Source organism: Pseudomonas sp. LB3P58 (genome assembly GCF_054897895.1).
Window position 1 is genome coordinate 3,405,724 of sequence record NZ_JBUBVE010000001.1, and the last position, 57,671, is coordinate 3,463,394.

At 57.5% G+C, this 57,671-nt stretch carries 51 protein-coding genes and 1 pseudogene (1 of these 52 running past the window's edge); 21 read left to right on the forward strand and 31 right to left on the reverse strand.

What is annotated here, in order from left to right; genetic code table 11:
• The 7 genes from ACYZTZ_RS15745 to ACYZTZ_RS15775 form a co-directional block, all read right to left on the reverse strand.
• A protein-coding gene (locus tag ACYZTZ_RS15745) for a glycosyltransferase family 2 protein (RefSeq protein WP_461998893.1) crosses the window boundary here: on the reverse strand, positions 1 to 613 show its 5' portion. 365 nt of this gene lie to the left of the window's left edge; the window shows 613 of its 978 coding nt (coding positions 1-613); its start codon is at positions 611 to 613; its stop codon lies off the left edge, out of view.
• Between the two features lie 43 nt (positions 614 to 656).
• Positions 657 to 1,181 (reverse strand): serine O-acetyltransferase, encoded by a 525-nt coding sequence (locus ACYZTZ_RS15750; RefSeq protein WP_056743490.1) that lies wholly within the window; start codon positions 1,179 to 1,181, stop codon positions 657 to 659.
• Positions 1,182 to 1,189: 8 nt separating this feature from the next.
• Positions 1,190 to 2,146, reverse strand: a complete 957-nt coding sequence (locus ACYZTZ_RS15755; protein WP_461998894.1) for a glycosyltransferase family 2 protein — start codon at positions 2,144 to 2,146, stop codon at positions 1,190 to 1,192.
• Positions 2,139 to 2,756, reverse strand: a complete 618-nt coding sequence (locus ACYZTZ_RS15760) for an acyltransferase (RefSeq protein ID WP_461998895.1) — start codon at positions 2,754 to 2,756, stop codon at positions 2,139 to 2,141. The genes ACYZTZ_RS15755 and ACYZTZ_RS15760 overlap by 8 nt, the downstream gene beginning before the upstream one ends.
• A gap of 108 nt (positions 2,757 to 2,864) precedes the next feature.
• Complete coding sequence (locus tag ACYZTZ_RS15765) at positions 2,865 to 4,343, reverse strand: FAD-dependent oxidoreductase (protein WP_461998896.1); 1,479 nt, start codon at positions 4,341 to 4,343, stop codon at positions 2,865 to 2,867.
• 2 nt (positions 4,344 to 4,345) lie between these two features.
• Positions 4,346 to 4,534, reverse strand: coding sequence for a hypothetical protein (locus ACYZTZ_RS15770; protein WP_461998897.1), 189 nt, complete (start codon positions 4,532 to 4,534; stop codon positions 4,346 to 4,348).
• 135 nt (positions 4,535 to 4,669) lie between these two features.
• A complete protein-coding gene (locus ACYZTZ_RS15775) occupies positions 4,670 to 6,046 on the reverse strand; it encodes an oligosaccharide flippase family protein (RefSeq protein WP_461998898.1) in 1,377 nt (458 codons plus the stop codon).
• 95 nt (positions 6,047 to 6,141) lie between these two features.
• Here ACYZTZ_RS15775 and ACYZTZ_RS15780 point away from each other — a divergent pair, with 95 nt between their 5' ends.
• Both ACYZTZ_RS15780 and ACYZTZ_RS15785 read left to right on the forward strand, forming a co-directional pair.
• Complete coding sequence (locus ACYZTZ_RS15780) at positions 6,142 to 7,665, forward strand: O-antigen ligase family protein (RefSeq protein WP_461998899.1); 1,524 nt, start codon at positions 6,142 to 6,144, stop codon at positions 7,663 to 7,665.
• A 5-nt stretch (positions 7,666 to 7,670) separates the two neighbouring features.
• Entirely contained in the window at positions 7,671 to 10,292 is a 2,622-nt protein-coding gene (locus tag ACYZTZ_RS15785; protein WP_461998900.1) for a glycoside hydrolase 5 family protein, read from the forward strand.
• A gap of 64 nt (positions 10,293 to 10,356) precedes the next feature.
• Here the strand turns inward: ACYZTZ_RS15785 and ACYZTZ_RS15790 are convergent, their stop codons facing one another.
• On the reverse strand, positions 10,357 to 12,003 hold the full coding sequence (locus ACYZTZ_RS15790) for a phosphoethanolamine transferase (protein ID WP_461998901.1): 1,647 nt from the start codon (positions 12,001 to 12,003) through the stop codon (positions 10,357 to 10,359).
• Positions 12,004 to 12,247: 244 nt separating this feature from the next.
• On the opposite strand from ACYZTZ_RS15790, the gene galE reads away from it, so the two are divergent.
• Positions 12,248 to 13,225, forward strand: coding sequence for a UDP-glucose 4-epimerase GalE (gene galE, locus ACYZTZ_RS15795; RefSeq protein ID WP_056743509.1), 978 nt, complete (start codon positions 12,248 to 12,250; stop codon positions 13,223 to 13,225).
• A 44-nt stretch (positions 13,226 to 13,269) separates the two neighbouring features.
• Here galE and ACYZTZ_RS15800 read toward each other — a convergent pair whose 3' ends face one another.
• The 5 genes from ACYZTZ_RS15800 to ACYZTZ_RS15820 all read right to left on the reverse strand — a co-directional run bounded on the left by ACYZTZ_RS15800 (position 13,270) and on the right by ACYZTZ_RS15820 (position 18,308).
• Entirely contained in the window at positions 13,270 to 14,001 is a 732-nt protein-coding gene (locus ACYZTZ_RS15800; RefSeq protein ID WP_462000680.1) for a CpsD/CapB family tyrosine-protein kinase, read from the reverse strand.
• A gap of 68 nt (positions 14,002 to 14,069) precedes the next feature.
• Entirely contained in the window at positions 14,070 to 15,632 is a 1,563-nt protein-coding gene (locus ACYZTZ_RS15805) for a GumC family protein (RefSeq protein ID WP_461998902.1), read from the reverse strand.
• 20 nt (positions 15,633 to 15,652) lie between these two features.
• The gene (locus ACYZTZ_RS15810) at positions 15,653 to 16,708 is read right to left on the reverse strand and encodes a hypothetical protein (RefSeq protein ID WP_461998903.1); all 1,056 of its coding nucleotides are present in this window, start codon (positions 16,706 to 16,708) and stop codon (positions 15,653 to 15,655) included.
• Between the two features lie 86 nt (positions 16,709 to 16,794).
• Positions 16,795 to 17,352 (reverse strand): polysaccharide biosynthesis/export family protein, encoded by a 558-nt coding sequence (locus ACYZTZ_RS15815; protein ID WP_461998904.1) that lies wholly within the window; start codon positions 17,350 to 17,352, stop codon positions 16,795 to 16,797.
• 458 nt (positions 17,353 to 17,810) lie between these two features.
• Entirely contained in the window at positions 17,811 to 18,308 is a 498-nt protein-coding gene (locus ACYZTZ_RS15820; RefSeq protein ID WP_461998905.1) for a hypothetical protein, read from the reverse strand.
• 276 nt (positions 18,309 to 18,584) lie between these two features.
• Here ACYZTZ_RS15820 and ACYZTZ_RS15825 point away from each other — a divergent pair.
• Positions 18,585 to 18,856 (forward strand): annotated as a pseudogene (locus ACYZTZ_RS15825) (cytochrome C); the annotation flags it as partial.
• A 3-nt stretch (positions 18,857 to 18,859) separates the two neighbouring features.
• Here ACYZTZ_RS15825 and ACYZTZ_RS15830 read toward each other — a convergent pair.
• Positions 18,860 to 19,513, reverse strand: coding sequence for a peroxiredoxin (locus tag ACYZTZ_RS15830; RefSeq protein WP_008155786.1), 654 nt, complete (start codon positions 19,511 to 19,513; stop codon positions 18,860 to 18,862).
• 277 nt (positions 19,514 to 19,790) lie between these two features.
• On the opposite strand from ACYZTZ_RS15830, the gene ACYZTZ_RS15835 reads away from it, so the two are divergent.
• Positions 19,791 to 20,507, forward strand: a complete 717-nt coding sequence (locus ACYZTZ_RS15835) for a glycosyltransferase family 25 protein (RefSeq protein ID WP_056743517.1) — start codon at positions 19,791 to 19,793, stop codon at positions 20,505 to 20,507.
• Positions 20,508 to 20,608: 101 nt separating this feature from the next.
• On the opposite strand, the gene ACYZTZ_RS15840 is transcribed toward ACYZTZ_RS15835, so the two are convergent.
• Positions 20,609 to 20,938, reverse strand: a complete 330-nt coding sequence (locus tag ACYZTZ_RS15840; RefSeq protein ID WP_008146735.1) for a hypothetical protein — start codon at positions 20,936 to 20,938, stop codon at positions 20,609 to 20,611.
• 184 nt (positions 20,939 to 21,122) lie between these two features.
• On the opposite strand from ACYZTZ_RS15840, the gene potE reads away from it, so the two are divergent.
• Positions 21,123 to 22,526: a putrescine-ornithine antiporter gene (potE, locus tag ACYZTZ_RS15845; RefSeq protein WP_056743519.1), complete on the forward strand. Its 1,404-nt coding sequence runs from the start codon at positions 21,123 to 21,125 to the stop codon at positions 22,524 to 22,526.
• A 2-nt stretch (positions 22,527 to 22,528) separates the two neighbouring features.
• Positions 22,529 to 24,814 (forward strand): Orn/Lys/Arg family decarboxylase, encoded by a 2,286-nt coding sequence (locus ACYZTZ_RS15850; RefSeq protein ID WP_461998906.1) that lies wholly within the window; start codon positions 22,529 to 22,531, stop codon positions 24,812 to 24,814.
• Between the two features lie 89 nt (positions 24,815 to 24,903).
• Here ACYZTZ_RS15850 and betA read toward each other — a convergent pair whose 3' ends face one another.
• From betA to speB, 4 genes are all read right to left on the reverse strand, one after another.
• Positions 24,904 to 26,592 carry a choline dehydrogenase gene (betA, locus tag ACYZTZ_RS15855; RefSeq protein ID WP_461998907.1) on the reverse strand — a complete coding sequence of 563 codons (1,689 nt, stop codon included), beginning with the start codon at positions 26,590 to 26,592 and terminating at the stop codon, positions 24,904 to 24,906.
• 2 nt (positions 26,593 to 26,594) lie between these two features.
• Complete coding sequence (locus ACYZTZ_RS15860) at positions 26,595 to 28,163, reverse strand: purine-cytosine permease family protein (RefSeq protein WP_461998908.1); 1,569 nt, start codon at positions 28,161 to 28,163, stop codon at positions 26,595 to 26,597.
• Positions 28,164 to 28,264: 101 nt separating this feature from the next.
• Positions 28,265 to 29,773 carry an aldehyde dehydrogenase family protein gene (locus ACYZTZ_RS15865; protein ID WP_461998909.1) on the reverse strand — a complete coding sequence of 503 codons (1,509 nt, stop codon included), beginning with the start codon at positions 29,771 to 29,773 and terminating at the stop codon, positions 28,265 to 28,267.
• A 27-nt stretch (positions 29,774 to 29,800) separates the two neighbouring features.
• Positions 29,801 to 30,805 carry an agmatinase gene (speB, locus tag ACYZTZ_RS15870; protein WP_462000681.1) on the reverse strand — a complete coding sequence of 335 codons (1,005 nt, stop codon included), beginning with the start codon at positions 30,803 to 30,805 and terminating at the stop codon, positions 29,801 to 29,803.
• A gap of 151 nt (positions 30,806 to 30,956) precedes the next feature.
• Between speB and ACYZTZ_RS15875 the strand changes: the two genes are divergently transcribed.
• The 6 genes from ACYZTZ_RS15875 (at position 30,957) to lipA (ending at position 39,714) form a co-directional block, all read left to right on the forward strand.
• Positions 30,957 to 31,871, forward strand: coding sequence for a LysR family transcriptional regulator (locus tag ACYZTZ_RS15875; protein ID WP_046049330.1), 915 nt, complete (start codon positions 30,957 to 30,959; stop codon positions 31,869 to 31,871).
• A gap of 57 nt (positions 31,872 to 31,928) precedes the next feature.
• A complete protein-coding gene (locus ACYZTZ_RS15880; protein WP_461998910.1) occupies positions 31,929 to 33,437 on the forward strand; it encodes a sigma-54-dependent transcriptional regulator in 1,509 nt (502 codons plus the stop codon).
• Positions 33,438 to 33,872: 435 nt separating this feature from the next.
• Positions 33,873 to 34,250: a glycine cleavage system protein GcvH gene (gene gcvH, locus ACYZTZ_RS15885; RefSeq protein ID WP_046049328.1), complete on the forward strand. Its 378-nt coding sequence runs from the start codon at positions 33,873 to 33,875 to the stop codon at positions 34,248 to 34,250.
• Positions 34,251 to 34,260: 10 nt separating this feature from the next.
• On the forward strand, positions 34,261 to 37,110 hold the full coding sequence (gene gcvP / locus ACYZTZ_RS15890) for an aminomethyl-transferring glycine dehydrogenase (RefSeq protein WP_461998911.1): 2,850 nt from the start codon (positions 34,261 to 34,263) through the stop codon (positions 37,108 to 37,110).
• A 159-nt stretch (positions 37,111 to 37,269) separates the two neighbouring features.
• Complete coding sequence (glyA, locus tag ACYZTZ_RS15895) at positions 37,270 to 38,526, forward strand: serine hydroxymethyltransferase (protein WP_461998912.1); 1,257 nt, start codon at positions 37,270 to 37,272, stop codon at positions 38,524 to 38,526.
• 171 nt (positions 38,527 to 38,697) lie between these two features.
• Complete coding sequence (gene lipA, locus ACYZTZ_RS15900) at positions 38,698 to 39,714, forward strand: lipoyl synthase (protein WP_461998913.1); 1,017 nt, start codon at positions 38,698 to 38,700, stop codon at positions 39,712 to 39,714.
• On the opposite strand, the gene ACYZTZ_RS15905 is transcribed toward lipA, so the two are convergent.
• Positions 39,689 to 40,198: a winged helix-turn-helix transcriptional regulator gene (locus tag ACYZTZ_RS15905; RefSeq protein WP_461998914.1), complete on the reverse strand. Its 510-nt coding sequence runs from the start codon at positions 40,196 to 40,198 to the stop codon at positions 39,689 to 39,691. The two genes, lipA and ACYZTZ_RS15905, sit on opposite strands and share 26 nt — an antisense overlap.
• A gap of 100 nt (positions 40,199 to 40,298) precedes the next feature.
• On the opposite strand from ACYZTZ_RS15905, the gene ACYZTZ_RS15910 reads away from it, so the two are divergent.
• A complete protein-coding gene (locus tag ACYZTZ_RS15910) occupies positions 40,299 to 40,928 on the forward strand; it encodes a cysteine hydrolase family protein (protein WP_461998915.1) in 630 nt (209 codons plus the stop codon).
• A 6-nt stretch (positions 40,929 to 40,934) separates the two neighbouring features.
• On the forward strand, positions 40,935 to 42,500 hold the full coding sequence (locus ACYZTZ_RS15915) for an aldehyde dehydrogenase (NADP(+)) (RefSeq protein WP_461998916.1): 1,566 nt from the start codon (positions 40,935 to 40,937) through the stop codon (positions 42,498 to 42,500).
• A 24-nt stretch (positions 42,501 to 42,524) separates the two neighbouring features.
• Here ACYZTZ_RS15915 and ACYZTZ_RS15920 read toward each other — a convergent pair whose 3' ends face one another.
• The 5 genes from ACYZTZ_RS15920 to ACYZTZ_RS15940 form a co-directional block, all read right to left on the reverse strand.
• Positions 42,525 to 42,905: a RidA family protein gene (locus ACYZTZ_RS15920; RefSeq protein WP_074877808.1), complete on the reverse strand. Its 381-nt coding sequence runs from the start codon at positions 42,903 to 42,905 to the stop codon at positions 42,525 to 42,527.
• 84 nt (positions 42,906 to 42,989) lie between these two features.
• Entirely contained in the window at positions 42,990 to 43,448 is a 459-nt protein-coding gene (locus tag ACYZTZ_RS15925) for a metallophosphoesterase family protein (RefSeq protein ID WP_461998917.1), read from the reverse strand.
• A gap of 33 nt (positions 43,449 to 43,481) precedes the next feature.
• Positions 43,482 to 43,874 carry a GFA family protein gene (locus ACYZTZ_RS15930; protein ID WP_461998918.1) on the reverse strand — a complete coding sequence of 131 codons (393 nt, stop codon included), beginning with the start codon at positions 43,872 to 43,874 and terminating at the stop codon, positions 43,482 to 43,484.
• Between the two features lie 47 nt (positions 43,875 to 43,921).
• The gene (locus tag ACYZTZ_RS15935; RefSeq protein ID WP_461998919.1) at positions 43,922 to 44,587 is read right to left on the reverse strand and encodes a hypothetical protein; all 666 of its coding nucleotides are present in this window, start codon (positions 44,585 to 44,587) and stop codon (positions 43,922 to 43,924) included.
• Position 44,588: 1 nt separating this feature from the next.
• Positions 44,589 to 45,359: a DUF2092 domain-containing protein gene (locus ACYZTZ_RS15940; RefSeq protein ID WP_461998920.1), complete on the reverse strand. Its 771-nt coding sequence runs from the start codon at positions 45,357 to 45,359 to the stop codon at positions 44,589 to 44,591.
• Between the two features lie 117 nt (positions 45,360 to 45,476).
• Between ACYZTZ_RS15940 and ACYZTZ_RS15945 the strand changes: the two genes are divergently transcribed.
• From ACYZTZ_RS15945 to ACYZTZ_RS15965, 5 genes are all read left to right on the forward strand, one after another.
• Positions 45,477 to 45,878 carry a hypothetical protein gene (locus ACYZTZ_RS15945; RefSeq protein WP_129436701.1) on the forward strand — a complete coding sequence of 134 codons (402 nt, stop codon included), beginning with the start codon at positions 45,477 to 45,479 and terminating at the stop codon, positions 45,876 to 45,878.
• Between the two features lie 229 nt (positions 45,879 to 46,107).
• Positions 46,108 to 46,389: a DUF3303 domain-containing protein gene (locus ACYZTZ_RS15950; RefSeq protein ID WP_461998921.1), complete on the forward strand. Its 282-nt coding sequence runs from the start codon at positions 46,108 to 46,110 to the stop codon at positions 46,387 to 46,389.
• 288 nt (positions 46,390 to 46,677) lie between these two features.
• Positions 46,678 to 48,294, forward strand: coding sequence for an arylsulfatase (locus ACYZTZ_RS15955; RefSeq protein ID WP_461998922.1), 1,617 nt, complete (start codon positions 46,678 to 46,680; stop codon positions 48,292 to 48,294).
• A 69-nt stretch (positions 48,295 to 48,363) separates the two neighbouring features.
• On the forward strand, positions 48,364 to 49,632 hold the full coding sequence (locus ACYZTZ_RS15960) for an OmpP1/FadL family transporter (protein WP_461998923.1): 1,269 nt from the start codon (positions 48,364 to 48,366) through the stop codon (positions 49,630 to 49,632).
• Positions 49,633 to 49,681: 49 nt separating this feature from the next.
• Positions 49,682 to 50,356 (forward strand): DUF3313 domain-containing protein, encoded by a 675-nt coding sequence (locus ACYZTZ_RS15965; protein WP_461998924.1) that lies wholly within the window; start codon positions 49,682 to 49,684, stop codon positions 50,354 to 50,356.
• A gap of 25 nt (positions 50,357 to 50,381) precedes the next feature.
• Here the strand turns inward: ACYZTZ_RS15965 and ACYZTZ_RS15970 are convergent, their stop codons facing one another.
• From ACYZTZ_RS15970 to ACYZTZ_RS15990, 5 genes are all read right to left on the reverse strand, one after another.
• Positions 50,382 to 50,564: a hypothetical protein gene (locus ACYZTZ_RS15970; RefSeq protein WP_461998925.1), complete on the reverse strand. Its 183-nt coding sequence runs from the start codon at positions 50,562 to 50,564 to the stop codon at positions 50,382 to 50,384.
• Between the two features lie 137 nt (positions 50,565 to 50,701).
• Positions 50,702 to 52,048, reverse strand: a complete 1,347-nt coding sequence (locus ACYZTZ_RS15975; RefSeq protein WP_461998926.1) for an NHL repeat-containing protein — start codon at positions 52,046 to 52,048, stop codon at positions 50,702 to 50,704.
• 153 nt (positions 52,049 to 52,201) lie between these two features.
• Positions 52,202 to 52,633: a hypothetical protein gene (locus ACYZTZ_RS15980; protein WP_461998927.1), complete on the reverse strand. Its 432-nt coding sequence runs from the start codon at positions 52,631 to 52,633 to the stop codon at positions 52,202 to 52,204.
• Complete coding sequence (gene ligD, locus ACYZTZ_RS15985) at positions 52,561 to 55,152, reverse strand: DNA ligase D (protein ID WP_461998928.1); 2,592 nt, start codon at positions 55,150 to 55,152, stop codon at positions 52,561 to 52,563. Before ligD ends, ACYZTZ_RS15980 begins: the two co-directional genes overlap by 73 nt.
• Positions 55,149 to 56,144: a methyltransferase gene (locus ACYZTZ_RS15990; RefSeq protein ID WP_461998929.1), complete on the reverse strand. Its 996-nt coding sequence runs from the start codon at positions 56,142 to 56,144 to the stop codon at positions 55,149 to 55,151. The genes ligD and ACYZTZ_RS15990 overlap by 4 nt, the downstream gene beginning before the upstream one ends.
• 250 nt (positions 56,145 to 56,394) lie before the next feature.
• Here ACYZTZ_RS15990 and ACYZTZ_RS15995 point away from each other — a divergent pair, with 250 nt between their 5' ends.
• On the forward strand, positions 56,395 to 56,847 hold the full coding sequence (locus ACYZTZ_RS15995; protein WP_461998930.1) for a cupin domain-containing protein: 453 nt from the start codon (positions 56,395 to 56,397) through the stop codon (positions 56,845 to 56,847).
• 40 nt (positions 56,848 to 56,887) lie between these two features.
• Here ACYZTZ_RS15995 and ACYZTZ_RS16000 read toward each other — a convergent pair whose 3' ends face one another.
• Entirely contained in the window at positions 56,888 to 57,613 is a 726-nt protein-coding gene (locus ACYZTZ_RS16000) for a tellurite resistance TerB family protein (protein ID WP_461998931.1), read from the reverse strand.
• Positions 57,614 to 57,671 lie beyond the last annotated feature (58 nt).

Below are 57,671 nucleotides of genomic sequence, written 5' to 3' on the forward strand. Positions count from 1 at the left end.
ACCGGGTCATGGTTGCATCGTGCAAGGTCATTTCCTCGCCCAGACGCCAGATCTTCCAACCATTCCCACGCAGACGTACGCACAATTCAGGCTCTTCCCCGGCAATAAGACCCGGTAGAAACCCGGACGCTTCGGCGAAAGCGTCAGCGCGCATCAGCGCATCGCCACCACATGCCTTGGCCTCACCTACCGGCGTATCCCATTCGAAATCACACAGTAAGTTGTAAACAGAGTGCTGCGGAAAACGTTCACGGCGCCGTCCACAGACCACCGCGACGTCAGGATGTGCATCAAGAAAGGCCAGCGCCCGGGGCAGCCAACCGCCGACAACCTCACAATCACCATCGACGAACTGCACATAACGCATCGCCGGCAATACGCGTTGTATGCAGGCAAATCCTTCATTGCGCGCACGCGCAGCCGTAAAGGGAATGGTCATGTCCAACTCGACCACCTCGACCCCAAGCCTCAGTGCCATCTGCACTGACCCGTCCGTTGATCCAGAGTCGACATAAACAACCTTCTGCGCCGAACCGACGAGGGAAGTCAGACAACGCTCAAGCCGTAGGCCTTCGTTGCGACCGATAACAACGACACCCATACCCATAGCCATGGCGTTCACTCAGCGACGCAATTGAAGTAATCCATCGGGTGGTTCATGAGAATTCCCTCGATTCTTCGTACTTCCTTTTCTTGATAGTCGCAGGCACGCCCACGGCCACCGAGTCGTCCGGTACATCGGTCAGCACCACGGCATTGGCACCAATCACGACATTGTTACCAATTCGGATATTGCCCAGCACCTTGGCCCCTGCACCGATATCAACATTGTTACCCATCACCGGAGCAATCGGCTCACTCACATTCTTGAGGCCCACGACGACGCCATTGCGAATACGGCAATCATCGCCGAACTGCGCATAGCCACTGATCACGATGCCGCCGAAATGATCGATGACGAAGTTGCGCCCGACCACCACCTCACACGGCAACTCGATACCCGTGACGATCTGCACCAATTTGAAAAGCACTTTGTATATAAAGGAGAACAACTTGCGTAACAGTGCCGGTCGCACACCGTAACGCCAGCGCCCAAAGCGATAAACCACCATCACCCAAAACCCCTGAGCTCCCCAATCTCCGGCGTATGCACGTAAATCCGCACGTATGTTTTCGAACATAACTGGCTCTACCGTGTTGGTTGGCTAGCGAATTTGGTATCACGCAGCAACGCCCAGGTCACACGAGTATGCTGCCAACACGCCCCTAAAGCGGCCCGACCGCGGCCTTTCAATAGCGCCTTGAGCGCCACAATCAGATCACCCAGACTCACCAGTAGCATATGTGAGGCCAAACCAGGCAGACCGTGGTGCTTGCGGAAATACAAAAGCTCACTTTCGATTTGTAACGTGGGTAGCTGACGACTAGCCGCATTGAGTTTGTCAACAGACTTGGCACTTTCACCGCCGATATGCACCACCGTGGTATGCGGGTAGTAAACGACCTTCCAGCCTGCCTGTTTAACGCGTTTGCAGTGATCTATCTCCTCGAAATAAAGGAAGTAGCGCGGATCGAACAAGCCAACCTGGTCGATGACTTCACGGCGGATCAGGTAATAGCACCCGGGCACCCAGTCGCACTCACGCACCGAAGCATGGTCCCAGGCCATGTCGTCGACCCTCTTCACCACAGGGAAAAAGCGTTCAAGCCCTGTACGCGCAAGGAAGATATTCAACGGCGTCGGAAAATAGCGACAGGAGGGCTGTAAATCTCCCTCTCGTCCAACCAACCGAACGCCGAGGACACCGCAATCCGGATGAGTCTCCATGTAGTCGAGGGTCTTGCTCAGGGTATCCGCAGAAACGAAGGCATCGGTATTGAGCAGCAACGCATACTTGCCCTGCAGGTGCTCAACCAATTGATTATTGGCACGCCCAAAGCCAACATTATTTTCATTGGCCAGTTGCAATGCCTCTGGACAAATAGTTGCCAAACACTCCAGCGAATTATCGACAGAGGCATTATCCACCACCAAATAGCGCGTGCGATCCACGCTATTTGACTGGCGTAACGCATTAAACATCGGCTGCAACAACTCCGCTGTATTGTAATTAACTACCAACACGTCAAGGGGAGCACTAACCATTGGGTTGCTCGCCAAAAAAGTGTTGTGCTCTCATTGCTATAAGCTTCGGTTCAAATGCCGGGTCGTATACACCATTGCGCTGCCTGATAAGGTCAATCCACGGATAAGTGGCGCTACGCTCTTCGACTTTCGCCAACACTTCATCCAGGGTACAGATAACCTTGGCTGGATTACCCCCAACCACTACCCCAGGCGGAACATCTTTTATGACTACTGCACCGGCTGCGACAATCGAATTCGGGCCAATAGTCACACGCGGCATGATGATAGAGCCATAGCCGATAAAACAATTATCAAGTATGTCGATAGCGCCGACAGAATCAAGTTTTTTACCATAGCGCACCTCGAGCATGCCAACTACTCCATCGTGGCCGAATAGCGTGCAACACGATAAACCTACATTATTTCCGAGTCGTACTAGCGAAGGGTCAGTTATGTTGGCAGCAGGATTGATCCATACGCCTTTACCGATGGAGTGCAGCCCACCCCACCGAACCATATGTTTAGCCCAGTCATACCCGTCCGGTTTACAGAATTTTTTATAGAGCGAGGTCCCATGCCCCGTTGTTTTTGCAATATAAGCAATAATTCGTTTTAGTAGACCAATCATCCTGTCAGCCTCAATAATTCAGCGATAGACATCTGTGCCAGAGTTAGATACACCCTGATTCTTCATTACCACTACTCTAAGAGTAGACGCTTCCCTAAAATCCAACACTCAAATATTCCCCACATATCTGCCCACCACGAGCCCCATCTGATGGTTGAGATAATCTGCCAGCCTTAGAGCAAGTTGCAAAAGAGGCATCGTGGGGTTACAGGCACCGCCTGTAGCGAAAACACTGCTGCCCGCAACGTAAAGATTCTCAACACCAAACACTTTGCAGTTCTCGTCGACCACACCAAACTCAGGCGACGTCGCCATCCGCGTGGTCCCCATATGATGAGCATGGGGATTGAGCTTCAGTGGCAAATCGACGTCATACACACATTCTTCCAACTTGACGAAGCCCAGCCCTGTGTCGGCAAAACACTTTGCCACTTCGAGCCCTATGGACTTGACGGTTTCCCTGTCTGCAGGAGTTAGCTCCCAATGAATCTTGATCTTCCTCATCCCTAAAGCATCTCGCTCGTCGAGCAATGAGATGCGGCTATTGGGGTTGGGAAACTGCTCGATCAGCGTGCCGAGCACCCCATCTCCAGGGCAATCGAACTTGGCAATAAATTCAACCTTGCGCTCCGCACCGATGTCACAGACGAGATTCTCGAAAAAGTCCTTGATTGCCGCCGTTCGCCCATAGGCCTTCACTTCAGATACAAGAGAGGCCGTCACATTCCCTTTACCCGACTTGTGCTCCATCACGAAGGCATCGGTCGTGAAGTACTCCTTCCGAGAATCTGTACCCTGCCCGTCTTTCAGGATGAAGGTACCCAGATCGACGTTCAGGTGCTCCATGAAACATCTACCGACGTAACCATCCTTGCCAGCAATACCGCCAGCTGCCAGGGACTCACTGTTAAGCAGTTGCCTGGCATTCTCGATCGCGCCTGTCGCCAGAATGAACTGTTTTGCCGTGACTCGCTCGCGATGCAACTCGTAGTCCGAGACGACTATCGTTGCTATGCGGCCGGTCTTGCTGTCGAACTCAAGATCGACGCAATTGCAATGGATGAAGACATCCAGCCCCTCGGTCTCATTAAGTTCCTTGGCATATTTTTGTGCAAATCGCGTCGGCGGGCTCAGCAGGAAACGATCAGCCTCAAAGTCGGCGCCGTCCAAAGTCGCATTGATAGCCTTGAATCCGGAGTGCGGCGGAAGATCGACAATATCCATGGCGGCCGACAGATTGCGCTCGATCTCGGAAAACGCGATGGGCCAACCGGGCACGGGCACCGGAGGGCCTACGGTAAAGTCCGACTGTTCGAATGGACGGCATCGCCCGGCCCAGTGATTGGAGGTCCCGCCAAGAAAACGCAGGCGTGTTTCATGAGCGTAGACCTCGAGGCCTGACGATGAGACCTTGTAGAGGTTCTGCGAGGCCGGCGAATACTCGTGCCCGCCGCCCTCGACAAGCACCACACGCCGACCATTACCGGCTAAACGCAAGGCCAGCGTAATGCCGGCCGGCCCACCACCTATGATGCAGATGTCATAGTGGTCGCGGAGTTCTTTCTGCGATTGGTAGTCTTTGATCATGCTTAAGCTTGCCGAAAATGCTGGGCAGGCAGCACCCATCCGTTGATGACAACAAACTCGGATTTAGCAGCAGAAGGCCGGGCAACGGCTTTGGAAAATCCGAACATTAGCCCCCCAAGACTCAAAAGAGCAGAAGCCTGGAGGAAGCTTCTGCGCCCCATCACAGAGGTATTCAAATCAGTTTCTCTCATGATTCAAAGCTCCACGACACCGAGATTACGTTGGAAATTTCAACTACACATCAAGGCCACATTTTTTGTGCGACGGCCATCAATACCTCAATGGCGACGCTGTGCCACAGCTTTGGAAACATCACGAGAAATAGATCAAAGCCATTTAACAAAATCCGTCAATAACTCCCCACACAATGCCCCCACCGCCAGCATAGGCAGCACCACCAATTCACGCTTGAGACTGAACATCCCCAGACGACAATTGACATAAAAAACCAGGATAAGCGTAGGAAACGTGTACAGGGCAGCGCCCCAAATCGCATATTTGACCCCGCCAATCGCCAGCAGCAGAGGCAACAGCACCCACAACGAGACCACGCGAATAATGTTATCAATGGCCTGGTACTTGGTGAGTCCCAAAGCAATCCAGACCTGATTCGCCAGCATGTAGCGCATGGTGAAAAAAGAGAGTGAAAGAATGGCCATCATGTTGCCGGCTTGCGCGTAACGCTCATCGTACAAGATGCCGATGAGCAGTGGACTGCCAGTCCAAAACAGTCCACATAAAAACAGACAGGCAAGATCGAGCATCAATTTCAAGCGGTAGTACAAAGCGTGGAGCCGTACGGTGTCATTAGTTCTTGAGGCCTCACTGAAGGCCGGCAAGGCCACGGCCCCGACTACCTTTTGCAACGCAAGCTGAACAGCTCCCAAAATCAGCACGGCAATGGAGTAAACGCCCAGTTCGCCGGCCGTCATGCTGCCGCCGAACCAGACACGATCACCGTACATGGCCAATACGCCCACTGCCGACGACAACAGTATCCAACGGCCGAAGCCGACTAATTCATCGAGCGCAGAACGCTCCCACTGTAGACGGTTAGAAGGGCCCTCAAACCAGAAATGCCCCAGCAGCGTGTTGACCATCGATTGGACCAGACCTGCAATCACCAGCGACCAGATGGACCTGGTGAAGTAACCGATGGCCAGCATGACCAACAGCCCGACGATCTGAGACGCAAAATCGGTGAGTACCACTTTCTTTTGCTGGAAAGCGCGCACTGCCAGGTCGACTTTCGTCGACTGAAAACCCACGATGATTGCCGAGAAACCGGTCACGGCCAACACCAGCGGCAACTCGGGTGCGGCGTAGGTAGAATTGGGCGACCACAGATTGAGGGTCTGTGCATACCAGGCGAGAGCCGCAAGGAGAAGTGTCGAGGCAAAGAGGATAAAGCCGCGCACGATCTGCACGGTCCAGATGGTATTGAGAAACGCCGGATCGTCGCCACGCGGGCTCTGGATGATGTTCTGGCGCAAGCCAACATCGGAAAGCATGTGCAGAACCAGAGAAACAGTGATGGCGATCATCATGATGCCGAACATCTCCGGCATCAGCAGACGGGCCATTATCAGGTTGCCGCCCAAGCGAAAGGCTTGAGACGTAACCAGCGCCCCCAGATTCCATGCCCCGGCAGAGATCGCTCGCTTACGAAGGCCCAACGTTGGCGACAAATCAACTAACGACATAGCATCATCCCCGGACTCAATGGCTCAAAAGGAACTATAGTCGCGTTTGGCCATTCCACTAGCCGTCGCTCATCAATCAATAAGTCCAATCATCCATGCCTGAGCACTTCCGAGCGTTAATCGTCATTCTGGTCCTTACTGGCATCGTATTTGCCATGGCACATCGACCAGCAGCAGACCTGATTCCCGACCGTAATTTCACTCGTCGGCGCAATCTGTGGTTCGTATTAACGCTTCTGGCCTTTGTGTCGCACAGCTTCTGGGTGTACGCGGGCATTGCCGCGATCGTTTTGACCTTCGCACGAAATCGCGAACGCAATCCCGTCGCGCTATTTTTCCTTCTGCTGTTTCTCATCCCGCCGGCCACGGCGGAGATTCCTGGCTTCGGCCTGGTCAACTATTTTTTTGCTCTTAACCATGTTCGTCTGCTGGCACTGTGTGTGTTGCTTCCGGCTTTTTTGGTTCTGCGCAAACGCGCCGACACGATCTCTTTCGGGCGCACCTGGCCTGACAAACTGTTAGCCGCCTACCTCCTGCTGACGAGTCTGCTTTTCCTGCGCGAAACCACCGTCACCGACACCTTGCGCCAAATGCTCTACCTGTTCCTCGAAGTTTTTTTGCCTTACTACGTTGCCAGCCGGGCGCTGAAGAACCTCAGCGACTTCAAGGACGCTCTGTTCGGTTTTGTACTCGCCGCCATGGTGCTGTCGCTTATAGGTCTCTTCGAATATGCCAAGCACTGGCAGCTGTACAGCGCGGTGGTCTACGCCATGGGCCTGCAATGGGATCCCGGCTACTTGAGCCGTGGTGGCTCATTACGCGCCAGCGCCACCACCGGTCAGGCCATTGCGCTGGGCTTAGTCATCAGCGTGGCCATCGGCTTTTACCTGTACTTGCAGGAGGAGGTACGTAGCAAAATGCAGCGCAGCCTCGGCGCGCTGTTGCTCGCCGGTGGTCTGTTCGCACCGCTGTCGCGTGGCCCCTGGATCGGTGCAGCCGTCATGATCGTCGTGTTCATCGGCACCGGCCGTAAAGCGATCAAACGCCTGATGCTGCTGGCGGCCGCCGGGGCGATCGCCCTGCCCTTGCTGGCCATCGTGCCGGGCGGGCAAAAAGTGCTTGATCTGCTACCGTTTATCGGCACGGTGGAGGTCGAAAATATCACCTACCGGCAGCGCTTGATTGATAACGCCGTGATCGTTATCCAGCGCAACCCTTGGCTGGGTTCTTTCGACTTCCGCAACACACCGGAAATGCAGTCCATGATTCAGGGCCAGGGGATCATCGATATCGTGAACACCTATATCGGCATAGCGCTGTCGTTCGGTTTGATTGGTTTGACGCTTTTCGTGGTTTTTTTCGCCAGTGTCCTGCTGGGCATCCGCAAGGGGATGCGTTCGTTCCCCAACCAAGACGATGAGGCACGCCGACTCGGACGTGCACTTCTGGCGACACTGGCCGGGATCCTGATCACCATCGTTACCGTTAGCAGTATCACGGTCATCCCCGTGGTGTATTGGTCGGTGGCTGGACTGTGCGTGGCCTACGCTCAGATGGCACGCAGGTTCAAGCAGACCTCGACGGCCGTCACGGCGAGTGCCCATCTCCAACTCAGGTAGAACCCATGATCCAGTTGTTTCGCCGCCCCCGGATACTGCTCCTGCTGTTTTTTGCTATTTGGCCGTTTCGTAGTTGGGCGTCGGACTGGGTCGTCAGTGTGGATGAGCGCAACGGCCTGCCAATGCTGGAGCGTGGCGGCAGTCCGGTTGTTGCTACGACATTCTCGTTCTTTGGGCGCAACTGGGACTGGACGTATTTGCAGACCGAATTCAAGGTAAATACCCCTTATCGATACTCCCTTGCAGGCAAAAACAAAGCGCTGGATTTCGACTTGACTGCGCAGATTCAGAAGCAAGACGAGCAAAAGCTGACCTGGAATTTTGCCGTGGATGCGCACAGCGGGAAGTCGGGCATTTCAGGTGGCGGCATGGTCTTCACATTCGACCCCGCTCTTTTCGCTGGAGAAATGGGCGAGCCAACTTTGCTGCCCGACAACCGCGGCTGGACCTGGGGCAATGCACAAGGGCGACGCATCGAAATGCGCTTCGAGCCCGCACTGGCGAGTGTGTACTTAGAACCGGGCAGTAAATCCGAGGTGCGTGCTTTTTTCTACAAGAATACGATCAAACCTGGCCGCCTGGATTTCACAGCCACTTTGAGCGTTTCTGGCGATGTGGCGGTCGGCCCAACCACGACCGAGCGCTTCGGGTTGTCGGACCCAAAGAGCTGGCCGACTGACAAGCTCGACTGGAAAACCTCGCCGGTCGACCTGTCCTTTCTCAACGCTCAGGAAAAACCTGCAGGCAAGCGCGGCTTCATCAAAGCCTCCGGCGAGCAATTGCAATTTGCCGACAACACTACGGCGCGTTTCTGGGGCACCAACCTTTCGGCCTACGCGCTGTTCCTCACGTCAGACGATGCAATCAAGCTGCAGGCCAAACGCTTGTCGGCACTGGGCTTCAATCTTGTACGACTGCACCACCATGACTCGCCATGGGTCTTCCCGAACATCTTTGGCGACGGTCGGGTCACGCGCAGCACCACCCAGCAACTGAGCCCGGAATCGCTGAAAAAAATCGACTGGTGGATCAAGTGCCTGAAAGACGAAGGCATTTATGTGTGGCTTGATCTGCACGTCCAGCGAGTCTTTACTGAAAACGACAACATTTTTGGCTTCGATGAATTGCCAAAAGAAGAACAGAATTTTACCTATCTCAAGGGCTATTCCTATGTGAATCTCACCATTCAGAAAGCTATGAAGCGCTTTGCCGAAGCCTACCTGACCCATGTAAACAGCTATACCGGTCTCGCCTACAAAGACGACCCGGCGATTGCCGCCGTACTGATTACCAACGAAAACGACGTCACCAACCACTTTGGTAACGCCCTGCTGCCAGACAAGAATTTGCCGAAGCACAACCGCGTCTACATGGCGGAGGCCGAGGCTTTTGCCAAACAGCACAATCTGTCTGCAGACCAGACCTGGCGCTCCTGGGAGCCAGGCCCCTCCAAGATGTTCCTTAACGATCTGGAGCGACGTTTCAACGTCGACATGATTCAACACCTGCGTGGAATAGGCGTGAAGGTCCCCATCGCCACGACCAGTAGCTGGGGCCGCAATGGCCTGAATTCCCTGCCGGCCCTTACTGCCGGCGACGTAATAGATGTCCATAGCTACGGGGGCTCGGGACAGGTCGAGAAAAACCCGCTCTACAGCGACGGCATAGTGAATTGGATTGCCGCCGGCCAGGTCATCGGCAAACCCTTGACCGTCACCGAGTGGAACAATGAGCCCTTCCCGATACCAGACCGTCACTCGCTGCCACTCTATATCGCCGGCACCGCCAGCCACCAAGGCTGGGATGCACTGATGCAATATGCCTACAGCCAGGAACCAATGGGAGGCGTAGGGATGAGTGCCAACAACTGGCACGCCTATAACGACCCTGCAATGCTGGCCACCCTGCCCGCCGCCGCCTTGCTTTATCGCCGTGCAGACGTTCGCGAAGCAACAACGACCTACGTCTTCGCACCGACGTCAGCCACCCTGTTCAACCAAATGATCACACCGGCCAACTCTGCGCTCCTGCGCACAGCCATGGAGAAAGGCAAACTGGAAATCGCGATGCCACAGACGCCGGAATTGCCTTGGTTGCAACAGAGCGTTATCCCAAGCAATGCACAGGAATTTCATGACCCTGACCAGTCGCTGCTGGACGCCAATGCCAGCGAGTCCACGACAGACACGGGTGAGCTAAAGCGCAACTGGAAACAAGGCGTCTACACCATCAATACACCGCGTACCCAGGCCGCTACCGGCTGGATCGGCGGCGAGTCGATCAGCCTTGGCAACATTAAGGTTCAAGTGAAGACCGCCAACGCCAGTGTGGTGGTGCAAAGTCTGGACGACGCGCCTTTGGGCCGATCGCAGGATTTACTGATTTCGTTAGGCACCCGTGCCATCCCCCAGGACGGCGACAAAATACCTTTTTACGTTGAGCCCCTCGAGGGCACGCTAACCATCCAGGCGCCGCAAGGTTTGACACTGTTCACCCACGGCATTCTGAGGCAAATGAAGAAGCTGCCCGCGACCTACCTTGATGGCCGCTATACAATCAAGTTCGACGGCTTGCAGGCGTCGAACTGGTTGTTTTTGAAAAAAGACGTCACGCAAGCACAACCTTAGGCGATGCGCAGCCGACCTCAACCTGATGGAACAACACCTTGCGGTGTTGTTCAGTGAGGGCTATTTAAAGGGCGTCAAAATCAAACGATGGAACATAGCCTGCGCCGAGCAGATGTGGACATTTCGACGATACAAAGTCTTCACTTAATAAATCATCCGAACTTTTGTACTTACTCGTTAAAACCCCTGTGATACTTAAAAGAGTATGTGGCAAGGAGGAGATGCTGATTTTCTGACTTTCTCTTTCCTTCAGCTTTAAAAGCTTGAGCGATTGCTGGCTTGAAACATTATCGGATGCCCAGATAAATGCCGAAACCGGGAGGTCATATTTATTGCCAATCCCATGACCCAGGAGCCCTCGACTGTCATCCATCATGTTTTCACCATGATCCGATGAATAAAACAAGACAGATGGTTTTTTGCTTGACTTCAATTGATCAATAATTGTGCTTAATAGCCAGTCCGTATACAAAATACTATTGTCATATTCTGCGGTAATTTTGTCTTTGAAGCTGTCTGTTGACGGCTTGAACTTATCGAATTGTTCTGGGTATCGACGTGAATACTCGAAATGACTACCCTTGACATGAATAAATATCGCTTTCTTTTCTGTATCGCCTTTATTTAGTATTTTTTCATATTCTGAAATCAATGCGCCATCATAGCTTCTCTCGAAATATTGACGGTGCTGTGCCTCTGCGGCTATTTGTGGAATTATTCCGCCAAAACTATCAACCTCCTGCACAGACAACCAATAGGTCATGTACCCGGCTGCGCGATATATACTCACCAATGATTTTGTTGACGCAATTGCGTCCCAATCCGATATAGGCTCCAGGCTCAGCATTGAAGGAACCGCGAACGAGGTATAGGGGGCTGTCGTGCAGATCTTATTAAACTTGAAAAGCCCCGCCTGCTTACCGAGATTCGGGGTGGTTTCCTTGTTATAACCGTAGAGGGACCAGTTCTGCGGCCGTGATGACTCACCGATCACAAAAACGACGGTTTCTATATTTGATTGATTCGACATGCTGGTTATTTTTACATCAGATTCCCGACGGCGCGTGATAAGCTCCTCCGTCCCCAAATACAAATTTGCAGTCAAGGCAATTTGCGACAAATAACCTGCTGGCGTGCTTTGATCTTTTGCAAGGAGATCCATGACCGCAGATTTCCCGAAAGAATTAAGTTTGGCGGTTTTATAAAAATACGCCCCATACCCCACTAGCAAGGCGCTAACAACCAAAACAAAAATGCCTTTGTTTTTATATAATTCGCGCTTATGCAGGCCTATTAATCCAGCCCCATAGCAAAATATGAAAATCACCAAAACGATACTGATCGGCTGCCAATAGGTCGGTAGAAATTCGCGGGCCTCCTGATAGTTTGTCAAGCCAATAAATATATAGGCAGCGGTCAATCTCGAGTTGAAATTCAAAACCAAAAAGAGATCAATAGCTGCTACCAAATAGAACGGCAACAGAATAAGGTGAACCTTGAATTGATTGGATGAAATAAATCTAATTGCCAAAAGCCACAACACCGACATGCCAAGGGTGTAAATGACCAATAAATCAATTTTAGAGTATTGATAGTTCGCTAGCGTTCTAACAATCAACGGTGATAGCAGAAATGACCACAATACTAAATTTGGCCATTCTGCTTTAAATATTTTTAATGAGTAATCGATAATTTTGGCAGGATTTTTCATTTGATAATTATCCTCGCAGGATGCCCAAATGCCTCCTCAGAGGGTAGCTCCAATTGGCCCGCTCGCTGTGTCTTGTTCGAAATATTCTCTCCTTTGGCGTTCCAAACGTAGCGAGTCTCGGCTATTGCCAGCAAGCGTGTAGCGAAAAATCCAACTTGTCCTTTAATGTAATGATCAGACGGATCGCACTGACGTTGCCATCGGTGCTTGCACAGCAATAGTGCTCTGGAAATCGGAGATCAGGATGAAATTTTTGGTGGTGGGTGGCGCGGGTTACATCGGCTCGCACATGGTCAAGCAGCTACTGAGTGCAGGTCACGATCTTGTGGTGGCAGACAATTTCTCAACCGGTTATCGCAGCGCGTTGAGGGGCGGGACATTGGTCGAACTGGACATAGCCGACGAACAGGCGCTGGACGCCCTGTTTGCGGGACACCACTTTGATGCCGTGTTCCACTTCGCCTCCTTTATACAGGTGGGCGAATCCGTTGCTGAACCTGCCAAGTACTATCAAAACAATTTCGCCGCCACCCTGACGCTGCTCCAGGCGATGGTTCGCGCCGGGGTTAAAAACTTCATTTTTTCCTCGACCGCCGCCGTCTACGGTGACCCGGTGTATGTACCCATCGACGAGGAGCATCCCAAGGCCGCGATCAACCCTTATGGACGCAGCAAGTGGATGGTGGAGCAGATGCTTGAAGATTTCGACCGCGCCTACGGGCTGAAATCGGTCTGCCTGCGCTACTTCAACGCCGCCGGAGCAGACCCTGAAGGACAGTTAGGTGAACGCCATGAACCGGAAACCCACCTGCTGCCCCTGATCCTGCAAGCAGCCTCCGGACGGCGCGCAACCATCACCGTCTATGGCCGTGATTACGACACACCTGACGGCACTTGCATTCGCGACTACGTCCACGTTGTCGACTTGGTTGCAGCTCACGCACTTGCCGTGGATTATCTGCTGGCAGGGGGTGCAAGCACGGCGTTCAACCTCGGTAACGGTCAAGGCTTCTCAGTACAGCAAGTGATAGATACCGCGCGCTACGTGACCGGCCAGGATATCTCTGTCAGCGAAGCGCCACGTCGCGCGGGCGATCCACCACGCCTTGTGGCCGATCCCCGCAGGGCCAACACATTACTTGGCTGGCAAGCGCAATTTGGCTCACTTGAACAGATAGTGGCGCACGCCTGGAGCTGGGAGCAGAAGTACCCTTGGCACTGAGCGTCGGCGCTAGCCAATAGCGCCGATCTCCTGCGGGTGATGCTCTAGTAGTAAGAGCGGTTTTCGGGCTCGGCTTTGTTCAACACCGTGCCAATCAGATTGGCGGTCCCAAGATGATGCAGGCTTTCCTCGATCTCTTTCCTGCTGTTCAATCCATTAGCGACAACGAGCAGGACGCAGTCGAACCTGGGCAGGACGTTAATCACATCATCCGAACTCAACAACGGCGGCAAGTCGAAAATCACGACGCGTGAGTTGTAGCGCTCGCGCAGATCAGCAATCAAATGGCTCACTGCAGGCGATGACAACACCTCGGTGGAAAGAGGAATCGGCTCACGCGTCGGCAGGACCACAAAGCGCGGCAAGGTCGGATTGACCAGTACTTCTTGCAGTTCAGCTTCATCTGCCAACAATTCATTCAGCGATTTATCCATCGGCAGACCCAGATACTCACCCACCTTCGGACGACGCAAGTCGAAGTCCACCAGTAACGCCGTCTTGGTCGTGTGATGCGCGATACTCATCGCCAGGTTTATAGCCAACACCGTCTTGCCTGCCTCTGGAGTCGGCGAGGTGATCGCCAGCGTGCGCCAGCCATTTTCCTCCATGATTTTCAGCACTTGTGTACGCAGTAGATCGAATGCCCCACCCATGTTCGAATTTTTGTTGTAAGCCACAATGCGGTTGCGCTCAAGGTGATCTGGTCGCAAAGGTACAACCTTGGTTTGCACATAACTGAGTGCGTTCAGACCTGTGGACTGCGCGGTCGATGTCATGGCTTTTGACGAGGTCTGTTGCTCGGCTTTTTCGGTATCGGGATTGAATATTTCCATGGCTATATTCCTTATGCAAACCGGCCCAGAGCTTTAAACATCAGAAGATCCAGAGGCATGTAGAGGAAGTGCAGGAGCACCAGAAAGATCGCGATTGTCGCGACTCCACAGACGATCAATAGCGTTCGCCACTTCCTGCGGCGTGCCAGTTCAGCCTTGGTGTGAATGTAGGGAATGGAAACCAATACGCGTCTACCCAGCACGCTGGCCAAGGCCTGGGCACCGCGCACACGCTGACTCATCATCTCGAGAAGCATCACCAGTGCGCCAGCACCCACCGGGGCAAGCAAGAAACCCATGGCAACCACTTTTTTACGGTTCGGCCGTACCGGCTTTTCGGGCATCAGCGGTGACTCCAGAAGAACAAAACGCTCGGCTTTGTTTTCCTGCTCCAGGCTTTCGGAAATTTTCGCACTCATTTCCTTCGTGCGAATCTCCTCATATTTTTTACGAGCGTTATCATGGTCACGCATCACCGTGACCAAGCCGCGCTCGACTTGCGGCGTCTCAAGAATTTGTGCCTCGTATTCGGCTATTTTCCCGAGTATTTGCTGCTTTTGATCGGCCAGCGACTTGATACGCGCTTCTGCTGCGGAGATCCGCGCCTGAGCCTTGGCAACGTCCAGATTGACCGAAGCCGCTGCACCATCAGCACCTTTGCCAGCCTCAAGTGCAGCAATTTTACGTTTTACGGCACGCACGTCGGGGTGGGCTTGCGTATACAGCGACTGCAACCTGGTGTACTCCGCTTTGAGGCTAGCCAGATCCTGTGGTTTATCAACTGCCGCACCGGGTGCTCCAGGCTTGGTCGCTAGCCCGGCATTCGCGGCGGAAAGCTCCAACTCATTGAAGCGCAACTCCTCTCGGGCAGTTTTGTAGTCACGGTCGACCTCTTTAAGCTCGGTTTCGGCGCGCGTCAACATATTCATGCGCAGCTCTTGATGCTCGGGCAGCGCGTTGCTGTGTGCCTGCTTGAAGTCCGCCAACCGGTTCTCAAGAGCCTCCAGTTCCACCCTGAGTTTGTCCGCCTCCTGCGTCAGGAACTCTGTCGTTTCACTGGCGCGCTCGGTGCGCTGCTTGATGTTTTCATCCAGAAACAGCGTCACCAGTTCCTTGGCAACTTTGTTCGCAATCTCTGGCTGCCTGTGTTCAAAGGAAAGACGGAAAGCAATCGTCACCTCTCCGCGCCCCTTGACGGCAGCACTGACCAGGGAAACCACAATCGCATTGCGCATTTCTTCGATCTTCTCGCTAACGCTCAGTTGCCGACTTTGCGAAGCAAAAAGATTGTATTTGTCGATGATCCCTTCCAGATGCTCACGGGTCATCACGCGCTGGCGAATGACTTCGATGCGCTCATCGGCAAAGGTATTGTTGTTGGCCGCCACCAGGTCTGGCGAAATCTGTTGAGACTCCACCAGAATCGTGCCGGATGACTCATAGGTAGGCGGCAGAGAGATCGCTACCGCTATGCACACACCGAGTATGACCACGAAACTCACGATCAACAGCAGGACGTGGTGCTTGATGATAGCTAGGTAGTCGTTGAACGACATTTCGTATTCAGAGGCCATATTTCTCACACAGCTGAATGTCAGAGACCGGGATAACTATAAGTCAGCATCAGCCCGACGACGTTTGCAGTGGCATCCGGCAAGCCATCTTGCTGGCGTTGTTTGTATGTGTAGGATAGGCGCGCAATCCAAAAAGGCGAGAGTTCTTGGCTAAACCAGGCACTGTAATTTCGCAGGGTATTCGGCGTCCGGCCTTTGGCGTCTTGCCAGGAGGCATCGAAACCGGTGCGTCGGGTCTCGTCGACGGCATAGCTCCATGTCCCCCTCAGGGCATCAACCTCGACGAAACCACCGTCCCCGCTGGCGAGAGTGCTACGACTGGCGTCGATGCTGGTATCAATACGCTCACCGGCATATTGCAACATTAAACCGCCCTGGCCTTTGGGGCCGCTACCGGTGCCGGAGACTTGGTTGAGACCCGCGTAGGCCGTCCCCTTAAGCCGCTCGGAGAGTTGGACATTCAAGCCGACCGTGGGGGTGTAGCTGTTCGAGGATGCCACCGCAGACCCCTTTTCCGGCTCATAGCGCCTCACGCCCAAACGGGTGAACAGCTCGACCTGCTCACTCCATGCATAGTTCCAGCTGAAGCGGGTCGCCAGCTCGTCATAGTTGGTCAGAGAAGCAACATCGTAAGTGACATGAGTGTAGTCAGTCTCGTTAACCAGGGTACTTCGCTCGCTGAGAGCCGTGCTCCAGTTGCCGCCCACCACATACATCTTTTGCGTGCCATCGGAGGCAACTACGCCGGTTTCCTGAACCACCGTGGAAAGCGTAGAGTTTTCTTCATATCTCGCCGTGAGTCCAAAAGCACCCGTTTCGGTCTCGCGCTGCCACCCTAACTTCAATCTGGGATCTTCACGGTCCGAAACGACGGACGTATCCGACGAACGCACGATATTTAATCCGAGACCGAACTGGAACTCATCCCGTCCGGAAGTACCCACGAGGCTGTAATCGGGGGCGATGATGGTACGGGTCACCCCCTTCTCATCACTCGTGAGCAGCAGTGGGTTGCTGTCGTACTCGACCGTCGAAGGCACTGCTATTGCTGATTGCCAAGTGGCAGCATAGGCCATGTCCGAACACGACAAAGCCAGGATTGCCGTCGCAACCCCGGTAGTTCGAAATCCAAGCAAAGTAATCCCTAGTGCCTCGCGCAAGGCTAAGGCACGACCAGCGTATCGCCGGCTTTAAGTAGAAAATTGGTGGTCATGTCTTTCCCTGACATCAACTCGCTGTAGTCGACGCGCAGGATCTCTTGTTTAGCCCCATTGGACCGCACGACCTTAATGTCGTCTTTATCGGCGAATTTGTCGAGCCCACCCGCCATGCTTATTACCTGCAGCACTGACGTTTGACCTGACATATGCACAGTGCCGGGTTTCAGCACTTTGCCCTGAACGTAGACGAGATTACCTTCGGTGCCGGTGACGACAACGCTCACCTGCGGATCAGGTATGAAAGCCTCAAGCTTGGCAGCGATTTGCTTCGCGACAGCGGTGGCATCAAGCCCCGCAACATTGACCTGCCCTGCCAGCGGGAAGGTAATGCTGCCATCGGGGAGTACGCGTACATCCTGTTTGAGCTTATCTTCGCCCCACACGGAAACAGAAAGGTTATCTCCCGGACTCAGCCGGTAAGTCGGGTCGTTTTCGACGGCACTGGAAATGCTGGGCCAAACGGCCAGCGCGCAGAGCACAGGTATCATTGAACGGAACATCGGGATCCCTCCGTCTTAGTAGCCATGCAAGGAGTCTAGAGCAAAAAAACCAAGTCAAATCACTCTAGCCTATTTCACGCCAAAGAAATGCCTAAACAGCATTCCCCTTGAGCGTCTGGGCGGTCAATTCCGTCAATGCAACACACCCAAAACTGGAACGTTAGTACAAAACAGCAGAATCGTGTTATTTAACAACAGCTTGGAGCAAGCAAACCACCCACTATGTATTTCGCGCCAATATTAACTACACCATGCCCGCTTGAACCGGCTCAACTGCGACACTGTCAGACTGACGATAACTACGTTTGCCAGCGCAACTAACCGATATCCACAATTACAACCAGGTATCATTGCAAGACAGACATAATCCGCAAAAACAATATATAAAACTGTGTGTCTACCCAGCCACCAGAGTGACTGTCTAAATAACCACTTTTGCCGAAAACGTTAAAAACCACCTATATCTTCCGTCGGTTGGCGACCACAATAAAACCAAACAACGCGGAAGAAAATAACCATGCTGCCGCAGAAAGCGGTACTGCATTGGGTTGGTTGATATCAGATACCCCCACCAGACTTTTATCCTGGAGAGATGAATCAATCTTGAATTGCTTATTGTCAACCGCCGCCATTAATCTGTCACGCGAAGAAGAATTGACGGTGACATCCACGCCCGAGTCAGCATGATGAATGACACTATTAACTTTCGCAGAATGGGCATCATCGACGTAAACATCAGTGATCAATGAAGGCAAGCCAAGACCCTTTCCAAAAGTAAGCAGTGCGCCACCCGCGTGCTCTTTGAGAGCAGTACAAAGTTGAGGCCCTAACTCCTCGCATGCGCTGCTTATGCGACTAATTTCATAGGCCAAACTGGCCGCTTGAGCACTAGCAACGGCTGCACCATTCAGGATCACAGACAACAACACAAATTTAATGACAAGTGTTGAGCGCATAACACCGCCTCCTTGCGTAGGGGGTTATTCTTTTGTCGGTTGAAGGAATCTTTATCGGCTAGATTGAGCCTATAAGCACATCGCCATTACGTCAATAGCTCGTCACCATAATAAATTGAAATTTAATTTTAGGGCGGATGGCGTCAAAATAACGCCACAACAAGCACATCAGTCCAATGAATTCTATCCGTGTGAAATAGCATCACGCATGGGCGCTAGCCCGCATCAGGACGCTGGCACGCGACCCGGCAAAGCGCCCTGCACCGGGCAACGAAGCACCTTGGCAATGGCATGGGCTCGACCGCCGACGACGCCTGTAAAGGCGGGTTTGTCGGCAACTTTCTGAAAGTACCCGGCGGCCGAGAGTTTTTGACGCATGAAGACGGCATGGCGGGTAAAGGCTCCCCGGGCATTCTCAGCCCTGGAACACTGTAGAAGTCTCGGCGCTGCGCCAGGGAACCATGCTCAACCTCCCTGGCACCCGCGCCGAGCAGATCAATGCAATGCGCGTAAAGGGCATCGCGATTGAAGACAGGATGAATGACTGACCATTACTTCGGTTGCGCCACCGTACGCAAATAAGGTTTCACCGTCTTGAAGCCATCCGGGTACTTCTTCCTTGCGTCGTCGTCGGATACCGACGTAGGAATGATCACGTCCTCACCCGGACGCCAGTTCACCGGTGTGGCAACCGTGTGCTTGGCGTTTAACTGAATAGCATCGAGCAGCCGTAGCACTTCATCGAAGTTGCGCCCGGCACTCATCGGGTAGACCAGCATCGCCTTGATCTTTTTATCCGGGCCGACAATGAACACTGAACGCACCGTGGCGTTGTCCACGGCAGTACGAGCGCCGCCACTGGCGTTCGGGTGAATCATGTCGTAGAGCTTGGCCACCACCAGATTCTCGTCGCCGATCATGGGGTAGTTGACAGCATGGCCTTGGGTTTCTTCGATGTCTTTGGCCCAGGTCTGATGATTACCGACCGGGTCGACGCTGAGGCCGACAATCTTGGTGTTGCGTTTGTCGAACTCCGGCTTGAGCCCGGCCATATAACCGAGTTCAGTGGTGCAGACCGGGGTGAAGTCCTTCGGATGTGAGAACAGGATGGCCCACTTGTCGCCAATCCATTCGTGGAAATGGAGCGTGCCTTCGGTGGTTTCGGCGGTGAAATCCGGTGCTTCGTCGCCAATTCGAATGGTCATGTGCGTTCTCCTCGCTGTGAAGGGTAGGGAAACTCTCGGAACGATCCAGTATAGGAGACCTTGAAGACTTCGCTCTGCACCCCGCCGAAGCGCTGGCGTGCCCGGATCTATAGAAGCTTTCCGCCCGGTGCCCATTCACTGTGCACCTATCCGGCGGGTCTTATCGGACGGGTGCCGCATGCCGATTTACGAGACTGAAACTTCATCCGCAAATGCTGCCTATACTGCAATCCGGCCAATCCAACTGCCCTGATTGTCTGCGCTAAGGACCTGACAGATGAATGTGATCGAATACTTTGATCGAGTAAGAATCATCAATATCTCGTCAAGAAAGGATCGCCGTTTAGAAACAGTAGAAGAATTCACTCGCAACGGCTTTCACATTGATGATGAAAAAATAGGCTTTTTTGAGGCTGTTACGCCCAGTGAGGGAAATGGCTTCCCGAGCGTCGGGGTCAGAGGCTGCTTTTTGAGTCATCTGGGGGTGCTGGAAGAGGCAATGCGCCTGAATTTGAAAAATATCTTGATCATGGAGGACGACATACAGTTTTCCAGACATATTTCTCAATATGGGAGAGAGGCGATCGAGTCTCTGGAAGGTATGGAGTGGGACATCGTCTATTTTGGGCATCCGTTTGAAGAAAATTCAAACTTGCCCGCTTGGAAAGCAGTCGACCGGCCAATACATTTGGCCCATTTCTATGCAGTAAACGGGAAATGCTTTGGGAAATTGAGGGATTTTTTATTCCAGGTTCTGGAGCGGCCACCGGGACATCCTGACGGAGGTCCGATGCATTACGACGCTGCTCTCAATACGCTTATTCATAAGAATAAAGAAATTCTGGCTTACTACTTTACCTGGAATTGTGGCTATCAAAGGCCCTCACGGACGGACCTGCATGAACTTTCCATCTTTGACAGGGTGCCTCTCCTGCGGCCGGTAATGGGTATGCTCAGGAGGTTAAAGGCAAAAAACCTGAGAAGAACTCGATAGTTTTCTCTCTTCAGGGAAGATCTGAAGCATCCAATGCCTGACGTAACCAGCCCGGCACGGCGCAGGAGCCGTGTCCGGGTGATTGTGGCGGACCGCCCTCCTCATTTGCGCGCCAACTTGTACCGGACGCATTCCTCGTAAAAGCTCTCGCGCAGGGCTGCGGGCTTCATCCGCGAATGACTGTCATAGGTCTGCTCGGTAATGCCCATCGCCATCATGTGCATCCACGGCTTGCTGAACTTGTAGGTATGTAACTTCTGCCGCGCTGCATACAGTGAAACCCCGGACAGCTTGAGTTCCTGGGCTCTCGCCGCAGTACCTGCGCCCCAGCTGCAAATGTAACGATCATTCGATGCCAGCTCTTTGGCCTGGACAGAGGCGGCAACGCTCGCCAGGCCTAACGAAATCAGCGCAACCATCACATTCCGCATTTGTATTCGATCCTAACTATCTGAAAATAAATTGATTTTGATCAAAACTTTCAGACTTCGGGGCCAGCAAAATGCCTTAAATGCGCTATAGCTTGTTTTCTCAGTGTCTTACGGACGTTTCTTGCGGCATTTCAATCCTTTGCTATAGCTAACACTCTCTCCCGCCAACGAATGAGGCAACGGAATGTCAGTCGCAAAGAAAATGACAGTGGGGCAACTGACGATGTTGACAGCCGTCAACATGTTGGGCTCCGGCATTGTGCTGCTCCCCACAAAACTTGCCGAAGTCGGCGGTATTTCCATCCTTTCCTGGCTGATCACGGCCACTGGCTCCCTGGCGCTGGCCTATGCCTTTGCGCGCTGCGGGATGCTCAGCCGAAAGACCGGGGGCATGGGTGGCTATGCCGAATACACCTTCGGCAAGGCGGGCAACTACATCACGAACTACACCTATGGCCTCTCGCTGTTGATTGCCAACGTGGCGATCAGTATTACGGCAGTCGGCTATATCCAGGAACTGTTCCACATAAAGCTTGATTCACTGCAAGTGGGTCTGGCGACCATCGCTCTGTTGTGGATCACCACGTTCGCCAACTTCGGCGGCGCGCGGATTACCGGCAGGATCGGTGCGATAACGGTCTGGGGGGTGATTGCGCCGGTGGTGCTCGTATCCACCGTTGGCTGGTACTGGTTCGACAGCAGTGTCTACGCCGCAGGCTGGAACCCGCACAACATGGGCTGGTTCGAAGCCGCAGGTGCGTCGGTGGCGATCACCTTATGGGCATTCCTCGGCCTGGAGTCGGCATGCGCCAACACCGATGCCGTGGAAAATCCGGAGCGGAACGTACCCATTGCGGTGCTCGGCGGCACCCTCGGCGCGGCGGTGATCTACATCGTCTCCACCAACGTCATCGCCGGTATCGTCGATAACCCGGAACTGGCCTCCTCCACTGCACCGTTCGGGCTGGTCTTTGCCAAGATGTTCACCCCTATGGTCGGTGACATTGTGATGGCCGCGATGGTCCTCGCCTGCATCGGTTCGCTGCTGGGTTGGCAATTCACCATCGCTCAGGTCTACAAAAGCTCCGCGGACACCGGTTATTTCCTGTCGATCTTTGCCAAGTCCAACAAGGCCGGAACACCGATTGTCGGGATGCTGGTGCTGCTGGCAGTGCAGACGGCGCTGGCTTTTCTCACCATCAGCCCTGACCTGAGCAAGCAGTTCGACACACTCGTCAACCTCGCGGTGGTCACCAACCTCGTGCCCTACATCCTCTCCATGGCCGCGTTGATGACCATACAAAAGGTCTCCAACGTTCCGGCTGGCACGGCGCTGGTGAGCAACATCGTTGCGTGGGTGGCAGCGGCTTACAGCTACCTGGCGCTGTACAGCTCGGGCGCGCAGGCACTGATGCTCGGCGGCGTGGCAACAATCTTTGGTTACACGCTGTTTGGCTTCGTCAACAACCGCCTGATCCGTCTCGAAGCGCTCAATAACAGCGTACCGACACAGACCGTCAGCGCTCAGCACATCACGGGTGAGCCGGTGCCGGTCAATAACTTGCAAGCAGTAAGAGTGGAGGCTTAATCATGACGGAATATAGACAGACGCTCGGGATGCTCACGCTGTTGGTCAGCAGCCCGCCGGACAAACGCACCGTCTTTGGTCGCGCCCTGCATCAGTTGATCAACGATGTGGAGGAACGCGCCGTCCGGGTGCTGGCCTCGGAAAGCCTGAGCGACGCCACGTCGATCCTGCGCTCGGACCCGGCCATTCAATGCGTGCTGCTCAGCTGGGAAATGGACAAAAGCGAAGACCACGAGGAATGCATCCAACTGCTGGTCAGCCTGCGTGAGCGCAACACCCGGGTGCCGGTTTTCCTGATTAGCGACCGCAGCACCGCGTCGAGCATTCCGCTGGTGGTCATGCAACACGCTGATGACTTTATCTGGCTGCCAGAGGACACCAGCCGCTTTCTCAGCGGACGCATCCTGGCGGCCATCGAGCGTTATCGCCAAGCCGCGCTGCCCCCCATGTTCGGGGCGCTGGTGAAGTTTTCCCGAACCTATGAATACTCGTGGCACACCCCAGGACATGCCGGCGGCACAGCGTTTTTGAAGAGCACCGCGGGGCGCGCCTTCTACGAGTTCTTCGGGGAAAACCTGCTGCGTTCGGACCTGTCGATTTCGGTCGGTGAACTCGGTTCGCTACTCGATCACAGCGGCCCCATCGGCCAGGGCGAGCGTTATGCCGCCAAAGTGTTCGGCGCCCATCGCACCTACTACGTCACCAACGGCTCGTCGATGTCCAACCGCGTCATCCTCATGGCCAGCGTCACGCGCAATCAGATCGCCCTGTGCGACCGCAACTGCCACAAGTCCGCCGAGCATGCGATGACCCTGTCCGGTGCGATTCCAACCTATCTGGTGCCGACCCGCAACCGCTTCGGCATCATCGGCCCGATCCTGCCGCAAACCCTGAGCGCCGAAGGCGTGAAAGCCGCTATCGCCAGCAACCCGCTGGTCAAGCAAGGCATCGACCCGACACCCGTCCACGCCATCATCACCAACTCCACCTACGACGGCCTGACCTACAACGTCACCCGCGTCGAAGAGTTGCTGGGGCAAAGCGTCGATCGTCTGCATTTCGATGAAGCCTGGTACGGTTATGCGCGTTTCAACCCGCTGTACCGCGAGCGCCACGCCATGCACGGCAGCCCGGACGATCACGACGACTCGAAGCCGACCGTGTTCGCCACCCAATCGACCCACAAGTTGCTGGCCGCCCTGTCCCAGGCCTCGATGATTCACGTGCGTAACGGCCGCAACCCGATCGAACACGGGCGCTTCAACGAGTCGTACATGATGCACGCCTCGACTTCACCGAACTACGCGATCATGGCTTCCTGCGACGTCAGCTCGGCGATGATGGAAGCGCCCAGCGGGCAAATCCTCACCACCGAATCGATCGAAGAAGCCATCAGTTTCCGCCAGGTCGTCTCGCGCATGCACAACGAGATGTTGAGCAAGGATGACTGGTTCTTTACCTGCTGGCAGCCGCCGACCGTGCAGGTTGGCGCGGCCACCGTGCCGTTCCATGAAGTCGACCCGGTGCTGTTGAAAACCGAGCCGAACTGCTGGGTACTGCATCCCAACGCGGTATGGCACGGCTTCGGTGACATCGAAGAAGGCTACTGCATGCTCGACCCGATCAAGGTCTCGGTGCTCAGCCCCGGCATGGGCGACGACGGCAACCTGCTCGACTCGGGCATCCCGGCCTGTGTGCTGACGGCGTACCTGGGACGTCAGGGCATCGTGGTCGAGAAAACCACCGACTTCACCATTTTGTTCCTGTTCTCCATCGGCATCACCAAAGGCAAATGGGGCACCTTGCTCAATGCCCTGCTCGACTTCAAACGCGACTATGACGACAACGTCGAACTGGAACTGTGCCTGCCGGATCTGCTGGCCGCCAACCAGACTCGTTACGCCGGCATGGGCCTCAAGGACCTGGCCGACGAAATCTTCGCCGCCATGAAGAAACACAAAACCACCGCCAACATGGCCCAGGCGTTCGGCACACTGCCGAAAGCCGAATTCAGCCCGGTGGAGGCCTACGAAAAACTGGTCAGAAACGACATCGAACGGGTGACACTCGAAGAAGCCGCCGGACGTATCGCCGCCACCGGGATCGTGCCGTATCCACCGGGCATTCCACTGTTGATGCCGGGTGAAAACGCCGGGCCTGCGGATGGGCCTTTGCTGGCCTATCTCAAGGCGCTGGAAGCCTTCGACAAATCCTTCCCGGGTTTCACCCATGACACCCACGGGATCGAAAGCGAGGGCGGGGTTTATCGCCTGCTGGTGTTGAAATGAGCTAGCGCCTGTACGGGCTGCGAAGTAAAAAAACGGGCGCCCTGAAGGCGCCCGTTTTACATGTTTCCTAAGCGATTAACCCGTCGGTTTTAAACCCTCACATTGCGCCCCGGCAACGATGATCGCTGGCTGGTTTCCCAATCTTGGACAAGCCCGACGGGCGCATCGGACGCTGGCAGCATGGTGCGCCCACGAACCAGATCAGAGGCCCGTTCGGCCAGCATGATGGTCGGAGCATTGAGGTTGCCGTTTGGCTCGGTCGGGAACACCGATGAGTCGATCACCCGCAAACCCGCGATGCCCCGCACACGCAGCTCGGAATCAACCACTGCCATCTCGTCCTCGCCCATGCGGCATGAGCCGCAAGGATGGTAGGTGCTTTCCAGGTTTGCACGTACGAAGGCGTCAATTTCCTCGTCGGTGTTCACCTGTGGTCCGGGTGCGATCTCGCCGTCGCGGAAGCGATCCATCGCCGCTTGGCCGATGATCTCCCGGGTCAGACGGATGCAGCGGCGGAAGCCTTCGCGGTCTTCTTCGCGTTGCAGGTAGTTGAATTGAATCTCTGGATGCTCGTAAGGGTCAGCGGAACGCACCCGAACGTAACCGCGACTTTTCGGTTTGTTCGGCCCGGTGAGCACCATGAAGCCGTGGCCCTTGATCGGTTTGTTGCCGTCATAACGCATGGCCGCGGGCAGAAAGTGGAACTGAATGTCTGGCCAGCGCAGGCCCTTGTCCGAGCGAATGAAGCCACCGGCCTCGAAATGGTTGGTGGCGCCGAGTCCGTCCTTGAACAACAGCCAGCGCAGACCGATCAACAGTTTGCTCAGCGGGTCCATTTTGCTATTGAGCGTTACTGGCTCCTTGCAGCCGAACTGGATGTACACCTCGGCGTGATCCTGCAGGTTCTCCCCTACTCCCGGCAGGTCATGACGCACGCCAATCCCGGCTTTACGCAGGACCTCGGCCGGGCCGATACCGGAGCGTTGCAACAGGTGCGGCGAACCGATGGGACCCGATGAAATCAGCACCTCACGGTTGCAATAAACCTGATGGGTCTGGCCTTCGTGGTCATACATGACGCCGACGGCTCGCTTGCCTTCAAGGATGATCTGGCGGGTCATTGCATGGGTGATCACGGTCAGGTTCGGACGTCCCATGGCCGGGCGCAGGTAAGCGTTAGCCGTGGAGCAGCGCACGCCGTTTTTCACCGTCATGTGCATCGCGCCGAAACCTTCCTGCATGTAACCGTTGCAGTCCTCGGTCTTGATGTAGCCCGCTTCTGCGCCGGCCTCGACCCAGGCCCCGTACAACGGGTTTTTCATGTGATTGCCGTTGGTGGTGTGCAAGGGGCCGGTGCTGCCGCGATAGCCGTCACCACCCTCCTCGTAATGCTCGGCCCGTTTGAAGTAAGGCAGGCAATTGCGATAGCCCCAACCCTCTGCACCGAGGGACTCCCATTCGTCAAAGTCATAGGCGTGGCCACGGATGTACACCAGGCCATTGATCGACGACGAGCCACCGAGCACCTTGCCCCTTGGGCAGTGAATGCGACGTCCGTTGAGGAAAGGCTCCGGCTCGGTTTCGTAGCGCCAGTTGTACTTCTTGGTGTTCATCGGGATCGAGAAGGCACTCGGCATCTGGATCACCACACTGCGATCGCTGCCGCCGAATTCCAGCACCAGCACTGAAGTGGCCGGGTCTTCGCTGAGGCGGTTGGCCAACACACAACCTGCCGAGCCGGCGCCGATGATGATGTAGTCGTATTTTTGCGTAACCATGATTATCTCCGGACCGCCGATTCGTTGAAAACGGGCAACGACGGCTTGGTCAACGTGTCGCCGGTGGTGTATTGCGGGGATGTTTTTTCGATGTGCTGGATGACGATTTCTTCGCGCTTGAGGTCGATCGATCGGCTGAACCAGTAGTACACCAGCCCCGACACGATCAGCCCGACGAGCCAGGCGATATCGATGCTGCCGAGCGCCTTGGCGAGCGGGCCGACATAGACCTCACGCTGTTCAACGCCGTCGTAGATGTAGAAGAACGGGATCATCGAGATGAAGCCGATGGCATACGCCGCGATGCCGCGCAGGCCCCAGCTGCCGTAGATGTTGCCGTGGGGCATGAAGAAGTGCGGGATGGCGTAGCGACCCTTGCGGACGAAGAAGTAGTCGGTCAGGTTGACCGAGGTCCAGGGCACCAGAAAGTACAGCATCACCACCAGGTAGATGCCCAACACTGACAGGCCTTTGCCCGAACTCTGAATGCTCAGGGCCACGCCCAGTTGCAGCAGAATCACAAAACCAATCGCCAGAATGCGCGCCTTGCGGGTCGGTTCGATGTGCTTGATCGAGTCGACGCAGGTCAGCGTGGTCAACTTCGCGCTGTAGATGTTCATGGCGATGACCGGCAGGAACGCCAGGATCGTGACGACCACCACCACCGTCCCCATCAGTGGCGACACGGTGTTGCCGACTTGCCCAAGGGCCACCAGCACGTCCGTGGAATGCAGGTGATCGGCCAGCCAGCCACCGACAGAGATCATCCATGCGCCGGACAACGAGGCACCCAGGAACACCACCGCGATCAGTTTGCCGCTGGAGGTGTTCTTCGGCAGGTAACGCGAATAGTCGGACACATACGGGGCGTAAGCGATGTTGTAACTCGCCGCTGCCGCGAACTGGGCGATGAAACCGGTCCAGTTGAAGCCCAGCGGTGCCGGGGCCACTTCACCGGCCGCAAGTACCGGCACCGCGGCATCGGGAACCCAGCCCATCAGCACCGCCAACGTCACCAGGCCATAAAGTGGAAGCGACAAGTACAACGCCCATTTGAAACTGCGGTGCATCCAGTCATGCCCGAGGATCGCCAATACGGCCGCCGGTATCGACACCGCCACCGCGATCACCGCGGGGTTGAAGCCGAAGAGTGTGTGCAGCCCCTGCATCATCAACACCAGGTTAACGATGTTGAAACCGGCGAACACAAACAGCGTCGCCAGCAGCACCAGGATCACACCGCGATAGCCGAACTGCGCACGGGACTGGATCATCTGCGGCAAGCCAAGGTGCGGGCCTTGCGAGCCGTGAAACGCCATGAACAGTGTGCCGAACATGATGCCCAGCGTGCCGGCGAGTGTGGTCCAGAGCGCGGTCAGGCCGACGCTCGGGCCGACGAAGCCGATGGTCATGGTGAAGAAGGTGAAATTGCCGAGGAACCAGAACGGGCCCTGGCTCGACAGTTTATCGGTGCGCTCGCTCTCCGGGATGAAATCGATCGAATGGCTTTCGACGACGGGTTTGTCGTCCAGGACCGACACGCTCAGGGCTGACTTGGCGTTAGTGTTCATGATGGTCTCTTATTGTTGGAAGATCATGACGAGGTAACTGCATTCTTTTGGTGTACACCCCTGTGGGAGTGAGTTCCCACAGGGGTTGAGTCAGCCATGACTCAGGGGAGCGTGATCCAGACCGCCTTGGTTTCGAGCAGGTAATCGAGCTGCTCCGCGCCCAGGTCCTTGCCGAACCCGGACTGCTTGTAGCCACCGAACGGCATCGACGGGTCGAGGGTGCCGTGGGCGTTGACGTAGACCGAACCCGCTTTCAACCGTGGGATCAGGCTGTGCACCTTTCCAAGGTCATTGGAATACAGTGCGGCCGCCAGGCCGTAGGGCGAGTCATTGGCCAGGGCCAGCGCCTCTTCTTCATCGTCGAACGGTGCGGTGACCAGCACCGGACCAAAGATCTCTTCCTGGACGATGCGCATGTCGTTGCGGCAATGGGCAAAAATGGTCGGTTCGACGAAGAAACCGGGGCCCTCGACAGGCTGGCCGCCGTAGACCAGTTCGGCGCCCTCTTGCTTGCCGGTTTCGATGTAATCGGTCACTCGCTCCTTTTGCAACGCCGAGACCAACGGGCTGATGAAGCAGTCTGGATCCAGACCCGGTGCGATTTTCAGCGTGCGGGTGTAGGCGATCAGTTCGCGCAGGAATTCGTCGTAGACGCTGCGATGAATGTAGACGCGAGTACCGGCATCACACACCTGGCCGGAGTTGAAAAACACGCCGTTGGCAATGGCCTGGGCGGCGGCCGGCACGTCGGCATCGGCCAATACGATTACCGGTGATTTTCCTCCGAGTTCGAGGGTTAGTCGCTTCATTTCGTCCAGCGCGGCGCGGCCGACGGTACGGCCGACCGGGGTCGAGCCGGTGAAGGTGAGCTTGTCGATACCGGGGTGCGTGGCCATGGCCGCACCGACCACGCTGCCGCGTCCGGTCACGATGTTGATCACCCCGTCCGGGATGCCGGCTTCCTGAACCAGTTCGGCAAAGCGCAAGGCCGACAGCGAGGTCAGTTCGGCGGGTTTGACCACCACGGTGCAACCGGTTGCCAGCGCGGCGCCGAGCTTCCAGGCCATGGTTTGCAGCGGGAAGTTCCAGGGCACGATGGCGCCGACCACACCTACCGCTTCCTTGCGCGTATAGGCCAGGTAATTGCCCGGCAGCGACGGTTCAACGGTGCGGCCATGCAGCTTGGTCGCCCAGCCGGCGAAGTAACGCAGCGTATCGACGGTGCCCTGGATATCGACATCCCGCGCGAAGGCGACTGACTTGCCCATGTCGATCGATTCGATTTCCGCCAGTTCGGCGGCATTGCTTTCAATCAGGTCCGCCAGGCGTTGCATCAGCCGCTCGCGTTCCGCCGGTTTGGCCTGACGCCAGGCGCCGCCGTCAAACTGTGCGCGAGCGGCTTGCACGGCGCGGTCCAGATCCTGGGTGGTGCCCATCGGAATACGCGTGATCAGGCCCTCGGTCGACGGCTCGATAACATCGGACGTCTGCCCGTCGCTGGCCTCGACAAAGGCGCCACCGATGAACATTTTCTGAACCTTGCTGAGGAAGGTCTGGGTGGCTTCGGATACACCAAATTTCTGGAGATACTGCTTAACGATCGTGTCCATTTTCATTCCCTCTGTGCGGCGGTCAGATCACGCCGTGGCCGTGGTGGTTTCGCTCATGGCTTGCCGTGCTTGAGCCCGCTCATGAAAGATGAAACCAATGCTGTTAAGCAGCAGTTGCGCCGCCAGAATCGAGGTCATGCCGGAAGGGTCATAGACCGGTGCAACCTCGACCAGATCCATGCCAACGATGTTGCCTTTGCTGCGTTTGGCCAGGGCCTGAATGATTTCCAGCACTTCGTAATAGAGGAAGCCGCCGTGACTTGGGGTGCCGGTGCCTGGGGCGATGGACGGGTCGAAACCGTCGATGTCGATGGTGATGTAGTAGTTGATGTTCTGCGGGATCAACGCCAGCACACCTTCGACGCCGAGGCGGCGCACATCACGGACCGAAAGGATCTTCGAGCCGGCCGCGTGGGCTGCTTCGTAGTCATCGCGATTGGACGAAGACACGTTGCGGATGCCCATCTGGGTCATGCCGACAATGTGGTTCATTTCGGACGCGCGGCGCAGCGGGTTGCCATGGCCGTAGCGAACGCCATGACGCTCGTCGACGAAGTCCAGGTGCGCATCGAAGTGGATGATGTGAATCGGGCCACGGCCCTCGAACGCCTTGATCACCGGGGCGTGAACCGAGTGATCGCCACCCAGTACAACCGGCATGACGCCGGCATCCAGAATCTTGCGCACGGCGTATTCGGTGTTCTCGTTACTGGTGACCATGTCGGTGTGCACGATATCGGCATCACCTACGTCGACCATGCGCACGTCGGCGGCGGTCAGGTACATGACGTCATCTTCGTGGTCATAGGCGCCGGCATGGCCGAAGGAAAACAGGGTCGATGCCTCACGAATGCCGCGTGGTCCGAAGCGTGCGCCGGAACGCCACTGGGTGCCCATATCGTTGGGCACGCCGAGGACTGCCACGTCCGCATCCAATGCATCCCAATCGGTGCACACCGGGGATTTGCCAAAGGTGCAGTGACCCACGAATGGCAGGTTCAGGCGACCGGATTCATAACCGTTGTTCGACATTTCAGGCATCTCCAATTCTTGTTATCAGCTAGCGGACTTGGAAGGCGACCGCCGTTGGAATGACTATGGGCGCAGGTTTTCGTGGAAAAAATGCTAAACATCAGATACTCATATCGGCATTACCGATGCATCCACACGCGGGAGGTTCAAGGTGATCCAGCTACACGATGTCGATCTGAAACTGCTCAGGGTGTTTGCCACGATTGTCAGGTGCGGCGGTTTCTCTGCCGCGCAGGCGGCGTTGAATGCCGGCCAGTCAACCATCAGCGAACAGATGACTCATCTGGAAACCCGGCTGGGGGTCAAGCTCTGTCAACGCGGGCGCAGCGGCTTTCGCCTGACCGAGCAAGGCGTGGCGATTCACGAAGCCACTCAGCGCCTGCTCTCGGCGGTCGAAAATTTCTGCATGGACGCCGACGTGCTCAAGCAGCACATCAGCGGCAAGCTCAATCTGGGGATCATCGACACCACCATTACCGACCCGGACTCACCGTTGCCTCGCACCACCCAGCGCTTCGTGTCGAGGGGACACGACGTCCATCTGAACGTGTACGTCGGCACCCCCGCCGAACTGGAAGAACGCGTACTCGACGGTCGACTGCACCTGGCCATCGGGCATTTCCCGATTCACGTTCCGGGCCTGTTGCACACACCGCTGTATCAGGAAGCATTGGGGTTGTATTGCGGGCGGCGGCATCCGCTGTATGGCAGCAAGGCCGAGGGCGACGAACTGCTCGAAGAGATTGCCGCGAGCCGGATTGTCGTCAGGGGCTACATGCAGCAGTACGACCTGGAACACCTGGGTGTCAGCAAAGCCGCCGCGACCGTGGACAACATTGAAGCGCTGGCGATTCTGCTGATCTCCGGCGCCTATCTGGGCTTTCTGCCGATGCACTTCGCAGCCCAGTGGATCAAGACCGGTGAGATGCACCAACTGGCACCGACGAGCCTGCAACTGATGTCGCCGTTCGACGTGATCACCCGACGCGGCACGGCCCCGCCGCCGATCCTTCAGGCGTTCCTTGAGGATCTGGCCGCCTGTTCGCGCACCACCGGCAACACCTGACAGACACGGCGCGTGCCGGTCATACTCATTCTGTTTCGCAACCCTTGCAGGCCACCTATGCGCATCCACGTCACCTTCATCGACCGCGTCGGCATCACCCAGGAAGTGCTGGCCCTGCTCGGTGGGCGCCGTTTCAATCTGGATGCCGTCGAGATGGTGCCGCCCAACGTTTACATCGATGCGCCCACCCTCGGCGCCGATGTACTGGAAGAGTTGCGCGAGGCCTTTCTTGGCGTCCAGGGCGTGCAAGCGGTGACGATGGTCGACATCCTCCCGGGGCAGCGCCGACGCTTGCAACTCGATGCCTTGCTGGCGGCCAGCACCGACCCGGTGTTGGCGGTGGATGAGCGCGGTCATGTGCTGCTGGCCAATCCGGCGCTGATTTCGCTGTGCGGCCGGGAGCCTGCCGGTGAACCGCTGACGGCACTCTTCGATGATCCCTCCTTGCAACAGACGTTGATCGAACACGGTTATCGCCTGCCCATGCACGAGGTCAGCCTCGGAGGCCAGACACTGCTGCTGGACGCCATGCCGATCACCGATGCCGGCGCCCTGCTGACCCTGTATCACCCGAACCGCATCGGTGAACGGCTCTCGGCGCTGCATCATGACCATGCCGAAGGATTCGATGCGCTGCTCGGCGAGTCTCCGGCGATTCGTACGCTCAAGGCCCGCGCCCAGCGTGTTGCAACGCTCGATGCACCGCTGCTGATTCAGGGCGAAACCGGCACCGGCAAAGAGTTGGTGGCGCGTGCCTGCCACGCGATCAGCGCACGGCATGACTCGCCCTTCCTGGCACTGAACTGTGCGGCACTGCCGGAGAGCCTCGCCGAAAGCGAGCTGTTCGGCTACGCCGCGGGCGCCTTCACCGGCGCCCAGCGTGGCGGCAAACTCGGCCTGCTGGAACTGGCCGACCAAGGCACGGTGTTCCTCGACGAAGTCGGTGAAATGTCGCCGTACTTGCAAGCCAAATTGCTGCGCTTTTTAAGCGATGGCTGCTTCCGTCGAGTGGGTGGCGATCGTGAGGTCAGGGTCAACGTGCGGGTCCTCAGCGCGACCCACCGTGACCTGGAGAAAATGGTCAGCGAAGGCAGTTTTCGCGAGGACTTGTTCTACCGTCTCAATGTGCTCAATCTGCAAGTACCACCGTTGCGCGAGCGCGGCCACGACATCCTGTTGATGGCCAACCATTTCATGCAGCAGGCCTGCGCGCAGATCCAGCGTCCGGTCTGTCGCCTGGCACCCGGGACCTACCCGGCACTGCTCGGCAACCGCTGGCCGGGCAACGTGCGCCAGCTGCAGAACGTGATCTTCCGCGCCGCGGCCATTTGCGATAATCCGTTGGTGGACATCGACGATCTCGACATCGCCAGAACCGCCGTGGAGCGACAAAACGACGGTGAGGTTGGCAGCCTGGAGGATGCCGTCGAAGGGTTTGAAAAGAACCTGCTGGAACAGCTCTACAGCAGTTATCCCTCCAGCCGTTTACTGGCTGCACGCCTGCAAACCTCGCACAGTGCGATCGCTATCCGCTTGCGCAAGTACGGCATTCCGAACAAGCAATGAAGCCATTGCCGGAGCACAATTCCATCACCAACACTTAACCCCTGTGGGAGCGAGCTTGCTCGCGATGGCGCAGTTTCAGGCGACACCTATGTTGCCTGTCACACCGCAATCGCGAGCAGGCTCGCTCCCACAGGGGATATGCATCAGGCAAAAAATGTCTGCAAATCGATACAGTGTATCGAATTCAAGACAATTCCCTCTCGGCGCGTCTGGCCCGGGCTTCGCACCCTCCTCCATGAATGCCTGTATTGATTTCAATACGGCAGCTGCACGCCAACCTTGATAGAAATATCTCAAGCCATTGATTTAAAACAAATAAATAACATTGGCACCGCCCTTGCTATTAACCCTCAAGCCACGCTCGCTGCCCGGCACGAGCCTGCCCATCGTCATCCACCACCAGCAGTGGATGAGTCAGAACAATGAGGAGTTGATATGAGCGAATTGCGTTTTACCGTCGATCACGAATGGCTGCGTCTTGAGAGCGATGGCCTGATCACTGTGGGGATCACCGCTTATGCCCAGCAAGCGCTGGGCGACGTGGTCTTCGTTCAGGTGCCTGAATTGCGCACCTTCGGCGCTGGCGATGAGGTGGCGGTGCTGGAGTCGGTGAAAGCTGCCAGCAGCGTGTACATGCCGCTGGACGGCGAAGTGGTCGAAGTGAATTCGACGCTGGAAAACTCTCCCGAATTGATCAACGAAGACGCACTGGGTGAGGGCTGGTTCTTCCGTATGCGCCCCAGCGATGCCAGCGCAATGGAAGCCCTGCTCGACCAAGCCGCTTACGAGCGCCTGACCCACGACGACGCTTGAGGACTTCCGCATGACTAACTTCCTCGACACCCGTAATGAATTCATCGCCCGCCACATCGGCCCGCGCGCCGGCGACGAGCAAGCCATGCTCAACAGCCTCGGCTTCGACTCGCTGGAAGCCCTGAGCGCCAGCGTCATCCCCGACAGCATCAAGGGCACCAGCGTCCTCGGTCTGGAAGACGGCCTGAGTGAAGCCGACGCCCTGGCCTTGATCAAGTCCATCGCCGGCAAAAACCAGCTGTTCAAGACCTACATCGGTCAGGGCTACTACGGCACCCACACGCCGTCGCCGATCCTGCGCAACCTGCTGGAAAACCCGGCCTGGTACACCGCCTACACCCCGTACCAGCCGGAGATTTCCCAGGGCCGTCTCGAAGCGCTGCTGAACTTCCAGACCCTGATCAGCGACCTCACCGGCCTGCCGATCGCCAACGCCTCGCTGCTGGATGAAGCCACCGCCGCCGCCGAAGCCATGACCTTCTGCAAACGCCTGAGCAAGAACAAGGGCAGCCACGCGTTCTTCGCCTCCGTGCATTGCCACCCGCAAACCCTCGACGTGCTGCGCACCCGCGCCGAGCCGTTGGGCATCGACGTGGTGGTGGGCGACGAACTTGAACTGACTGACATGACGCCGTTCTTCGGCGCCCTGCTGCAATACCCGGCGAGCAACGGTGATGTGTTTGATTACCGCGAGCTGACCGAGCGCTTCCACGCCGCCAACGCGCTGGTGGCGGTGGCCGCCGACCTGCTGGCCCTGACCGTGCTCACGCCGCCGGGCGAGTTCGGCGCCGACGTGGCCATCGGCAGCGCGCAACGTTTCGGCGTGCCGCTGGGCTTCGGTGGCCCGCACGCGGCCTACTTCTCCACCAAGGATGCGTTCAAGCGTGACATGCCGGGCCGTCTGGTCGGCGTGTCCGTGGACCGTTTCGGCAAGCCGGCCCTGCGCCTGGCGATGCAGACCCGCGAGCAACACATCCGCCGCGAGAAGGCCACCAGCAACATCTGCACCGCGCAAGTCTTGTTGGCCAACATCGCCAGCATGTACGCCGTGTACCACGGCCCGAAAGGCCTGACGCAAATCGCCAACCGCGTGCATCACCTGACCGCGATTCTGGCTAAAGGCTTGAGCGCAATCGGCCTGAAAGTCGAGCAAGCCAGCTTCTTCGACACCCTGACCCTGAACACCGGCGCCAACACCGCCAAGCTGCACGACCAGGCGCGCGCCCAGCAGATCAACCTGCGCGTGGTCGATGCCGAACGTCTGGGCCTGTCCCTCGACGAAACCACCTCGCAAGCCGACGTGGAAACCCTGTGGGCCCTGCTGGCCGACGGTAAAACCCTGCCGGACTTCGCCGCCCTCGCCGCGTCAGTGGTCAGCACGATCCCGGCCGCCCTGCTGCGTCAATCGCCGATCCTCAGCCACCCGGTGTTCAATCGTTATCACTCGGAAACCGAGCTGATGCGCTACCTGCGCAAGCTCGCCGACAAGGACCTGGCCCTGGATCGCACCATGATCCCGCTGGGTTCGTGCACCATGAAACTCAACGCCGCCAGCGAAATGATCCCGGTGACCTGGGCCGAATTCGGCGCCCTGCACCCGTTCGCCCCGGCCGCGCAAAGCGCCGGTTATCAACAGCTGACCGATGAGCTGGAAGCGATGCTCTGCGCCGCCACCGGTTACGACGCGATCTCGCTGCAACCAAACGCCGGTTCGCAAGGTGAATACGCCGGCCTCTTGGCGATTCGCGCCTATCACCAGAGCCGTGGCGAAGACCGTCGCGACATCTGCCTGATCCCCTCGTCCGCCCACGGCACCAACCCGGCCACCGCCAACATGGCCGGCATGCGCGTGGTCGTCACCGCCTGCGATGCCCGTGGCAACGTCGACATCGAAGACCTGCGCGCCAAGGCCATCGAGCACCGCGAACACCTCGCGGCATTGATGATCACCTACCCGTCGACCCACGGCGTGTTCGAAGAAGGCATCCGCGAAATCTGCGGCATCATTCACGACCACGGCGGCCAGGTGTACATCGACGGCGCCAACATGAACGCGATGGTCGGCCTCTGCGCGCCAGGCAAGTTCGGCGGCGACGTGTCGCACCTGAACCTGCACAAAACCTTCTGCATCCCGCACGGCGGTGGCGGCCCGGGCGTCGGCCCGATTGGCGTCAAGTCGCACCTGACCCCGTTCCTGCCGGGCCACGCGCAGATGGAGCGCAAGCAAGGCGCGGTCTGTGCGGCACCGTTCGGCAGCGCGAGCATTTTGCCGATCACCTGGATGTACATTCGAATGATGGGTGGCGCAGGTCTCAAGCGCGCGTCGCAACTGGCGATCCTCAATGCCAACTACATTTCCCGTCGCCTCGAAGAGCACTACCCAGTGCTGTACACCGGCAGCAACGGCCTGGTGGCGCACGAATGCATCCTCGACCTGCGTCCGCTGAAAGACAGCAGCGGCATCAGCGTCGATGACGTCGCCAAGCGCCTGATCGACTTCGGCTTCCACGCCCCGACCATGTCGTTCCCGGTCGCCGGCACGCTGATGATCGAGCCGACCGAAAGCGAATCCAAAGAAGAACTGGACCGCTTCTGCGACGCCATGATCCGCATCCGCGAAGAGATCCGCGCAGTGGAAAACGGCACCCTGGACAAGGACGACAACCCGCTGAAAAACGCCCCGCACACCGCGGCGGAAATCGTCGGCGAGTGGACGCATCCGTACAGCCGTGAACAAGCCGTTTACCCACTCGAAACCTTGATCGATGCCAAGTACTGGCCGCCCGTCGGTCGCGTCGACAACGTGTTTGGCGACCGCAACCTGATCTGCGCCTGCCCGTCGATTGCGGACTACGCCTGAGAACAACGCATAACCCTGTAGGAGCTGTCGAGTGAAACGAGGCTGCGATCTTTTGATCTTGTTTTTAAACATCAACGTCAAAAGATCGCAGCCTCGTTTCACTCGACAGCTCCTACAGGTGCACGTCAGCCCATTCAGAGAACAACAGAGGACTCCACCATGTTCAGCAAACACGACCAGATCAAAGGCTACGACGACGAACTGCTGGCGGCGATGAACGCCGAGGACGCACGGCAAGAGCACCACATCGAGTTGATCGCCTCGGAAAACTACACCAGCCAACGGGTGATGGAGGCGCAAGGCAGCGGTCTGACCAACAAGTACGCCGAAGGCTATCCGGGCAAGCGCTATTACGGCGGTTGCGAACACGTCGACGTGGTCGAACAATTGGCCATCGACCGCGCCAAACAACTGTTCGGCGCCGATTACGCCAACGTCCAGCCGCACTCCGGCAGCCAAGCGAACGCAGCGGTCTATCTGGCGTTGCTGCAAGCCGGCGACACCGTGTTGGGCATGAGCCTGGCCCACGGCGGTCACCTGACCCACGGCGCCAAAGTCAGCTTTTCCGGCAAGTTGTACAACGCCGTTCAATACGGCATCGACACCGCGACCGGGCTGATCGATTACGACGAAGTCGAACGCCTCGCCGTCGAGCACCAGCCGAAAATGATCATCGCCGGCTTCTCCGCCTATTCGAAGACCCTGGACTTCCCACGCTTCCGGGCGATTGCCGACAAGGTCGGCGCTTATCTGTTTGTCGATATGGCCCACGTTGCCGGGCTGGTGGCGACCGGTCTGTACCCGAACCCGATTCCCTTTGCCGATGTCGTCACCACCACAACCCACAAGACTCTGCGCGGTCCGCGCGGCGGCCTGATCCTGGCCAAGGCCAATCCGGAACTGGAGAAAAAACTCAACTCAGCGGTGTTCCCCGGCGGTCAGGGTGGCCCGTTGATGCATGTCATCGCGGCCAAGGCTGTGTGCTTCAAAGAAGCGCTGGAGCCAGCCTTCAAGACCTATCAGGCGCAAGTGATCCGCAACGCCCAGGCAATGGCTAAAGTCTTCATTGATCGAGGCTACGACGTGGTGTCGGGCGGGACCGACAACCACTTGTTCCTGGTCAGCCTGATTCGTCAGGGCCTGACCGGCAAAGACGCCGACGCCGCCCTCGGCCGCGCCGGTATCACCGTGAACAAGAACGCTGTGCCGAACGATCCGCAATCGCCGTTCGTGACCTCCGGCCTGCGCATCGGCACGCCAGCGATCACCAGCCGTGGTTTCAAGGAAGCCCAGAGCATCGAGCTAGCGGGATGGATCTGCGACATTCTCGATCACCTCGGCGATGCCGATGTCGAGGCCCAGGTCGCCAGCCAGGCTGCCGCGATGTGCTCTGATTTCCCTGTCTACCGCGACTGATTGCGCAGCACAATCTTTGTGGGAGCGAGCCTGCTCGCGATTGCGGAGTGACAGTCGACATCAATGTTGAATGATCAACCGCCATCGTCGGAACGCCGCCCGGAGCAGGCTCGCTCCCACAGGTTCAGCTACCGAACTCGCCTCCCCCACTCGAACAGAAGAACACTACACATGAGCGTACTTGTGGAATCGACCGGCAAAGCACCGGTAAAAATGCAAGTCGGGGTCAAACTGCGCGGTGCAGAAAAGGTCGCGCGAATTCCGGTGAAGATCATCCCGACCGATGAGTTCCCACGCAAACCCGACTGGATTCGCGTGCGCATTCCGATCTCCCCCGAGGTCGACCGGATCAAACAGCTGCTGCGCAAACACAAGCTGCACAGCGTCTGTGAAGAAGCCTCCTGCCCGAACCTCGGCGAGTGTTTTTCCGGTGGCACGGCGACCTTCATGATCATGGGTGACATCTGCACCCGCCGTTGCCCGTTCTGCGACGTCGGCCACGGCCGGCCAAAACCGCTGGACGCCGAAGAACCGATGAACCTCGCCGTGGCCATCGCCGACCTGCGCCTGAAGTACGTGGTGATCACCTCGGTGGACCGCGACGACTTGCGCGACGGCGGCGCCCAGCATTTCGTCGATTGCCTGCGCGAAATCCGCAAGCTGTCGCCAGGCGTGCAACTGGAAACACTGGTGCCGGATTACCGTGGCCGGATGGACGTTGCCCTGGCGATCACCGCCACTGAGCCACCCGATGTGTTCAACCATAATCTTGAGACCGTCCCGCGCCTGTACAAAGCCGCGCGGCCGGGTTCGGATTTCGAGTGGTCACTGGATCTGCTGCAGAAGTTCAAGCTAATGGTCCCGCGTGTACCCACCAAGTCCGGCCTGATGCTGGGCCTTGGCGAGACCGACGAGGAAGTCATCGAAGTCATGCAGCGCATGCGTGAGCACGATGTCGACATGCTCACCCTCGGCCAGTACCTGCAACCGTCGCGCAGCCACTTGCCGGTCCAGCGTTTCGTGCACCCGGACGTGTTCGCCTGGTTCGCTGAGGAAGGTACGCGGATGGGCTTCAAGAACGTTGCATCCGGTCCTCTGGTGCGCTCGTCCTACCATGCTGACCAACAAGTTCAGGGAGCAACGAACACTGTCGATTCCCTCCTTACTGCTGGATTCGCCCCCCTTTGAAAGCCTCACGCCGTGCGTTTCGTTCTTCGATATAGGCGGCGCTCGGCTCGCTGAGCAGCTCTTCACGGCGCAAGAGTTCGCCGCAATGTTCGCAAAGCGGCCCTAGTCCGGCGGGCTGGCCACAGGTCTTGTGGGTATAAACGACCGCCAACTCCTCTTCCGGCGACTTGCACCAGGTTTCACCCCAGGCTCGCAGCGCAAGGACCACCGAATAGAAGGCCTGCCCTTTCGGGGTGAGGTGATATTCGTAGCGCGGCGGCCGCTCGTTGTAAGGACGGCGTGCGACGAGCCCGTCAGCCTCCATGTTTTTCAGGCGCGCCGCGATCATTTGCGGGGTTCCTCCAGTCTGCGCCTGGATCTCGTCGAATCGATGGCTCCCCATAAACAACTCACGCAGGACCAGTACGGTCCAGCGATCCCCCACGACCGCCTCAGCCCGTGCAATTGGGCACAGGGTTTGAGCAGCACTTGTGTTTACCGACATAAGGACTTGCCTCTTCTACAATTACTATGATTATCATATCTACAGCGTACCAAGACAAGCCCACGGCACGGGTCATCCAAAATCCCTGGAGAAAATCGCCATGTCCAAAGCCATTTATCCCCTCAACAGAACCGCGTATCTGCTGGTCGATCCTTACAATGATTTCCTGTCGGAAGGCGGAAAGATCTACCCCTTGATCGAGCCGATTGCCGAGCAAGTCGGCCTGCTCGACAATCTGCGCGCCCTCGACCGTACCGTCCGTGCACTCGACATTCCGGTGGTCATCGTACCGCACCGCCGTTGGGAGCAAGGCGACTACGAAGGCTGGGATCATCCAAGCCCCACCCAGTGCAAGGTCATGCACATGCATCACTTCGCACGCGGGGAATGGGGCGGCGAATGGCACCCCGATTTTGCGCCAAAGGAGGGTGACATCGTCGTTCAGGAACATTGGGGCTCGAGTGGCTTTGCCAATACCGACCTTGATTTTCGCCTCAAGCAGAAAGGCATCACGCACGTGATCATCGTTGGCCTGCTGGCGAATACCTGCATCGAGGCAACAGCGCGCTACGCCGTGGAACTCGGCTACCACGTCACACTGGTGCGTGATGCGACCGCTGCCTTCAAACCGGAAATGATGCATGCCGCGCATGAACTCAACGGTCCCACGTTCGCCCACGCCATTGTGGCGACGGACGAGTTGATCGCGTCCCTGGCACAGCAGGGGTAACTCACCATGAAATTGACGGGAAACCTCATCATTGGCGCAAACGAAGTCCCGGCCACTGAAGGGACCATGAAGGCGCTCAACCCCGCAACCAACCAGTGGATCGAACCGGATTTCGCATTCGGTGGCGTGGCGGAAGTCGACCAGGCTGCGACGCTCGCCGACGAAGCATTCGACCGTTACAGCCATACCTCGCTCGCCCGCCGTGCGGCGTTCCTGGAAAGCATTGCCGACAATCTCGACGCTGTCCGCCATGAGCTTGCCGCACGGGCCGCGCTCGAAACGGGCCTGCCTGAGGCTCAGCTTGAGGGCGAAGCGGCAAAAGCCGCCACCCAGTTTCGCCAATTCGCGGATGTCGTACGCAAAGGACGTTTCCTCGAGTTAGCCATCGATCCGGCACAGCCTCATCGTCAGCCTCGCCCACGCATGGATCATCGACTTCAGAAAATGGCGATCGGCCCGGTGGCTATTTTCGGCGCGAGCAACTTTCCCATTTCATATTCGGTCGCCGGTGGCGATACCGCTTCAGCGTTGGCGGCCGGCGCGACCGTCATCGTGAAGGCGCATAACGCTCATCCAGGCGCATCAGAAATTCAGGCGCGTGCCATCCGCAAGGCGGTGCAAGAGAACGGACTGCCTGAGGGTGTTTTCTCGATGGTGCGTGGCAGTGGCAACACGATCGGCGAAGCCTTGGTCGATCATCCGTTGATCAAGGCCGTGACGTTCACCGGCTCGGAGGGTGGCGGCATGGCGCTGTACCGGCGTGCGCAGCAACGCCCTGATCCCATTCCCGTGTTCACCGAGATGACCAGCGTCAACCCCACGTTCATCCTGCCCCATGCGCTGGCTGCGGGTGGAGCGCAAATCGGTGATGGCTTTATCGAGCGCATGCTGGTCAATGTGGGGCAAGCTTGCCTCAGACCCGCCCTCCTTATCGCGATCAATGGCGCTGGTTTTGAAGCGCTGCGCGCCGCCATGGTCAAGCGCGTCACCGAAGCATCGGCGCGCACGATGCTGACGCCGGGTATTCATGCATCCTACTTGAGCGGCCTCGCCGCGATGGAGCGCTCCGGTGCAAATCGCGTCGCCGAAGGCTTGGCTTGCAGTGCGGATTTTGATGGCCGATCGGTGTTGCATGAAGTCGACGGCCAACGTTTCCTGACCGAGACGGTACTTGCGCAAGAAGTATTCGGTCCTTCAGCCCTGCTGGTGAACGTCAAGGATGAGGATGAACTGCTCGCCGTCGCTCGTTCGCTCAAGGGCCAGCTCAGCGCCGCCATGCACCTTGATGAGCGCGATATGCCACTGGCTCATCGCTTGCTGCCGGTCCTGGAGCGGCGCACCGGGCGAATCGTTGTCAACGCCTTCGCGCATCCTCAGGAGGTGTCTTTCGCCACCATCCACGGTGGACCGTTTCCGGCAACGTCGGACAGCCGCTTCACCTCGGTTGGCATGACCTCGATCGAACGCTTTTTGCGCCCGGTGTCCTACCAGGGTTTTCCTGATGCGCTATTGCCTGAGTCATTGCGCGAGGTTAATCCCTTGGGGCTGCCTCGCCTCGTAGACGGCCAATAAAAGCCATCCTTCAAGTCCGCGGACTCAGCCCTTGGCCGCCATCGCGGTGACTTCCACGCGCATGCCTTCAACCGCCAGGGAGGCCACGCCAACGGCGGCCCGAACCGGCCAGGGCTTGGCGAAGAAGCGCTGGTAGACCTCGTTGAAGGCGGCGCGGTCGGCCATGTCGGTGAGGTAGATGGTCAGATGCAGAACCCGGTCCATGGAACTGCCGGCGTGCTCCAGCGCAACCTTGAGTGCCTGCAGAGTGCATTCGCTTTGCAGGGTGATGTCGCCCAGCTCCAGGCTGCCGTCGGCGCGAGTGGGGATCTGAGTGGAGACCAGCAGGCCGCCGAAACCGGCGACATCCGAGGAGATGGATTGCGGATCAGGATCGGGGAGAAAGGTGAGGTCGTGGTTTGCCATGGGTGTCTCTTGCTTGAGGGGGTAAAGGGGCCGTCGAGTATATAGCGGCTGGAAAACTCAGTGTGGAACGCCCAGTTTGGTAGCTCATTCCACTAGCGAGATCAGACGCGGCTCAATTGAGGTCTCAAGCACCTCAAGCAGAGCCAGCGTCACCGGCAGCTTGAAGCGCCGGCGTCCCGCGCTGCCAGGATTGAGGTAGAGCTGTTCGCCGCGCCATTCTATGCGGGGCTTGTGCGAATGGCCGGTGATCACCAGCTTTATGTCTGCATCAAGTACAGCTGGGACATCGGCACTGTCATGTACCAGCAAGGTCTGCCATCCGTTCAGGTCGAAACATAAGCAGTCGGCAAGATTTTCTGCCCAAGGGGCGTCCAGATCATTGTTCCCACGGACCACGTGCAGCGGGGCTATTGATGCCAGTTGATCGAGGATTTCGGGGTTGCCGATGTCGCCCGCGTGAATAATCCGTTCACACCCCTGCAGTGCAGCAAGGGCTTCGGCGCGGAGCAAGCCATGGGTATCGGAAATCACGCCCACTTTCATACAACGCTCCAGACCCGGTTCAAGTATCGGCACCTACCCCTCAAAGCGACTCGTGGCGTCACGGTCGCGCTCGTATCGTCTCGTGAGAGGAAACGGCGGCAACCAGGACTCGCGACGCACGATCCAGCTTTCGTAGGTTGGCATCAGTTGGTCAGGGGCATCCAGGGACCCCAGGTTCACTTCGATTTCGTCGTCGGTGCGCGCAAAAACGGACGAGCCGCAGCGGGGACAGAAAAACCGCCCAGCGTAATCGCGTGTTTCGCCTTCGATCGTCACCGCACTCTGAGGGAATATCGCGGAAGCATGAAAAAGCGCCCCATGATGCTTGCGGCAGTCGAGGCAGTGACAAAGGCCGACCCGGTATGGCAGTCCCGACGCCTCAATTCGGACGTTGCCGCACAGGCAACCACCCGTGAACCGCTCCATGCTGCGTCTCCTCTAAAATCAAGCGGTCGGAATGTGATCCCCCCCACTCAAGGCGCATTAACCACGACATACGTCACATCGCTGCCCTGATACTGCGGTTGATACCAGGTGGAACCGCACTGCATGTAAGCCGTGTTGTACTGGATGACTTGCACGCAACTGGGGGGCAATTGCGCTGGCGTGAAGATCGATCCGACCACCGCAGCTGTCACCGCGACCGTTGCGGTGACGGCCGCCGCCGTGGCGATCGGATGGTAGTGATCGTCGTAGCCATAGCGGCCATTCCCGTCTACGTCGATGTCCACGTCGCGACTGTTGTCGATGTTGACGTTACGGTTGCTGTTGTTGACGTTGGTTCGGTTGCCGACCGTGTTGCCGGTATTGGCCCGATTGCCAGAGTTGACTGTGTTGCCAGCATTGACCCGATTTCCAGAATTGACTCTGTTGTCGGTATTGGCCCGATCTCCGGTATTGACTCTGTTGCCGGCATTGGCCCGATTGCCCGCGTTGACGTTGGTAGCGCGTTGCGCGGTATTGCCGGTGTTGACGCGCTGAGCCCTTTGGGCCGAGGGCGGTGGCGCACGATTGACCGATGCCCTGGCGTGCCCTTGGGCGCGCTGGGGTCTGGCATCCACATAAGTGACCAGGCTCAGCGTCAGTACCGAGGTGGTTACGAACGATAACAACAGGCTCCACGACATCGTCCTGTTCATGTCATTCCCCTCCCTGATCACTGGCTTTCTTCAAAGGAATCGCCACATCGCCCTTACGCGGTGCGAAGGTGAAGATCGAGTCCTTGATGCCCGGCTTCAGGTTCCAGCGATACACCGCGCTGTATTCCGGAAAACCCGGCTCATCGGTGGTAGTGATCACCAGTTTGCACGGCAAGGGCTTGTCGGATCGGGTGATCCACAACTGCCAGTCAACGCCCTCCTGCCGAAAGGCCAGGTGATCACACAATTGCCCCTTGATCGTCGACGGGCCGACATACAGCGCCTCTTTCAGCGCATCGATCTGTGCCTGATCGCTGCCAAACAGAAACAGGTCCTCCATGGGCACCTGAATCCCGTAATGGTTTTCTATCAAGTGCAGCGTATCGGAGACTTCAGGCGGCGCATCCACGGTGGTGTAGTACTTGAGAAACGGTGAATACTGGGTCAGTTTCTTGCCGTTGTAGAAGAACTCTCGCGTTCGAACATCGCCTTCCGTCTTGGCATACATCCGATCGTGCCCCACCACTTTCAAGACAGTGGAGGCCTCGGTCTTGATCTTCTGGCCGGACTCCAGAACGGTATCCCGGGACACGTCGGCGTCGACCTGAAACGTCGGCAGACTGCGTAGGTAGGTGCCCATATCGATGAGTTTATCGACCACTTGCGGGTTGATCGTCGGGGTGGCGTCCGGTGTTGGCGGATCGTCGGCACGAGCGCCCGGGGCCAGCGCAAGGGTGAACAACAGGCAGAAAACACTCGCGTTGACTTTCATTGATCCCGCTCCTTGGCCTGTGCACGACTCTTAAGCCTAGACCCGGCGTGTCTCGTTCGCCAGAAGGGCAAAAACCCTATGGGCAAACCCGATTGGAGCACTCTATGATTGAACCCCATGACCACCACGCCTCCGATCCGCCAACCCTGCCCGCCCGGCGCCTGCGACTGCGGGCGTGACCCGTTGCTGGAAACACCGGGGGCGGACGTGCGCATCCTGTTTCTGACCCGTTCGGAAGAAAAGCGCCTGGTTGAACGCCTGGAAAACCTCCAGAGCCTGAGTGACCTCGAGCGTCTGCAACAGCGAATGTACGAGCAGTTGGGCATCCGCGTGGACATCGTTCCCAGTTTCAACGAAGTACGCACCATGCGCGGTATCGGTATTAACCTTGGCGAACAACCGGGGCTATGCCGCAAAACCCGTCAGTCGATCCCGGCCGCGATTCGCCGCGCACTGGAGAAGCGCCCGGAGATTGCCTACGAGCTGCTCAACGCCAACGACCTGTTGCGCGATGCGTGAAATCAGCCCCATGAACATCGTCCTCGAAGCACCTGCAAAATTCGTTGCCATGCAACGAAACAGGATCAGCGGTCATACGCAGAGTCTGGCCCGCTGCTATGCCTTCTCATGGGAGCAGTGGTTTCAAGCCAGTCAGGGATGAAGCTGGACACTCAAGCGTGACCGTGGTCCCGGCACCCGCCAGGTGCGCGAAGAGCAACAGGTGCCAATCCGTAGCAGGAGGTGGCAAATGTTATTCATAGTCAGTTGGTCTATCAGCTCGGCAAATCGTAACAGCGCGATCGGGCGTTTCCTCAAGACCGGGGGTGCTCCACCCACTGGCGTCAAAATGCTGGGACGCTGGCACGCCGTCGGTGGTGCATCCGGTTTTGGCGTGGCAGAGGCCAGTGATCCGGCAGACATTCAGAAGTGGGTGCTGGAATGGAGCGACCTCATGACCATGGAGGTCCAGGCGGCACTGACCGATGAACAGATAGCGCCGCTGCTGGCGGCCGCTGTCGGCAAGCAATAGTCGTTGGGGCGGCGAGCCGGGCTCGCCGCCTCATGCCCTCCCGCACTTCGAATAACACATCCCATTTGGTCGGTCCAGGCACGGATTGAGGAATTCGTCTGGTTGAAGTGTCAGCAATCATCCGAATCCACGAAAAGCTGTAAAGCCCATGAAACAAGGCCTTCGGCCGAAAAACCAATTACTGGAAATTTCACAATTCTTACCTACGCTCTTCGCGGGGGATCCAAAATTTCCTGGGCGGTCGGGGGCTCGTCTCAGAGTACCAACGCTAATGCGCAGGAGCTCGATATGAACCGGACAAAGCTATCCTCAGTGTTTGCCGTCCCCTTATTTCTGTCTGCAATGGTTCTCCCCGGCATCACTCAAGCTGCCGACAAAACAGTCCCCAACATTGTCGTCATCATGGGCGACGATATTGGCTGGTCCAATATCGGTGTCTACAACCAGGGCATGATGGCCGGTCGAACACCCAACCTCGACCAGCTCGCTGCTGAAGGCATGCGTTTCACCGACTACTACGCCGAGGCCAGTTGTACCGCTGGGCGCGCCAACTTCATTACCGGCGAACTGCCGATCCGTACCGGGATGACGACTGTCGGGCAGGCCGGTTCTCCCATTGGTATTCCCGCCGAAGCCGTCACCATCGCCACCACACTCAAGTCCATGGGCTACGCCACCGGCCAGTTCGGCAAGAACCACTTGGGCGACTTGAACGGATTCCTGCCGACCGTGCATGGTTTCGACGAATTCTTCGGTTATCTCTACCACCTCGACGCCATGGAAGACCCGGCGCACCCCAACTATCCACAAGATCTTCTGCCCACCGTCGGCCCACGGAACATGGTTCACAGCTGGGCCACGACGACTGACGACACGACCGTGATGCCGCGCTGGGGCAAGGTCGGCAAACAGAAAATCGAAGACGCCGGCACCCTCTATCCGGACCGGATGAAAACCGTCGATGACGAGATTCGCGACAAGGCCTTCACCTTCATCGACAAGGCCAAGCAGGACAACAAACCGTTCTTTCTCTGGCTCAACCCGACCCGCATGCACATCGTCACTCACCTCTCCGACAAGTACCAAGCCATGCGCAATGCGCAAAATGGCTGGTCGGAACAGGAAGCCGGCATGGCGCAGATCGACGACATCGTCGGCGACGTGATGGCCAAGCTGAAAAAAGACGGCATGGATGACAACACCATCGTGATTTTCACCACGGACAACGGCGCTGAAACTTTTACCTGGCCGGATGGCGGCACCACGCCGTTTGCCATGGGTAAAGGCACGGTGATGGAAGGTGGTTTCCGGGCTCCGGCGATCATTCGCTGGCCGGGCAAGGTACCTGCTAACCAGGTGGCCAACGGCATCATGTCAGGCATGGACTGGTTCCCGACCCTGGTCGCGGCGGCGGGCAACCCGAACATCACCGCAGAATTGCTCAAGGGCAAACAACTGGGCGATACCACTTACAAAGTGCACCTGGACGGCTATGACCAGACACCGATGATTACCGGCAAAGGTCCGTCCAATCGCCATGAAATTTTCTATTTTGGCGAAAGCACGCTGGGCGCGATTCGTATCGATGACTTCAAGTACCGCTTCATTGACCAGCCTGGTGGCTGGCTAGGGGCAAAAACCACGCTGGACGTGCCGATCCTGACCAACCTGCGCCTCGACCCGTTCGAACGCGCCGGATGGCCGGAAAACATGGCGGCCAATGGCTCGCTGGAGTATTTCGAGTGGTTCAAATTCCAGTTCTGGCGATTTGTGTTTGTGCAGCAGCAGGTGGTCAAACTGGCTGAATCAGCGGTTGAGTTCCCGCCCATGCAAAAAGGCGCGAGCTTCAACCTCGAGGCCGTCAAAGCCAAGATCGAAGCAGCCCGGGCGGCCATGGGCAAGTAAGCAGTTGAATTCGCGGGTGGCCAGCGCTCGCCACCCGCGTTCATGACGGACATTTGCTGAGGTGACCCCATGCAGATAAAAACATCCGCCCTGCCCGCCATTACCCTGTGTGCCCTGTGCAGTCAGCACGCTTACGCCGGCGGCATCATGCTCTATGAAATCGGCACCGATAACGCCGGCCTGGCCAACGCCGGTGCCGCGGCCCGTGCTCAAGGGCCTTCGACCATCGCAAGTAACCCGGCGGGCATGAGTTATCTGCCCGGCACACAGATCACCGGTGGATTGCAGGTTCTCTACGGCGACCTGAGCTTCGATCGCGACTCAAACACCAATGGCACCGGCACTGGCAGTGGTAACGCCCTCGACACGATTCCCGGCGGTAGTTTTTTCATCAGCCATCAACTCGATGATCACTGGAGCGTTGGCTTCGGCCAGTACGCTGACTTTGGCCTGGCGGCCAATTACGATAACGAATGGTCCGGGCGCTACTTCGCGCAAAACGCCAGCCTCGCCGGTTTGTCTTTCGTGCCCAGCGTGGCTTATCGCTTTAACGAGCAATGGTCGGTGGGCGTCGGCGTGAAAGCCATGTACGGCATGTTGCAAGCCCAAACCGCGATCGACCGCTCGCCTTTCGGCTTCACCGACCGTAGCGACGGCCAATTCAAATACAAGGACAACGATTGGGGTTTCGGCGCGAATGTGGGTGTGATCTATGCCCCGCAACCCGGCACCCGCATCGGCCTTGCCTACACCAGCAAGGTCGATCTGGAGTTCGAGGACGGGCTGGACGTCAAAGGCGACGGGCCCGCTCTGGATCGCCTGGATGGCCTGAACACCCAACTCGACATGACCGTACCGCAAACTGCAACGCTGAGTCTGTTCCAGCAACTCGACCCGCAATGGGCCCTGCTGGCCTCGGTCAACTGGCAGGACTGGTCAGAGTTTGGCGATATCGCGGTGCAAGTCGACACCGCAGCGTTTGGCGCTCAATCGACGACGGTAGACGCCCATTTCAAAGACACCTGGCAACTGGCGCTCGGCGCGCAGTATCAGGCCACGCCGCAACTGCTATGGAACGTCGGTGTGGCGTACGACAGCAGCGCCGTTTCGGACGGAAACCGAACTTTTACCGTTCCCATGGGCGAATCCTGGCGCATTGCGGCCGGAGCCACCTATGCTCTGAACAAGGTCACCGACGTTAATGTCAGCTGGGCCATGGTCTGGTTGGGCGATTTGCCGGTGGACCAGACCAAATCCACGTCGGGTATTAGAACTTCCGGTCAGTTCGACAATGCCTGGATTCAGGCCTTGACCGGCAACATGACCTGGCGCTTCTGATGCCCTGCTACTGAAAAAAAACGATTTCATCCATGGAGCAAACACCACTATGAACGTGTCCCGAAAACTGTTTATTGGCGCTGCGCTGGCCAGCCTGCTGCTCGGCGGTTGCACCTCGAAAGTCACCGAGCGTGAGCAGTATTCCGGTTTCCTGTCCAACTACAACAACCTGGAAGAAGTGACGACCACCAGTGGCGAGAAAGCCATGCGCTGGGTGAGCCCGTCATGGAACCCGAATGCGTATGACACCGTGGCCTTCAACAAGCTGGAGCTCTACCCGGCGCCCAAGCCCACTGAGCGGGTTAACCAGCAAACCCTGGACGAGTTGCAGAACTACATGACCAGTAAGGCCAAAGGCGTGCTGGGCCAGAAATATCGGGTGGTGTCGAGCGCAAAATCAGCGCCGGCCGGTTCAAAAACCTTGATCATGCGCGCGGCGATCACCGGGGTGAGTGCCTCCAACGAAGGCATGAAGTGGTATGAAGTGGTGCCGGTTGCGGCTGTAGTCGGAGCTACACAGGCCGCCACCGGTCACCGGGACCAGGACACCAACCTGTTCATCGAGGCCGAGTTCATCGACGCAAAAACCAATCAAACTGTGGCCAAAGTGGTGCGCAAGGTATTTGGCAGCCAACTGTCGAACGAGAGCCAGAAGATCACCACCAAGGATTTCAAAGTGGCGATCGACAAGCTGACCAGTGACCTACAGGCATTTATCAAGTAACCCCCCGTAGATACCGTCTTGAACCTCACCGGGCAAGCACAAGTTTCGGGTCATAGGGTTGACCCGACTTGAGCACGCCGTAAACGAAATGCAGCAGCTTGCGCATCGCTGCACAGGTGATCTGCTTGAGGGCCTTGCCGTTGGCCTTCAAGCGATCCTTCATGGCCATGATCGCCTTGTTATGCTGCAGCGCCACCAAGCCAGGCATGTAAAGGCCTGACCCGCGCCATACCGCGGACCGAGCGCCCGGAAGCCGGCCTGACCTACCTCACCGGCCTGCTGCACTCGGTCCAGTGTGGGAGCGGGCTTGCTCGCGAAGAATCCCTCGAGGTCTAGCTGACCAGCTCATCCCAAGTAACGGACCACATTTCCCTGAACGGGATTGATGATACGGCCGCAAACTACGACCTGATTGCCTACCGTAACTACGCTGTCCTTGTGGAGAACTAGCCCTGCACCATCATTGAAGTCGGCCCAACCATCATCTCCAAACAACTGATCCAGGGAGCCATCGGCGAGATAGCGGGCAGTTACCATCGTGCTATTTTCATCGAGAGACTGACCGCCGCCCTGCCCGGTGACGATGATTTTTCCATCCGTCTGCAATGCACACCGCCGCCAGGACAATCCATTCGGCAGGAAATCAGAGATCACTGGCTTTCCATTGTTGAAGCCGTGGTGGAAATCCCCGCCAGGGTTTAGAACGACGAGCAATCCTGTCTCTTTGTCATGAGTTCCCGAGGTGCCGGCGGCGACGATCCCTCCGTCCGGTTTTAGCGCCATCGCTTCAAGGGAGAATTTTGTTCCGTTACCTTTGATGGCCACCAAACCGCTAGCACCGTATTCCGAATCGACTGTTCCGTCCTGAAGGTAGCGCAGCACATAAGCCTCGACGAACGCACCCGTCTCATTACGGATGAAATCACCACAGACCAAAACCTTCCCGTCCTCCTGAATTGCGACACCCTGAGCATATGTCCAAGAATGCGTCACGCCTGGAAGATTGACGAATACAAAGCCTGTCTGATTGAAGGTCTTATCCAGCGAGCCATCAACATCAAGACGCAGCACAATCCCCAGCGAATTGTCGAATTCAAAGAAAACTGTGCTGACCAAGACGAGTTTCCCGTCCTGTTGCTCGACTGCCGACACAGCAACAAATTCCGGAATCTCACCGTGCGTCTCAGCTGACTTTTCGTTGTGACGGCGAGTAAAAAACCTGGCGTCAGCTCCGACACAGCTATCCAAAAGTTCGTAGATTTTAAGGATGACTTTACCGTCATTACCAAATGAAGCATCCAGCTGTCCATCTTCAAACTGGCGGACGATGGCCAGATTGACGAAAATATCACCTGGGTTTTCTTCTACCATGCCAACAATCACCCATCCGCGTTTTTGAAGCGGACGCAGTCGTAATGGCACAAACCGTCCCTCACCCCCGAAAGGGATATCGACGAAACCGCCCGCGCCAAACAAATAATCGATCTCTCCAGCCTTATTCAGCCGTATCACCTTGGCCGGTGAATTTTGCGCTTCCGTTAAGCTAACAGCGATAAGTAATTTGTTATTTGGCAAAGCGAGAACAGCCGTCGGAATGCCTCCGACAATGTCAGGGAACGGCAGCTTCACCACGCCATCCCTACCAAAGGACGGATCGAGAGTACCTGCTGTATTTGTTTTTATCTGATCCATGAGCGCGCTCCATCGTGGTGTAAAAGGATGTCCCCTCTAGGGACATGACCACAGTGGAACACGGAGACTCAACCCATTACATCTGTAACAAATGACAGCAAACCATTCTTTAAAAGCCAAATCACTGACCCGTCGAGCCACAAAGCCAGTTTCTCAACGGGCAGTCGCCGGCCTCTTTCTCGGCTTCAAATACTTAGTCAACCCCTGGAACCAGATCACCAGCGCCGGGTTACCCTTGATCTGAATCGACTTGTCCTGAATCCCCAGCATAAACGCCAACTGCTTGTTCTTCGCCTGCATCGTGGCAAAGCCATACGCCGCATCTTTAAAGGCAATCGCAAACGCCGGCTCGGCATACACGCCGGACTTACTGGTGATGCGCTGATCCTGGAGCTGCCGCAGGCTGCGATCTTTTGATCTTGATTTTGTCGGTGTAACAACCGTCGCCAAGATCGTCCGAACGCGGCCCGAGCCTTCGCCAGCTCCTACACCGATCGTGTTCACCCCAACCGCTATTTTTTCATTCCGACCCGCCGCCGCATCTCGGCGGTGATCGACTGCCGGGTTTTCTTCAAATCCGTCCAAGGCTCGTCGCCGACCTCGGCCAAGCGCTCATGCACAGTGTGGATGTTCCACTGATTGCCACCCTTGAGCTCGCCCACCTCCTCGTGAAAGATCGGCACCGACACCGGCAGCCCTTCGCGGGTGCGCACGGCGTAGGCGCAGATGGTCGTGGCACCGAGGCCGTTGCGCAGGTAATCGATGAAGATCCGCCCTACCCGGTTCTTCGGTCCTGACACAGCGGAAAAACGCTCCGGCAGCAACTTGGCCATGTGGCTGACGATCGCGTGGCTGAAGTCCTTCACCTCATCCCAGCCCAGCTTGCGAGTCAGTGGCACCACCAGGTGAATCCCTTTGCCGCCGCTGGTCTTGATGAACGCCTTGAGCCCCAGTTCATCGAGCACCGACAGGGTCAGCTGGGTGGCTTCGACCATGCTTTTCCAGGGCAGCGCCGGGTCCGGGTCGAGGTCGAGGACGAAGCGGTCGGGTTTGTCGAGGTTGTCCGAGGTGGCGTTCCAGGTGTGCAACTCGACGGTGCTCATCTGCACGGCGCCGATCAGGGCTTCGGCGTTGTTGATGATCATCACCGGTTGGCCGGTGAGTGCCTTGTCCAGGGTGGTGATCCCCGGAATGGCCAGGCGCTCGGCGTTCTTCTGGAAAAACAGTTCACCGGCGATGCCGTCCGGGGCGCGAACCAGCGCCACGGGCCGGTCCTTGAGCTCGGGCAAAATCCATTCGGCGACGCTGGCGTAATACTCCGCCAGTTGCACTTTGGTGGTGCCGCTGCTGGCGTCGATGACCCGGTCCGGGTGAGTGATGCGGACCTTGCCATCGCCCAGGCCGATTTGTGAGGGCGCGGGCGCGGCTTTCTTTTTGGCAGAGGTGGAAGGTTTTTCGGCAGTGGTTTTTTTCGCGGCTGAAGTCTTCACGGCTTTCGGACGCTCCTCGGTAATGTCTTCGGCAGGTTTGTCGTCACGCAGGCCATGGAACACCGCATGACGGACTGAACCTTCTTTGGTCATTTCGGCATAAGCGACCTCAGCCAGCAGGGTGGGCTTGAGCCAGTGCACACCCTTGGCGTCAAACCCGCTCGGCGGATTGACCACCGGAATCTTCTTGCTTTGCAGCGGTTTCAGTTGCTCGTAGATGCGCTTGAGCGTCGTCTCGTTGAACCCCGTTCCGACCTTGCCCGCGTAACGCAACTCACCACTGTCGCGGTCATGCAATCCCAGCAGCAGCGCACCGAAGGCATTGCGCGAGCCTTTCGGGTCGGTGAAGCCGACGACCACAAATTCCTGCCGATGTTTGCACTTGAGCTTGATCCAGTCGCTGCTCCGTCGAGAAACGTAAGGCGAGCCCAGACGCTTACCGATCAGCCCTTCCATCCGCATTTGGCAGGCGCTGTTGAGCAAGGCTTCCGGTTCTTCGCTAAAGGCATCGGAGAAGCGCAGCAGCGGTTCTTTGTTGGGGTTTAGCACGGTCGACAGCGCCACCCTTCGCTCCTCGACCGGCACCTCGCGCAGGTCCACGCCGTTGAGGTAAGGCATGTCGAACAAGTAGTAGACGATGTTGCCGCTGCGGCCCGAGTCGAAGGCGTTTTGCAAGGCCTGGAAGTCCGGCACGCCCTGCTCGTCGGCGACCACCATTTCCCCGTCGAGCCAGGCGGATTCGAGGCCTAGCGCCGCCAAGGCCTCGGCTTGTCTGGGCAGTTTGTGGGTCCAGTCGTGGCCGTTGCGGGTGAACAGTTTGACTTCGGTGTGGTCGATGCGGGCCATGATCCGATAGCCGTCGAACTTGATCTCATAGCTCCACTCGCCGCCCGGGGCCTTTTCGACCAGCGTCGCCAGTTCCGGTTTGAGCAGGTCAGGCAATTTGGCTTTGCGGGCGCCCGTCAATGGCGCCGACTTTTCCTTGCGCGCCGGGGTGGCGGGTTTTTTGACGGGTTTGGGTTTGGCAGCGGTCTTCGCCTTTTTGGCAACGATGGTCCGGTCACTGAGCACACTGTCGGGCTCGGCGACGACCACGTCGTAATCGCTTTCGGGTTTGGCTGCGCCGTCCTGATGCTTGATCAGAAACCATTGCTCCTGCTTGCCCGGCAGGTGCGTGCGCACCAGGTTCCACAGGCCGCCGAGCTTCTCGCCTTTCAGCTCGAATTTGAGCTTGCCCTTAGCGTAAGCCTCGGCCGGATCGTCCTGAGGAATCCATACCCCACGGTCCCAGACAATTACCTCGCCGGCGCCGTAATGCCCTTCGGGAATGCTGCCCTCGAAGGTGGCGTAATCCATCGGATGGTCCTCGACGTGCACCGCCAGGCGCTTGACCTTGGGGTCCAGTGACGGGCCTTTGGGCACTGCCCAGCTTTTCAGTGCGCCATCGAGCTCCAGGCGAAAGTCGTAATGCAGATGCGAGGCGTCGTGCTTCTGGATGCAGAACTGCAAGGCATGGTCTTTCGCGGTTTTTTTGGCCGAACGTTTACCGGCGGCCGGTTCAGAGGTCGCCGAGAAATCGCGCATGCGATTGTAATCGTCCAGGCTCCTGCTCATGGCGCACCGGCTGACGAGGTGACGGTGCCCCCGATGCCGGGGCCGATACGCGTGACAATCAGGGCGACGACGGCAATTCGTTCCACCCGCTGATAGCCAGGGGTCAACAGTTCTTCACCGAACACATCGGGGTCGAGTTCGTGGTAAGTCCAGCCGAACATCGGCGATTCCAGATACGGAGTCACCGCATCCAGAAACGGGTCGAGACCATCGATCATCGCCACGCCGGTGTACAACACCAGGGAGCCACCGGGGGCCAACCGATACAGGGCTTGTTCGACAATGCGCAACGACAACTGCGCGCCCAGCGCCCCGCCGCCATGCCGGTAAGCACGCTCGGCCGGGTCGGCCATGTAGGGCGGATTGGCGACGATCAAGTCGAAGTGGCCGTCGACGTCTTGCAGCACATCGCTGGCCTCGATGCTGACGTTAGCCACCTCGGCGAGCGCGACGTTGACCGCCGTCATGCGCAACGCCAACGGGTTGATGTCGACGGCCAGCACTTCGGCCTCACGGCGGGCGCGGGCAATCACAATCGCTCCGACGCCAGCGCCGCAACCAATGTCTACGGCGCGCCTGATCGGCGCGAAGCTCTGTTGCAGATGGGTGTGAATCAGTTGTGCAAAACGATAAGTGTCGGGGCCGAAGAACACCGCGTCGGCGGCATCAGTGGGGTAACCGGAATGCACGAACAACAGGTCATCGAGGCTTGACCAGCGCACATGACTTTTCAATCGACCATTGCATTCCTCGAGCACGCCTGCCTGTTGCAACTGCCGCTGCTCATCCACCGACAACAGACCGGGCTCAAACCATCGCGACCAGCCAAATACTTCGCGCAGGGTCCGGGCGCTTTGCCCGAAGACGCGATCATTGACCCGCTGATGGGTCAGCGGCGTTGGCGTGATGAAACGGTAACCGTCGGCCTGCAAGCGGCGCCCCAGTTGCAACAGGGCTAGATCGGCAGCGCTAAGCTGTGCTTCCTGATTCATGAAGGGCTCCCTATCGAAAACCGGATTTGCTCGTCGGCGGCAAGCCCTTTAAGTGTAGCGTGCAGGCATTGGACATCCGGGTCATTGGCGGGGCTCAATCAGCACGTCTCTACATCAGCAGAGCGACACCCCCGGAAGAAAATTCCATCGGCGTTGAGATCGCCCGGACAGACGGGCTTGTGGCTCGGCACCCGGCGCCAGACAAGTGAATATACTCAGCGGGTGTGGACTCATCCTTCGGAGAGCAATCATGCGAACGGTTCATGTCATCGAGCCCGAAAAAACCCCCGACCCGGTCAGTGTTGTGGGTGAGACCATCACCATTCTTGCGGGCGGGGATCTGAGCAAGCCGTTTGAAATGCATATCCAGGAAGGCGTGCAAGGCGGCGGGCCGCCTCCGCACTTTCACCCTTGGGACGAAGCGTTCTACGTCATTGACGGGCAGGTGGAAGTGACGGTTGCGGGCAATGCCACCACCATTTTCCCCGGCGGTTATGTGCATATACCCGCTGGGACTGTTCATGCTTACAAGAACATCAGTGCGACGGCGAAGATGATCGGCGTGGTGTCTGATCCGCGCGGTGGTCAGTTCTTTGCCGCGCTGGATCAGCTCAAAGTGCCGCAGGATTTGCCGCGGATACTGGCAATTGCCGAGAGCTTCGGCGTTACGTTTCTGGTGCCGAAAGCCCCTGAATCCCGGTAGAGGCCAGACCGTCTTTTCATGATCGTTCCCACGCTCCGCGTCAGGCCACGCCACCTTTGGCCTGTTGCTCCAGATGCACTTGCAGCTCCGGATCGATACTCAGCGCCGCAGCCAGTTCATCCAGATAGCTACGTTCGGCGTCTTGCTGATCGTCCACCAGCATCACACTGGCCAGGTACATCTCCGCCGCCATGCCGGAATCCGTGGCCGACTGCGCCACATCGGCGGCGTCCAGCGGCCGCGCGACTTCGTCATCCAGCCATTGCTGGAGCTCTGGGTCGTCGGTGTGGCGGCCGATTTCGGTGCTGATCATCTGCTTCTCGGCATCATCAATCCGGCCATCGGCCTTCGCCGCCGCAATCAATGCACGAAGAATCGCATGGCTGTGGTCCTCGACTTCCGGGCCGGACAACAGGTCGACGGTGCGCGGCGCCTGTTGCGGCGCCGAGGCCTGGCTGCGTTGCCAGGCTTGATAGGCCTGGAATGCCATCATTCCGAGCGAAGCCAGTGCCGCGTAATTGGTGCCGCCCCCCGAGCGGGTCTGGGTCGAACCGCCCACGGCTGAGCCACCGCCCAGCAGACCACCGAGCAAACCACCCAGGCCACCGCCCCCGGCGCTTGAACCGGCGCCACCGCCCAACAGGCCACCGAGCAATCCACCGAGACCGCCGAGACCACCTTGGGCCGACGCGCCACCGCCACCCTGTTGCGACATTGAGCCTTGGCCGGCCCTTAGTAATTGTTCGAGCAGATCGCTGGTGTTCATGACGATGTCCTCATCGATTGGAGTGATCCAGTCAGGCAACGATAGTCCTCGCCGGCAA

Coding starts and splice junctions, on each gene's coding strand:
- ACYZTZ_RS15750 (WP_056743490.1), bottom strand. CDS start 1,181: ATGTTCGAAAACATACGTGCGGATTTACGTGCATACGCCGGAGATTGG.
- ACYZTZ_RS15755 (WP_461998894.1), bottom strand. CDS start 2,146: ATGGTTAGTGCTCCCCTTGACGTGTTGGTAGTTAATTACAATACAGCG.
- ACYZTZ_RS15760 (WP_461998895.1), bottom strand. CDS start 2,756: ATGATTGGTCTACTAAAACGAATTATTGCTTATATTGCAAAAACAACG.
- ACYZTZ_RS15765 (WP_461998896.1), bottom strand. CDS start 4,343: ATGATCAAAGACTACCAATCGCAGAAAGAACTCCGCGACCACTATGAC.
- ACYZTZ_RS15770 (WP_461998897.1), bottom strand. CDS start 4,534: ATGAGAGAAACTGATTTGAATACCTCTGTGATGGGGCGCAGAAGCTTC.
- ACYZTZ_RS15775 (WP_461998898.1), bottom strand. CDS start 6,046: ATGTCGTTAGTTGATTTGTCGCCAACGTTGGGCCTTCGTAAGCGAGCG.
- ACYZTZ_RS15780 (WP_461998899.1), top strand. CDS start 6,142: ATGCCTGAGCACTTCCGAGCGTTAATCGTCATTCTGGTCCTTACTGGC.
- ACYZTZ_RS15785 (WP_461998900.1), top strand. CDS start 7,671: ATGATCCAGTTGTTTCGCCGCCCCCGGATACTGCTCCTGCTGTTTTTT.
- ACYZTZ_RS15790 (WP_461998901.1), bottom strand. CDS start 12,003: ATGAAAAATCCTGCCAAAATTATCGATTACTCATTAAAAATATTTAAA.
- galE (WP_056743509.1), top strand. CDS start 12,248: ATGAAATTTTTGGTGGTGGGTGGCGCGGGTTACATCGGCTCGCACATG.
- ACYZTZ_RS15800 (WP_462000680.1), bottom strand. CDS start 14,001: ATGACATCGACCGCGCAGTCCACAGGTCTGAACGCACTCAGTTATGTG.
- ACYZTZ_RS15805 (WP_461998902.1), bottom strand. CDS start 15,632: ATGGCCTCTGAATACGAAATGTCGTTCAACGACTACCTAGCTATCATC.
- ACYZTZ_RS15810 (WP_461998903.1), bottom strand. CDS start 16,708: ATGGCCTATGCTGCCACTTGGCAATCAGCAATAGCAGTGCCTTCGACG.
- ACYZTZ_RS15815 (WP_461998904.1), bottom strand. CDS start 17,352: ATGTTCCGTTCAATGATACCTGTGCTCTGCGCGCTGGCCGTTTGGCCC.
- ACYZTZ_RS15820 (WP_461998905.1), bottom strand. CDS start 18,308: ATGCGCTCAACACTTGTCATTAAATTTGTGTTGTTGTCTGTGATCCTG.
- ACYZTZ_RS15830 (WP_008155786.1), bottom strand. CDS start 19,513: ATGACCATTCGAATTGGCGACGAAGCACCGGATTTCACCGCCGAAACC.
- ACYZTZ_RS15835 (WP_056743517.1), top strand. CDS start 19,791: ATGAATGTGATCGAATACTTTGATCGAGTAAGAATCATCAATATCTCG.
- ACYZTZ_RS15840 (WP_008146735.1), bottom strand. CDS start 20,938: ATGCGGAATGTGATGGTTGCGCTGATTTCGTTAGGCCTGGCGAGCGTT.
- potE (WP_056743519.1), top strand. CDS start 21,123: ATGTCAGTCGCAAAGAAAATGACAGTGGGGCAACTGACGATGTTGACA.
- ACYZTZ_RS15850 (WP_461998906.1), top strand. CDS start 22,529: ATGACGGAATATAGACAGACGCTCGGGATGCTCACGCTGTTGGTCAGC.
- betA (WP_461998907.1), bottom strand. CDS start 26,592: ATGGTTACGCAAAAATACGACTACATCATCATCGGCGCCGGCTCGGCA.
- ACYZTZ_RS15860 (WP_461998908.1), bottom strand. CDS start 28,163: ATGAACACTAACGCCAAGTCAGCCCTGAGCGTGTCGGTCCTGGACGAC.
- ACYZTZ_RS15865 (WP_461998909.1), bottom strand. CDS start 29,773: ATGGACACGATCGTTAAGCAGTATCTCCAGAAATTTGGTGTATCCGAA.
- speB (WP_462000681.1), bottom strand. CDS start 30,805: ATGTCGAACAACGGTTATGAATCCGGTCGCCTGAACCTGCCATTCGTG.
- ACYZTZ_RS15880 (WP_461998910.1), top strand. CDS start 31,929: ATGCGCATCCACGTCACCTTCATCGACCGCGTCGGCATCACCCAGGAA.
- gcvH (WP_046049328.1), top strand. CDS start 33,873: ATGAGCGAATTGCGTTTTACCGTCGATCACGAATGGCTGCGTCTTGAG.
- gcvP (WP_461998911.1), top strand. CDS start 34,261: ATGACTAACTTCCTCGACACCCGTAATGAATTCATCGCCCGCCACATC.
- glyA (WP_461998912.1), top strand. CDS start 37,270: ATGTTCAGCAAACACGACCAGATCAAAGGCTACGACGACGAACTGCTG.
- lipA (WP_461998913.1), top strand. CDS start 38,698: ATGAGCGTACTTGTGGAATCGACCGGCAAAGCACCGGTAAAAATGCAA.
- ACYZTZ_RS15905 (WP_461998914.1), bottom strand. CDS start 40,198: ATGTCGGTAAACACAAGTGCTGCTCAAACCCTGTGCCCAATTGCACGG.
- ACYZTZ_RS15910 (WP_461998915.1), top strand. CDS start 40,299: ATGTCCAAAGCCATTTATCCCCTCAACAGAACCGCGTATCTGCTGGTC.
- ACYZTZ_RS15915 (WP_461998916.1), top strand. CDS start 40,935: ATGAAATTGACGGGAAACCTCATCATTGGCGCAAACGAAGTCCCGGCC.
- ACYZTZ_RS15920 (WP_074877808.1), bottom strand. CDS start 42,905: ATGGCAAACCACGACCTCACCTTTCTCCCCGATCCTGATCCGCAATCC.
- ACYZTZ_RS15925 (WP_461998917.1), bottom strand. CDS start 43,448: ATGAAAGTGGGCGTGATTTCCGATACCCATGGCTTGCTCCGCGCCGAA.
- ACYZTZ_RS15930 (WP_461998918.1), bottom strand. CDS start 43,874: ATGGAGCGGTTCACGGGTGGTTGCCTGTGCGGCAACGTCCGAATTGAG.
- ACYZTZ_RS15935 (WP_461998919.1), bottom strand. CDS start 44,587: ATGAACAGGACGATGTCGTGGAGCCTGTTGTTATCGTTCGTAACCACC.
- ACYZTZ_RS15940 (WP_461998920.1), bottom strand. CDS start 45,359: ATGAAAGTCAACGCGAGTGTTTTCTGCCTGTTGTTCACCCTTGCGCTG.
- ACYZTZ_RS15945 (WP_129436701.1), top strand. CDS start 45,477: ATGACCACCACGCCTCCGATCCGCCAACCCTGCCCGCCCGGCGCCTGC.
- ACYZTZ_RS15950 (WP_461998921.1), top strand. CDS start 46,108: ATGTTATTCATAGTCAGTTGGTCTATCAGCTCGGCAAATCGTAACAGC.
- ACYZTZ_RS15955 (WP_461998922.1), top strand. CDS start 46,678: ATGAACCGGACAAAGCTATCCTCAGTGTTTGCCGTCCCCTTATTTCTG.
- ACYZTZ_RS15960 (WP_461998923.1), top strand. CDS start 48,364: ATGCAGATAAAAACATCCGCCCTGCCCGCCATTACCCTGTGTGCCCTG.
- ACYZTZ_RS15965 (WP_461998924.1), top strand. CDS start 49,682: ATGAACGTGTCCCGAAAACTGTTTATTGGCGCTGCGCTGGCCAGCCTG.
- ACYZTZ_RS15970 (WP_461998925.1), bottom strand. CDS start 50,564: ATGCCTGGCTTGGTGGCGCTGCAGCATAACAAGGCGATCATGGCCATG.
- ACYZTZ_RS15975 (WP_461998926.1), bottom strand. CDS start 52,048: ATGGATCAGATAAAAACAAATACAGCAGGTACTCTCGATCCGTCCTTT.
- ligD (WP_461998928.1), bottom strand. CDS start 55,152: ATGAGCAGGAGCCTGGACGATTACAATCGCATGCGCGATTTCTCGGCG.
- ACYZTZ_RS15990 (WP_461998929.1), bottom strand. CDS start 56,144: ATGAATCAGGAAGCACAGCTTAGCGCTGCCGATCTAGCCCTGTTGCAA.
- ACYZTZ_RS15995 (WP_461998930.1), top strand. CDS start 56,395: ATGCGAACGGTTCATGTCATCGAGCCCGAAAAAACCCCCGACCCGGTC.
- ACYZTZ_RS16000 (WP_461998931.1), bottom strand. CDS start 57,613: ATGAACACCAGCGATCTGCTCGAACAATTACTAAGGGCCGGCCAAGGC.